The organism is Pseudomonas simiae (assembly GCF_900111895.1).
Classification (GTDB): domain Bacteria; phylum Pseudomonadota; class Gammaproteobacteria; order Pseudomonadales; family Pseudomonadaceae; genus Aquipseudomonas; species Aquipseudomonas simiae.
Genome location: NZ_FOKB01000003.1, coordinates 338,147 through 392,781, shown reverse-complemented (window position 1 = coordinate 392,781; position 54,635 = coordinate 338,147). Strand labels below are relative to the sequence as shown.

The 54,635-nt window shown below is 60.6% G+C and carries 57 protein-coding genes and 1 other RNA gene (2 of these 58 running past the window's edge); 31 read left to right on the top strand and 27 right to left on the bottom strand.

The features are described 5' to 3' along the window. The 3 genes in view from BMZ57_RS11855 to BMZ57_RS11845 are tightly spaced (at most 7 nt apart) and all read left to right on the top strand, a layout consistent with a single transcriptional unit that may run on beyond the window. A protein-coding gene (locus tag BMZ57_RS11855; protein WP_370737445.1) for a fimbria/pilus chaperone family protein crosses the window boundary here: on the top strand, window positions 1-385 show its 3' portion. Its footprint begins 317 nt before the window's first position; only the last 385 of its 702 coding nucleotides appear in the window; its start codon lies beyond the left edge, outside the window; the stop codon is at window positions 383-385. Between the two features lie 7 nt (window positions 386-392). Further along, window positions 393-2,909, top strand: a complete 2,517-nt coding sequence (locus BMZ57_RS11850) for a fimbria/pilus outer membrane usher protein (protein ID WP_074900500.1) — start codon at window positions 393-395, stop codon at window positions 2,907-2,909. Continuing rightward, the gene (locus BMZ57_RS11845) at window positions 2,899-3,438 is read left to right on the top strand and encodes a DUF1120 domain-containing protein (protein ID WP_044288049.1); all 540 of its coding nucleotides are present in this window, start codon (window positions 2,899-2,901) and stop codon (window positions 3,436-3,438) included. The genes BMZ57_RS11850 and BMZ57_RS11845 overlap by 11 nt, the downstream gene beginning before the upstream one ends. On the opposite strand, the gene BMZ57_RS11840 is transcribed toward BMZ57_RS11845, so the two are convergent. Genes BMZ57_RS11840 through BMZ57_RS11825 form a run of 4 tightly spaced genes read right to left on the bottom strand, consistent with a single transcriptional unit; the run spans window position 3,410 to window position 6,252 of the window. After that, window positions 3,410-4,147 carry an amino acid ABC transporter ATP-binding protein gene (locus tag BMZ57_RS11840; protein WP_010207409.1) on the bottom strand — a complete coding sequence of 246 codons (738 nt, stop codon included), beginning with the start codon at window positions 4,145-4,147 and terminating at the stop codon, window positions 3,410-3,412. The two genes, BMZ57_RS11845 and BMZ57_RS11840, sit on opposite strands and share 29 nt — an antisense overlap. Further along, complete coding sequence (locus tag BMZ57_RS11835; RefSeq protein WP_010207408.1) at window positions 4,134-4,784, bottom strand: amino acid ABC transporter permease; 651 nt, start codon at window positions 4,782-4,784, stop codon at window positions 4,134-4,136. Before BMZ57_RS11835 ends, BMZ57_RS11840 begins: the two co-directional genes overlap by 14 nt. Then, window positions 4,781-5,449 carry an amino acid ABC transporter permease gene (locus BMZ57_RS11830; protein WP_010207407.1) on the bottom strand — a complete coding sequence of 223 codons (669 nt, stop codon included), beginning with the start codon at window positions 5,447-5,449 and terminating at the stop codon, window positions 4,781-4,783. The genes BMZ57_RS11835 and BMZ57_RS11830 overlap by 4 nt, the downstream gene beginning before the upstream one ends. Before the next feature lie 17 nt (window positions 5,450-5,466). After that, window positions 5,467-6,252, bottom strand: a complete 786-nt coding sequence (locus BMZ57_RS11825; protein WP_010207406.1) for a transporter substrate-binding domain-containing protein — start codon at window positions 6,250-6,252, stop codon at window positions 5,467-5,469. A gap of 255 nt (window positions 6,253-6,507) precedes the next feature. On the opposite strand from BMZ57_RS11825, the gene BMZ57_RS11820 reads away from it, so the two are divergent. The 5 genes from BMZ57_RS11820 (at window position 6,508) to BMZ57_RS11800 (ending at window position 11,740) form a co-directional block, all read left to right on the top strand. Then, entirely contained in the window at window positions 6,508-7,203 is a 696-nt protein-coding gene (locus BMZ57_RS11820; protein ID WP_010207405.1) for a FadR/GntR family transcriptional regulator, read from the top strand. Between the two features lie 121 nt (window positions 7,204-7,324). Beyond that, on the top strand, window positions 7,325-7,654 hold the full coding sequence (trxA, locus tag BMZ57_RS11815; protein WP_010207403.1) for a thioredoxin TrxA: 330 nt from the start codon (window positions 7,325-7,327) through the stop codon (window positions 7,652-7,654). A gap of 235 nt (window positions 7,655-7,889) precedes the next feature. Further along, window positions 7,890-9,149 carry a transcription termination factor Rho gene (gene rho, locus BMZ57_RS11810; protein WP_003176825.1) on the top strand — a complete coding sequence of 420 codons (1,260 nt, stop codon included), beginning with the start codon at window positions 7,890-7,892 and terminating at the stop codon, window positions 9,147-9,149. 156 nt (window positions 9,150-9,305) lie between these two features. Then, window positions 9,306-10,772 (top strand): 4-hydroxy-3-polyprenylbenzoate decarboxylase, encoded by a 1,467-nt coding sequence (gene ubiD, locus BMZ57_RS11805; RefSeq protein ID WP_003176824.1) that lies wholly within the window; start codon window positions 9,306-9,308, stop codon window positions 10,770-10,772. After that, window positions 10,772-11,740, top strand: a complete 969-nt coding sequence (locus BMZ57_RS11800; RefSeq protein ID WP_010207400.1) for a CDP-6-deoxy-delta-3,4-glucoseen reductase — start codon at window positions 10,772-10,774, stop codon at window positions 11,738-11,740. The genes ubiD and BMZ57_RS11800 overlap by 1 nt, the downstream gene beginning before the upstream one ends. A 147-nt stretch (window positions 11,741-11,887) precedes the next feature. Here BMZ57_RS11800 and BMZ57_RS11795 read toward each other — a convergent pair whose 3' ends face one another. Then, entirely contained in the window at window positions 11,888-12,370 is a 483-nt protein-coding gene (locus tag BMZ57_RS11795; protein ID WP_010207399.1) for a hypothetical protein, read from the bottom strand. 297 nt (window positions 12,371-12,667) lie between these two features. On the opposite strand from BMZ57_RS11795, the gene BMZ57_RS11790 reads away from it, so the two are divergent. Continuing rightward, window positions 12,668-13,321: a gamma-glutamylcyclotransferase gene (locus BMZ57_RS11790; protein ID WP_021492624.1), complete on the top strand. Its 654-nt coding sequence runs from the start codon at window positions 12,668-12,670 to the stop codon at window positions 13,319-13,321. On the opposite strand, the gene glpT is transcribed toward BMZ57_RS11790, so the two are convergent. Then, entirely contained in the window at window positions 13,318-14,655 is a 1,338-nt protein-coding gene (glpT, locus tag BMZ57_RS11785) for a glycerol-3-phosphate transporter (protein WP_010207397.1), read from the bottom strand. The genes BMZ57_RS11790 and glpT overlap by 4 nt on opposite strands. Before the next feature lie 283 nt (window positions 14,656-14,938). After that, a complete protein-coding gene (locus BMZ57_RS11780) occupies window positions 14,939-15,925 on the bottom strand; it encodes an NADPH:quinone oxidoreductase family protein (RefSeq protein WP_042570922.1) in 987 nt (328 codons plus the stop codon). Between the two features lie 150 nt (window positions 15,926-16,075). On the opposite strand from BMZ57_RS11780, the gene BMZ57_RS11775 reads away from it, so the two are divergent. Beyond that, the gene (locus tag BMZ57_RS11775; protein WP_010207395.1) at window positions 16,076-16,483 is read left to right on the top strand and encodes a flagellar basal body-associated protein FliL; all 408 of its coding nucleotides are present in this window, start codon (window positions 16,076-16,078) and stop codon (window positions 16,481-16,483) included. Between the two features lie 52 nt (window positions 16,484-16,535). Here the strand turns inward: BMZ57_RS11775 and BMZ57_RS11770 are convergent, their stop codons facing one another. The 4 genes from BMZ57_RS11770 to BMZ57_RS11755 form a co-directional block, all read right to left on the bottom strand. Beyond that, window positions 16,536-17,651, bottom strand: coding sequence for an ABC transporter permease (locus BMZ57_RS11770; RefSeq protein WP_069672950.1), 1,116 nt, complete (start codon window positions 17,649-17,651; stop codon window positions 16,536-16,538). Then, window positions 17,651-20,368: a ribosome-associated ATPase/putative transporter RbbA gene (rbbA, locus tag BMZ57_RS11765; protein WP_044288046.1), complete on the bottom strand. Its 2,718-nt coding sequence runs from the start codon at window positions 20,366-20,368 to the stop codon at window positions 17,651-17,653. Before rbbA ends, BMZ57_RS11770 begins: the two co-directional genes overlap by 1 nt. Beyond that, entirely contained in the window at window positions 20,365-21,330 is a 966-nt protein-coding gene (locus BMZ57_RS11760) for an HlyD family secretion protein (protein WP_029529022.1), read from the bottom strand. The genes rbbA and BMZ57_RS11760 overlap by 4 nt, the downstream gene beginning before the upstream one ends. Window positions 21,331-21,399: 69 nt before the next feature. Then, a complete protein-coding gene (locus BMZ57_RS11755) occupies window positions 21,400-21,849 on the bottom strand; it encodes an EVE domain-containing protein (protein ID WP_010207388.1) in 450 nt (149 codons plus the stop codon). A 195-nt stretch (window positions 21,850-22,044) separates the two neighbouring features. Between BMZ57_RS11755 and BMZ57_RS29500 the strand changes: the two genes are divergently transcribed. After that, window positions 22,045-22,194 carry a hypothetical protein gene (locus BMZ57_RS29500; protein WP_010207387.1) on the top strand — a complete coding sequence of 50 codons (150 nt, stop codon included), beginning with the start codon at window positions 22,045-22,047 and terminating at the stop codon, window positions 22,192-22,194. 8 nt (window positions 22,195-22,202) lie between these two features. Here BMZ57_RS29500 and BMZ57_RS11750 read toward each other — a convergent pair whose 3' ends face one another. The 4 genes from BMZ57_RS11750 to BMZ57_RS11735 form a co-directional block, all read right to left on the bottom strand. Continuing rightward, window positions 22,203-22,832, bottom strand: a complete 630-nt coding sequence (locus tag BMZ57_RS11750; RefSeq protein WP_010207386.1) for a 5-formyltetrahydrofolate cyclo-ligase — start codon at window positions 22,830-22,832, stop codon at window positions 22,203-22,205. Window positions 22,833-22,888: 56 nt separating this feature from the next. Then, window positions 22,889-23,067, bottom strand: a non-coding RNA gene (gene ssrS, locus BMZ57_RS11745) — 6S RNA. Between the two features lie 30 nt (window positions 23,068-23,097). Beyond that, the gene (locus BMZ57_RS11740; protein WP_010207385.1) at window positions 23,098-23,415 is read right to left on the bottom strand and encodes a cell division protein ZapA; all 318 of its coding nucleotides are present in this window, start codon (window positions 23,413-23,415) and stop codon (window positions 23,098-23,100) included. Next, window positions 23,412-23,621: a TIGR02449 family protein gene (locus BMZ57_RS11735; protein WP_007982902.1), complete on the bottom strand. Its 210-nt coding sequence runs from the start codon at window positions 23,619-23,621 to the stop codon at window positions 23,412-23,414. The genes BMZ57_RS11740 and BMZ57_RS11735 overlap by 4 nt, the downstream gene beginning before the upstream one ends. Window positions 23,622-23,759: 138 nt before the next feature. On the opposite strand from BMZ57_RS11735, the gene BMZ57_RS11730 reads away from it, so the two are divergent. The 9 genes from BMZ57_RS11730 to gcvH all read left to right on the top strand — a co-directional run bounded on the left by BMZ57_RS11730 (window position 23,760) and on the right by gcvH (window position 33,169). Next, a complete protein-coding gene (locus BMZ57_RS11730) occupies window positions 23,760-24,317 on the top strand; it encodes a YecA/YgfB family protein (RefSeq protein ID WP_021492630.1) in 558 nt (185 codons plus the stop codon). Window positions 24,318-24,336: 19 nt separating this feature from the next. Next, window positions 24,337-25,659 carry a Xaa-Pro aminopeptidase gene (pepP, locus tag BMZ57_RS11725; RefSeq protein WP_021492631.1) on the top strand — a complete coding sequence of 441 codons (1,323 nt, stop codon included), beginning with the start codon at window positions 24,337-24,339 and terminating at the stop codon, window positions 25,657-25,659. Next, window positions 25,656-26,843: a 2-octaprenyl-6-methoxyphenyl hydroxylase gene (gene ubiH / locus BMZ57_RS11720; protein ID WP_010207380.1), complete on the top strand. Its 1,188-nt coding sequence runs from the start codon at window positions 25,656-25,658 to the stop codon at window positions 26,841-26,843. Before pepP ends, ubiH begins: the two co-directional genes overlap by 4 nt. Further along, on the top strand, window positions 26,836-27,321 hold the full coding sequence (locus BMZ57_RS11715; RefSeq protein ID WP_010207379.1) for a DUF4442 domain-containing protein: 486 nt from the start codon (window positions 26,836-26,838) through the stop codon (window positions 27,319-27,321). The genes ubiH and BMZ57_RS11715 overlap by 8 nt, the downstream gene beginning before the upstream one ends. Before the next feature lie 9 nt (window positions 27,322-27,330). Beyond that, entirely contained in the window at window positions 27,331-28,548 is a 1,218-nt protein-coding gene (locus BMZ57_RS11710; RefSeq protein ID WP_175439656.1) for a 2-octaprenyl-3-methyl-6-methoxy-1,4-benzoquinol hydroxylase, read from the top strand. Window positions 28,549-28,709: 161 nt separating this feature from the next. Further along, a complete protein-coding gene (locus BMZ57_RS11705) occupies window positions 28,710-29,714 on the top strand; it encodes an extracellular solute-binding protein (RefSeq protein WP_010207376.1) in 1,005 nt (334 codons plus the stop codon). Between the two features lie 163 nt (window positions 29,715-29,877). Beyond that, window positions 29,878-31,494, top strand: a complete 1,617-nt coding sequence (locus tag BMZ57_RS11700) for an ABC transporter permease (protein WP_044288041.1) — start codon at window positions 29,878-29,880, stop codon at window positions 31,492-31,494. Window positions 31,495-31,649: 155 nt separating this feature from the next. Beyond that, window positions 31,650-32,732, top strand: a complete 1,083-nt coding sequence (gene gcvT / locus BMZ57_RS11695; RefSeq protein WP_010207372.1) for a glycine cleavage system aminomethyltransferase GcvT — start codon at window positions 31,650-31,652, stop codon at window positions 32,730-32,732. Window positions 32,733-32,785: 53 nt separating this feature from the next. Then, a complete protein-coding gene (gcvH, locus tag BMZ57_RS11690; RefSeq protein WP_010207370.1) occupies window positions 32,786-33,169 on the top strand; it encodes a glycine cleavage system protein GcvH in 384 nt (127 codons plus the stop codon). Between the two features lie 127 nt (window positions 33,170-33,296). Here gcvH and BMZ57_RS11685 read toward each other — a convergent pair whose 3' ends face one another. From BMZ57_RS11685 to BMZ57_RS11655, 7 genes are all read right to left on the bottom strand, one after another. Continuing rightward, on the bottom strand, window positions 33,297-34,439 hold the full coding sequence (locus BMZ57_RS11685) for a DegT/DnrJ/EryC1/StrS family aminotransferase (RefSeq protein ID WP_010207369.1): 1,143 nt from the start codon (window positions 34,437-34,439) through the stop codon (window positions 33,297-33,299). 159 nt (window positions 34,440-34,598) lie between these two features. Then, complete coding sequence (locus BMZ57_RS11680) at window positions 34,599-35,264, bottom strand: outer membrane protein (protein WP_010207367.1); 666 nt, start codon at window positions 35,262-35,264, stop codon at window positions 34,599-34,601. Window positions 35,265-35,452: 188 nt separating this feature from the next. Continuing rightward, window positions 35,453-35,767: a DUF2388 domain-containing protein gene (locus BMZ57_RS11675; RefSeq protein ID WP_003176799.1), complete on the bottom strand. Its 315-nt coding sequence runs from the start codon at window positions 35,765-35,767 to the stop codon at window positions 35,453-35,455. A gap of 69 nt (window positions 35,768-35,836) precedes the next feature. Beyond that, entirely contained in the window at window positions 35,837-36,283 is a 447-nt protein-coding gene (locus tag BMZ57_RS11670; protein ID WP_010207365.1) for an NfeD family protein, read from the bottom strand. Between the two features lie 10 nt (window positions 36,284-36,293). Then, window positions 36,294-37,214, bottom strand: a complete 921-nt coding sequence (locus BMZ57_RS11665; RefSeq protein WP_010207363.1) for an SPFH domain-containing protein — start codon at window positions 37,212-37,214, stop codon at window positions 36,294-36,296. Window positions 37,215-37,291: 77 nt separating this feature from the next. Then, window positions 37,292-38,971 carry a GspE/PulE family protein gene (locus tag BMZ57_RS11660; RefSeq protein ID WP_010207361.1) on the bottom strand — a complete coding sequence of 560 codons (1,680 nt, stop codon included), beginning with the start codon at window positions 38,969-38,971 and terminating at the stop codon, window positions 37,292-37,294. A gap of 84 nt (window positions 38,972-39,055) precedes the next feature. Further along, on the bottom strand, window positions 39,056-39,394 hold the full coding sequence (locus tag BMZ57_RS11655; RefSeq protein ID WP_010207359.1) for an ACT-like domain-containing protein: 339 nt from the start codon (window positions 39,392-39,394) through the stop codon (window positions 39,056-39,058). 127 nt (window positions 39,395-39,521) lie between these two features. On the opposite strand from BMZ57_RS11655, the gene BMZ57_RS11650 reads away from it, so the two are divergent. Further along, the gene (locus BMZ57_RS11650) at window positions 39,522-39,992 is read left to right on the top strand and encodes an Lrp/AsnC family transcriptional regulator (protein WP_010207358.1); all 471 of its coding nucleotides are present in this window, start codon (window positions 39,522-39,524) and stop codon (window positions 39,990-39,992) included. Window positions 39,993-40,096: 104 nt separating this feature from the next. Here the strand turns inward: BMZ57_RS11650 and BMZ57_RS11645 are convergent, their stop codons facing one another. Further along, window positions 40,097-41,464, bottom strand: a complete 1,368-nt coding sequence (locus BMZ57_RS11645; protein ID WP_010207357.1) for a CYTH domain-containing protein — start codon at window positions 41,462-41,464, stop codon at window positions 40,097-40,099. A gap of 158 nt (window positions 41,465-41,622) precedes the next feature. Between BMZ57_RS11645 and argE the strand changes: the two genes are divergently transcribed. Continuing rightward, entirely contained in the window at window positions 41,623-42,771 is a 1,149-nt protein-coding gene (argE, locus tag BMZ57_RS11640; RefSeq protein ID WP_010207356.1) for an acetylornithine deacetylase, read from the top strand. 135 nt (window positions 42,772-42,906) lie between these two features. After that, window positions 42,907-44,208 (top strand): amino-acid N-acetyltransferase, encoded by a 1,302-nt coding sequence (argA, locus tag BMZ57_RS11635; RefSeq protein ID WP_010207355.1) that lies wholly within the window; start codon window positions 42,907-42,909, stop codon window positions 44,206-44,208. A gap of 117 nt (window positions 44,209-44,325) precedes the next feature. Here the strand turns inward: argA and tauA are convergent, their stop codons facing one another. Beyond that, window positions 44,326-45,312: a taurine ABC transporter substrate-binding protein gene (tauA, locus tag BMZ57_RS11630; RefSeq protein WP_010207354.1), complete on the bottom strand. Its 987-nt coding sequence runs from the start codon at window positions 45,310-45,312 to the stop codon at window positions 44,326-44,328. Window positions 45,313-45,682: 370 nt separating this feature from the next. On the opposite strand from tauA, the gene BMZ57_RS11625 reads away from it, so the two are divergent. Further along, a complete protein-coding gene (locus BMZ57_RS11625; RefSeq protein ID WP_010207352.1) occupies window positions 45,683-47,047 on the top strand; it encodes an OprD family porin in 1,365 nt (454 codons plus the stop codon). 273 nt (window positions 47,048-47,320) lie between these two features. After that, window positions 47,321-47,959 carry a peroxiredoxin gene (locus BMZ57_RS11620; RefSeq protein WP_010207351.1) on the top strand — a complete coding sequence of 213 codons (639 nt, stop codon included), beginning with the start codon at window positions 47,321-47,323 and terminating at the stop codon, window positions 47,957-47,959. A gap of 120 nt (window positions 47,960-48,079) precedes the next feature. On the opposite strand, the gene BMZ57_RS29145 is transcribed toward BMZ57_RS11620, so the two are convergent. Continuing rightward, entirely contained in the window at window positions 48,080-48,277 is a 198-nt protein-coding gene (locus BMZ57_RS29145; protein WP_137205802.1) for a hypothetical protein, read from the bottom strand. On the opposite strand from BMZ57_RS29145, the gene ssuE reads away from it, so the two are divergent. From ssuE to BMZ57_RS11590, 6 genes are all read left to right on the top strand, one after another. Next, window positions 48,276-48,869, top strand: coding sequence for an NADPH-dependent FMN reductase (gene ssuE / locus BMZ57_RS11615; RefSeq protein ID WP_010207349.1), 594 nt, complete (start codon window positions 48,276-48,278; stop codon window positions 48,867-48,869). The two genes, BMZ57_RS29145 and ssuE, sit on opposite strands and share 2 nt — an antisense overlap. A gap of 94 nt (window positions 48,870-48,963) precedes the next feature. Next, window positions 48,964-49,932 (top strand): sulfonate ABC transporter substrate-binding protein, encoded by a 969-nt coding sequence (locus BMZ57_RS11610; protein WP_045791517.1) that lies wholly within the window; start codon window positions 48,964-48,966, stop codon window positions 49,930-49,932. 25 nt (window positions 49,933-49,957) lie between these two features. Then, on the top strand, window positions 49,958-51,106 hold the full coding sequence (ssuD, locus tag BMZ57_RS11605) for an FMNH2-dependent alkanesulfonate monooxygenase (protein ID WP_010207346.1): 1,149 nt from the start codon (window positions 49,958-49,960) through the stop codon (window positions 51,104-51,106). Between the two features lie 9 nt (window positions 51,107-51,115). After that, on the top strand, window positions 51,116-51,904 hold the full coding sequence (ssuC, locus tag BMZ57_RS11600) for an aliphatic sulfonate ABC transporter permease SsuC (RefSeq protein ID WP_010207345.1): 789 nt from the start codon (window positions 51,116-51,118) through the stop codon (window positions 51,902-51,904). Then, window positions 51,901-52,707, top strand: a complete 807-nt coding sequence (ssuB, locus tag BMZ57_RS11595; protein ID WP_010207344.1) for an aliphatic sulfonates ABC transporter ATP-binding protein — start codon at window positions 51,901-51,903, stop codon at window positions 52,705-52,707. Before ssuC ends, ssuB begins: the two co-directional genes overlap by 4 nt. A gap of 28 nt (window positions 52,708-52,735) precedes the next feature. Then, on the top strand, window positions 52,736-52,951 hold the full coding sequence (locus BMZ57_RS11590) for a TOBE domain-containing protein (RefSeq protein WP_003213899.1): 216 nt from the start codon (window positions 52,736-52,738) through the stop codon (window positions 52,949-52,951). 109 nt (window positions 52,952-53,060) lie between these two features. Here BMZ57_RS11590 and BMZ57_RS11585 read toward each other — a convergent pair whose 3' ends face one another. After that, a complete protein-coding gene (locus BMZ57_RS11585) occupies window positions 53,061-53,702 on the bottom strand; it encodes a TetR/AcrR family transcriptional regulator (protein ID WP_010207342.1) in 642 nt (213 codons plus the stop codon). Between the two features lie 220 nt (window positions 53,703-53,922). Next, window positions 53,923-54,635: the 3' portion of a glutamine synthetase family protein gene (locus tag BMZ57_RS11580; protein ID WP_010207341.1), read on the bottom strand. It continues 664 nt past the right edge of the window; the window shows 713 of its 1,377 coding nt (coding positions 665-1,377); the start codon falls outside the window, past its right edge — the gene reads right to left on this strand; the stop codon is at window positions 53,923-53,925.

Here is a 54,635-nt window from a genome sequence, read left to right as displayed (position 1 = left end):
CTTTGAAGGCATCCCCGAGGCACGTGCGCCTGGCGGTGCGACCATTGGTATCACCCTGCGCCAGAGCCTGCCATTGATCCTGCACCCCAAAGGCTTGGCCAGGCATGACGCGCCCTGGCAGTTGCTGACATGGAAGCGTGAAGGGGATCAGTTGCGGGTCCACAACAACAGCCCTTACGTCGTGCGCTTGGGGATGGAAGTACAACTGCATCCGCAGGCAAGCGTTGCAACGTTGCCGCGAACGTACATCCTGCCGGGCGAAGTGCTGACGCTCGCGTCGGAAGGCTCGGTGGCGGGCGTGGTGGCCGTGGGGATTCAACCGGCCACGGTCTACGGGTTTACGGTGGACAGTTACCGCGCGCCCGTTACGGCTGAGGCGGATTGACGGGCCTATGAAAAAAATCAGGCATACCCGTCGCTCTGCCAATAGCGTGCCGAGCACTATTTCCCAGGCTCGCTCCAGAATTCTGCTGGGGCTTGCGACGCTGTGGAGTCTGCCAGGTAGCAGCGCAGCGGTTGGGTTGGGGGAAGGCTTTGATCTGGCCGCGCTGACCTCCCTTGGGATTGATCCGCAGGTGTCTGAATACTTCCGTAGCGCAGCGCGCTTTCGCGAAGGTGTCCATGTGGTCGGACTGCGAGTCAATGGCACGCCGCTGGGGTTGGTTGACGCCCGTTTCGATTACCAGGGGCAGTTGTGCTTCACCCCTGCGTTGCTGGCAAAAGCCGGTCTGGTTACCCCGTCCAAGGTTCTGCGCGAGGGCATCACCCCTGACCAGGCCTGCCATGATTTCGTTGGGGAATATCCGGCGACCATGGTGCGACTGCGCCCCAGCAGCGACGAGGTCACACTGGTGGTGCCGACCCAGTCCCTGCGTGCGCCGGAGTGGGAGGGCGGGAGTTTTTCCGAGGGTGGCGCGGCCGCGCTCTTCAACTACGACGTATTGGGTTTCGATACCCACGCGCGCAGTGGGTCAAGTCGTTTCGTGTCGGCCTATACTGAGGCGGGATTCAACCTGGGTAATTGGATTGTACGAAGCCGCCAGTTTTATGTGTCCGACAATGGCAAGACGCGCACCGAACAGGTGAATGCCTATGCCCAGCGTGATATCGCGGCGTTGCAGTCGACCTTCCAGGTGGGGCAGATTTCCACCAACAACCCTATATTCGGCGGGGTACAACTGACGGGCTTGCAGTTCTTCCCGGATGGCCAGCAGCGCTCCGGTGCGGGCGACAGCAATGTCGTCGTTGAAGGGCTGGCTCAAAGCCAGTCACGCGTCGAAGTCCGTCAGTCGGGCGCATTGATCCACTCCACCCTGGTGCCGGAAGGTCCGTTCAGGCTGACCGGTTTACCGTTGCTGAACAGCACCAGCGACCTCGACGTGAGCGTGATTGACGTGCGTGGGGCAAAGCGCAGCTTCGTGGTGCCCGCTGCGTCCTTTCTTGGTGGGGCTCCGGTGGAGCCGGGGTACTATTTTTCCCTCGGTAAGGTGCGTGAGACGACCCTCGACAACCAGCAATCCCCTGTGGTTGCCATGGGCAGCGGCACCTGGGGGTTGGGCCAGCGCTCGTCGTTGGGTTTCGGTTTGCTGAGTACCGACGAATATCAGTCGGCAGGCGGATCCCTGAGCAGTGTGTTTTTCCATCAGGTGACCGTGGGCGTGCGCCATAACCTGTCCCGTGATGCTCAAGATGAGGTGGGAGGTGCGCGGAGCACGCTGTCTTTGGGGATTCCGTTATTTGCCAACCTTGATATCAACCTGAGTGCCTCGGCACAGAGCCGTGGTTACCGGGAGGTACTGGACGCCGGCCAGGCGTCGAGGGGGTACGACCTCGATGCGCGTTTCAAGCGCCAGTACACGGCCGGTTTGAGCTGGGCGGACCCGTCCCTGGGTGGTTTCTCCCTCGGTTTCACCCGTAGCTCGCAATTTGACGGGCAATCCAACGATCACCTCTTTGCCTCGTGGAACAACACGTTCAACGGCGTGGGTGTCGCACTGATCGCCGACGCTCAGGTAGACGCGACCGCGCCTCGGAGCCTGGAGCCGATTCGGGGCGGCCGCCGCAACGATCGGCTGGACGAGGGCACGTCTGTCAGGCTGCAGGTCACGGTGCCCCTCGGGACTGATCGGAGTATGAGCACTTACGTCAGTCGTCGAGGTGACCGGCTGGATGCCGGCACCGCCCTCAGCGAGCGGGTCAACGACTATGTGAACTACGAGGTCGGTGTCGATCGGGACATGAAAGAGCGAGAGCAAAGCGTGCGCGGCCGTGTGGACGTCTTGCCGCTGTATACCCGCGTGAGCTTGGGCGTCGACCGTGATCCGTCGAACACCCATTACTCCGGCCAACTGCAAGGCGGCATCGTGGCCCATGAGCACGGCGTGACCTTCTCGCCGTATGCGGTGCAGGACACGTTTGGCATTGTCTCGGTGGGCGATATCGGAGCGGCCAAGGTTTCGACACCCCAAGGGCCGGTATGGACCGATTTCAGCGGCCAGGCAGTGATCCCCGGGCTGCAGGCCTACAGCAACAACCATCTGCAGGTGCAGACCCAGTCGCTGCCCAAGCGCGTCGACTTGAAGAACGGGACCAAGGTGCTCGCTGCCGGTCGGGGCTCAGTCAATATTCTCAACTTTGACGTGGTGAAAGTCCGTCGCCTATTGCTTGAAGCCCAGGACGAAGAGGGCCGACCACTGCCTCAAGGTGCCGCAGTGTTCGGTGAAGACAACAACTTTGTGACCAGCGTAGTGGGTGAAGGCATGGTGTTCCTGAGCAATATCGATGGGCCGCAAACCCTGACAGTTTCACTGCCGGACGCCAAATCCTGCCGGCTGCAAGTCAATCCTGAGCAAGAGCCTGACGATGACACACTCTACGAAACCGCACCGGTGGTCTGCCATGTTCGCTAAGCGCAGGAGCCTGTGGCTGTTGTGGGTGGCCGTTGTGGCGAGCCAGGCGCAAGCCGACAACTGCCGGATGACCTTGAGCGAGCCCCGGGTCGACTATGGGGTGATTCGTCCTTCGCAAGCGACCTCCGGCCGGGCGACAGTGACGCTGGACACGCCACGTACGCTGCACCTGAGCGTGCTTTGCACGAATGCTTCGACGATGGCGCTGCGTTTCAGCGGTGTCGCCGCCGATGCCCAAGGCTTTCAGTTCGGGCGGCAAGGGCGTTTTACCTTGAACCTGAGGCAGGCTCAGGTCGACGGCAGGCCGGTATCGTGGCAGCCCGATGAAGCCGCCAACGGGCAGCTGTTACCGGGTCGTGCGTTGTATGCGAGCGCAGGCGGTGCGCCGGTGACGGGCCGTCGGCTGACGGCCCAGGTAGAAATAGCGGTTCAATTGCCGGCCAATGCCCTCTCGGTCCGTCGAGAGGTGCTGCTGGAGGGGCATGGCCAGTTCGAACGGGTCAGTGCGACTGTTCCGTCGAACCAATGAAGTTGGCCAGCTCGGCGGTTTGCGGGCTGGCGAACAACACTTTGGGGTCGCCTACTTCATGCACCTTGCCCTGGTGCATGAACACCAGCTTGTCGCCGACTTCACGGGCGAAGCGCATTTCGTGGGTCACCATGATCAGGGTCATGCCGTCCTTGGCCAGTTGGCGCACCACGCTGAGCACTTCGTTGACCAGTTCCGGGTCGAGGGCCGAGGTGATTTCGTCGCACAGCAGCACCTTGGGCGACATGGCCAGGGCGCGCGCAATCGCCACGCGTTGTTGCTGGCCGCCGGACAGGCGATCGGGGAAGGCGTCGAACTTTTCGCCCAGTCCGACGCGCTCCAGCATTTGCTTGGCTAATTGGGCCGCCTTGGCCTTCGGCACTTTCTGCACCACTTGCGGCGCAAGCATCACGTTTTCGCCGACGGTCAGGTGCGGGAACAGGTTGAATTGCTGGAACACCATGCCGACTTTCTGCCGCAGGCTGCGCAGGTCGGCGCGGGCGGCGTCGAGGTATTCGCCATCGACTTCGATCACCCCGTCGTTGATCGACTCCAAGCCATTGAGGGTGCGCAGCAAGGTGGATTTGCCCGAACCGCTGCGGCCGATGATCGCCACCACCTGGCCTTCTTCGACGGTCAGGTCGATGCCCTTGAGTACATGGTGATCGCCGTAATACTTATGCAGGGCGGAAATTCTAAGCAGAGGCATGCAGTCTCCTTTCCAGGTAGCGCGCACTGAGGGACAAGGGGTAACAGAGCAAAAAGTAACCAAGGGCCACCAGGCCGTAGACCATGAAGGGTTCGAAGGTAGCGTTGGCGAGCATGCCGCCGGTCTTGGTCAGTTCCGTGAAGCCGATGATCGAGGTGACGGCGGTGCCTTTGACCACCTGCACCGAAAACCCCACGGTAGGCGCGACGGCAATCCGCAGCGCCTGGGGCAGGATTACGTAGCGCAGTTGCTCCAGCGGGTTAAGCGCCAGGCTGGCCGAGGCTTCCCATTGCCCGTGGGCGATGGAGTCGACGCAACCACGCCAGATTTCGGCGAGATAGGCGCTGGTGAACAATGTCAGGGCAATCGCCGCCGCCAGCCAGGGCGAGATATCCACACCGAGCAGGGCGATACCGAAAAACACCAGGAACAGTTGCATCAACAGCGGCGTGCCCTGGAACAGTTCGATATAGGTGCGCGCAAGGTTGCGCGGGAAGGCTTTGCGGCTGATGCGCATCGTCATCACCAGCAAACCGATCACACCGCCGCCGACAAAGGCCACCAATGACAGCAGCAAGGTCCATTGCAGGCCCGTGGCCAGGTTGCGCACGATGTCCCAGAAGGAAAAATCACTCATCGGCTGTTCCTCATCACGAAGCGGCGGCCGATCCAGTTGAGCAACTGGCGAATCATCAACGCCATACACAGATACACCAGCGTGGTCAGGGCATAGGTTTCAAAGGCGCGGAAGTTGCGCGACTGGATAAAGTTGGCGGCAAAACTCAGTTCTTCAGTGGCGATCTGGGAGCACACCGCCGAGCCGAGCATCACGATGATGATTTGGCTGCTCAGGGCCGGCCACACTTTGCCCAGCGCCGGCAGCAGCACGACGTGGCGGAAAGCTTCGAAGCGTGTCATGGCCAGTGCGGCGGCGGCTTCAAGTTGTCCGCGCGGAATAGCCTGAATACCGGCGCGGATGATTTCAGTGGAATAGGCGCCCAGGTTGATCACCATTGCCAGCACGGCGGCTTGCCACTCGGTGATCTTCAGCCCCAGGGACGGCAGGCCGAAGAAGATGAAGAACAACTGCACCAGGAACGGCGTGTTGCGGATCAACTCGACATACACGCCGAAGCACCACGCAAACGGCTGGATCTTCCACGCCCGCACCACGGCGCCGACGGTGCCCAGGGCTACACCGAGGATGGCGCCGATGGCCGTCAGCTCAAGGGTAAACAGCGCGCCACGCAACAGCAGATCGGTATTGGCCAGCACTGGCACGAAGTCAAATTGATACGCCATGAGTCAGCTCCGTCGCTTTAGAGATCGGCGGGCAGTGGCTCTTTCAGCCATTGCATAGCGTTCTTTTCCAGGCTGCCGTCGGCTTTGGCCGCGACCAGGATCTGGTTGACCTTCTCCAGCAGCGCCGGCTCGTTCTTGTTCACGCCCACGTACACCGGCGAGTCCTTGAGTTTCACTTTCAGCGCGGGCACGCGTTTCGGGCTGCGCTCGCTGATAGCCACCATCACTACGTTGCCGCTGGCGATCAGGTCGACTTGGCCGGCGAGGTAGGCGGCGATGGTGGAGTTGTTGTCTTCGAAGCGCTTGATGGTGGCCTCCTTGGGTGCCACGGCGGTCAGCTCGATGTCTTCAATGGCGCCACGGGTCACGCTGATGGTCTTGCCCTTGAGGTCGTCGGTGCTGCTGATGGCCGCTTCAGGCGGGCCGAACACGGCCAGGTAGAACGGTGCGTAAGCCTTGGAGAAGTCGATGACCTTTTCCCGCTCGGCGTTCTTGCCCAGGCTGGAGATCACCAGGTCGACCTTGCCCGTGGTGAGGAAGGGAATACGGTTGGTGCTGTTGACCGGGGTGAGTTCCAGCTTGACCTTGAGTTGGTCAGCCAGCAGCTTGGCGGTGTCGATGTCCAGGCCGCGGGGCTTCATGTCAGGGCCGACCGAGCCGAAGGGCGGGAAGTCCTGGGGCACGGCGACCTTGAGGGTGCCACGGGCGACGATGTCGTCCAGACCGTTGGCCTGGGCGGGTGCCTGGCTCAGCATCAGGCTGGCAAACAGGGCAGTAAGCAGGGCGCTGTAGCGCTTGGTCATGGCAACTCTCCGAGAAGGGCGAAGGAATTTTCTGGATTTGCTCAGTGCACAGCCCATGCCATCACTCTCAATAAAGCCTGCAAGCCAGGGATTTATTGCGTTGCGATGGTCGGACTGGTCTGAACAGTTCGCGGATTTTTCGCACCCTTTTCGAGCGTCGGCAAAACCTCGCGAGCCCCTTTGGGGCGTGGCTTGCCGCCGACGGCGAATAGCTTTACAACTAGCCGCTCAGTTGACTGGAACCTCGAGTTTTCTATGAATTCCATCGCCCAAGCCGTACCGGAAGCGGCCCTGCAGGCCATTCGCAAACTGATCAAGGACCAGGGCTTCGGGCCGGGCGATGCCTTGCCGTCGCAACGGGATCTGGCGGTGCAACTGGGGGTGAGCCGAGCGTCGTTGCGCGAGGCGTTGTCGTCCTTGAGTGCCCTGGGTGTGGTCAGTGTTCAGCCTGGCAAGGGTGTGTTCGTGCAGGCGGCCGAGGAGTCGCCGGGGTTTACCTGGCCCTTTGCGGCTCAGGCCACGCCGCTGGATATCTTCCAGTTGCGCTATGCGCTGGAAGGGTTTGCGGCGGGGTTGGCGGCGGTGACGCTGACTGTCGATGAGCTGGACAGCCTGGAAGATAACGTCGAGGCCATGCGCAAGGTGCTCAAGGCCGGCGACTTTGAAGCCGCTGCCCGGCTGGACTTCGAATTCCACCAGCGCGTCCTGCTGGCCAGCGGTAATCAGGCGATGGTGAGCATCCTGAGTGCCAGCGCCGAGGTGTTCCTGGAGAGCCAGAAGCTACCGTTCATCCGGCCGGAGCGGGCCATGGAAACCTGGCAGGAACATCGCAGGATCCTGCGCGCCCTGGCCCGGCGCGCCAGTGCGGCGGCGCAGAAAAGCATGCAGGAACACGTGCGCAATGCGGCGTTGCGCACGGGCATTGCCTTCGTGACTCCCGTCACGCCGTGAGTTGGGCTATACCCAAACTCATGCACCGCCATAGCAAGACTCAATCAGAGGCGGCTTCCTGAACGGTGGAAGGGCGGCTATGATGGGCCACGTTTTTTTTGCTTACAATCCGGAGACATCCATGAGCAACGATCTTATCAAGCACGTCACCGACGCGACCTTTGAGGCCGAAGTACTCAAGGCTCAAGGCCCGGTGCTGGTTGACTACTGGGCTGAATGGTGCGGCCCTTGCAAAATGATCGCTCCAGTCCTGGACGACATTGCGACCACCTACGAAGGCAAGCTGACCATTGCCAAGCTGAACATCGACGACAACCAGGAAACCCCGGCCAAGCACGGCGTGCGTGGTATCCCGACCCTGATGCTGTTCAAGGACGGTAACGTCGAAGCGACCAAAGTAGGCGCGCTGTCGAAGTCTCAGTTGCAAGCGTTCCTTGACGCGAACATCTAAGCGTCGTCAAAAAGGCCCCGCAAAATAGCGGGGCTTTTTCGTGAAACAGGGCTAGACGCTCCGAAACTCAGGTGGTACATTCGGCCCCGCACTGGTTTCTCCACTGCCCCCTGCATGCCGTCGCCGACGCACTCCTTTTCGATTAGTACGCGATCCTGTCGCCTTCTCTGCGGCGCGGCCTCATTAAGCCAAAAGCTTAATTTCCCCCCTCCATAAATGATTACGTCATTCCTATATGAATCTGACTGAACTCAAGCAAAAGCCGATTACCGACCTGCTCCAGCTGGCCGAAGAAATGGGCATAGAAAATATGGCCCGTTCGCGCAAGCAGGACGTGATTTTCTCCCTGCTGAAAAAGCACGCGAAAAGCGGCGAGGAAATCTCCGGTGATGGCGTGCTGGAGATTCTCCAGGACGGCTTCGGCTTCCTCCGCTCTGCTGACGCCTCCTATCTTGCCGGCCCAGACGATATCTACGTCTCGCCGAGCCAGATCCGTCGCTTCAACTTGCGCACCGGTGACACCATCGTTGGCAAGATCCGCCCTCCGAAGGAAGGCGAGCGTTACTTCGCCCTGCTCAAGGTCGACACGATCAACTTCGATCGTCCCGAGAACGCGAAGAACAAGATTCTCTTCGAGAACCTGACCCCGCTGTTCCCGACCGTGCGCATGAAGATGGAAGCCGGTAACGGTTCCACCGAAGACTTGACCGGTCGTGTGATCGACCTGTGCGCCCCGATCGGCAAAGGCCAGCGTGGTCTGATCGTTGCACCGCCGAAAGCCGGTAAGACCATCATGCTGCAGAACATTGCAGCGAACATCGCGCGTAACAATCCTGAAGTTCACCTGATCGTGCTGTTGATCGATGAGCGTCCGGAAGAAGTGACCGAAATGCAGCGCACCGTGCGCGGCGAAGTGGTTGCCTCCACGTTCGATGAACCGCCAACCCGTCACGTACAGGTTGCCGAAATGGTGATCGAGAAGGCCAAGCGCCTGGTCGAACACAAGAAGGACGTGGTGATCCTGCTCGACTCCATCACCCGTCTGGCCCGTGCCTACAACACCGTGATCCCGAGCTCCGGCAAGGTATTGACCGGTGGTGTCGATGCCCACGCCCTGGAGAAACCGAAGCGTTTCTTCGGCGCCGCGCGGAACATCGAAGAAGGCGGCTCGCTGACCATTATCGCCACCGCATTGGTTGAAACCGGTTCGAAGATGGACGAAGTGATCTACGAAGAGTTCAAGGGTACCGGTAACATGGAACTGCCCCTGGACCGTCGCATCGCGGAAAAACGCGTGTTCCCGGCGATCAACATCAACCGCTCCGGCACCCGCCGTGAAGAGTTGCTGACCGCCGACGACGAACTGCAGCGCATGTGGATTCTGCGCAAGCTGCTGCACCCGATGGATGAAGTGGCTGCCATCGAGTTCCTGATCGACAAGCTGAAAACCACCAAGACCAACGACGAGTTCTTCCTGTCGATGAAGCGTAAGTAATACGACGTTTCAGGTCCGAAAGAATGGCGCCCTCAGGGGCGCCATTTTTTTTGTGCCGTTTTTTAAGCATTCTCCGTAACCAAATACATCGCGATAAGCTGCCAGCCGCCGCCATAGCAGGTAGGATGTACGCCTATTTTACGGGTGGCATGGTTAATGAAATTCAAGGATCTTCGGGATTTCGTGCAGCAACTTGAGCAGCGCGGAGAGTTGAAACGTATCCAGATGCCGATTTCCCCGGTGCTGGAAATGACTGAGATTTGCGACCGTACCTTGCGTAACAAGGGCCCGGCGCTGCTGTTCGAGAACCCGACCGGCTTTGATATCCCGGTGCTCGGCAACCTGTTCGGTACGCCCGAACGCGTGGCCTTTGGCATGGGCGCCGAGTCAGTCAGCGAATTGCGCGAGATTGGCAAGTTGCTGGCCTTCCTCAAGGAGCCCGAGCCGCCCAAGGGGCTCAAGGATGCCTGGTCGAAGCTGCCGATCTTCCGCAAGATCATTGCCATGGCCCCCAAAGTGGTCAAGGACGCGGTGTGCCAGGAAGTAGTCATTGAAGGCGATGATGTCGACCTGGCCATGCTCCCGGTGCAAACCTGCTGGCCTGGCGACGTCGGCCCGCTGATCACCTGGGGCCTGACCGTCACCAAAGGTCCGAACAAGGATCGCCAGAACCTCGGTATCTACCGCCAGCAAGTGATCGGCCGCAATAAGGTGATCATGCGTTGGTTGAGCCACCGTGGCGGCGCGTTGGACTTCCGCGAATGGTGCGAAAAACACCCCGGCAAGCCGTTCCCGGTCTCCGTGGCACTGGGTGCCGACCCGGCCACCATCCTCGGCGCCGTGACCCCGGTGCCCGACAGTCTGTCCGAATATGCCTTCGCCGGCCTGTTGCGCGGTAACCGCACCGAACTGGTGAAGTGCCGCGGCAACGACCTGCAAGTACCGGCCACTGCCGAAATCATCCTGGAAGGCGTGATTCATCCGGGTGAAATGGCCGATGAAGGCCCGTACGGCGACCACACCGGCTACTACAACGAAGTCGACAGCTTCCCGGTGTTCACCGTCGAGCGCATCACCCACCGGATCAAGCCGATCTACCACAGCACCTACACCGGCCGTCCGCCGGATGAGCCGGCTATCCTGGGCGTGGCGCTCAACGAAGTGTTCGTGCCGATCCTGCAGAAGCAATTCCCGGAGATCACCGACTTCTACCTGCCGCCGGAAGGCTGCTCGTACCGCATGGCCATCGTGACCATGAAGAAGTCGTACCCAGGTCACGCCAAGCGGGTAATGCTCGGTGTGTGGTCGTTTTTGCGACAGTTCATGTACACCAAGTTCGTTATTGTCACCGATGACGACATCAATGCCCGCGACTGGAACGACGTGATCTGGGCCATCACCACGCGTATGGACCCCAAGCGCGACACGGTGATGATCGACAACACGCCGATCGACTACCTCGACTTCGCCTCGCCGGTGTCGGGCCTGGGTTCGAAGATGGGCCTGGACGCCACCCACAAGTGGCCGGGTGAAACCACCCGCGAGTGGGGCCGGGTGATCGTCAAGGATGAAGCCGTCACCGCCCGTGTCGATGCGATCTGGAAAGAATTGGGAATAGATTGATGCGAGTAACCCTGCAACCTTCCGGCGCCGTGCTGGAGCTGGTCCCTGGCGAGCGAATCCTCGAAGGCGCGCGCCGCCTGGGCTACGAATGCCCCCAGGCCTGCCGCAACGGCGTGTGCCATGTGTGCGCCGCGCTCTTGGTGGAAGGCCGGGTGCAGCAGGCCGGTGAAGTGCGTGATCACGGCGAGTTCTACACCTGTATCGCCGAGCCGCTGGAAGATTGCATTGTGTTGTGGGATGGCGTGCTGGCGCCGGGAGAGTTGCCGTTGCGCAAGTTGTCGTGCCAATTGAGTGAATGCGTTGAGGTGGGTGGCGATGTGTGGCGCGTGCGCCTGCGTGCGCCGGCCGGCAAGGCGGTGCGTTACCACGCCGGGCAATACCTGATGATCGAGCGCGAGAACGGTGAGCAGTCCGCGTTCTCCCTGGCCTCGGCACCCCATGCCGGCCGCGAGCTGGAGCTGCATGTGCTGGCCCGCGAGGACAGCGCGCGCACCTTGCTTGCGCAACTGCAACGCAACCAAATGGCTCGCGTAGAGCTGCCTTTTGGGGATACTCACCTGGCCGAGCTGCCGGACGGGCCGCTGGTGTTGATCGCCGCTGGCACCGGCATGGCGCAGATGCACAGCCTGATCGAGCATTGCCGCGCCTCCGGCTTCAAGCACCCTGTCCACCTGTACTGGGGCGTGCGCCGTCCGGAAGATTTCTATCAGATCGAACACTGGGACCAGTGGCTGCAACTGCCCAACCTGTTCCTGCACAAAGTCGTCAGCGACCTGTGCGGTTGGGAAGGGCGCTGCGGGCTGTTGCATGAAGCGGTGTGCGAAGACATTGCCGACCTCAAGTCGGTGCACGTCTACGCCAGCGGTTCACCGGCGATGATATACGGCACCCTGGATGCGCTGGTGGATGCCGGTATGGACGCGCACCAGATGCGTGCGGACGTGTTTGCTTACGCCCCTCGGCCCTAAAACGATCACCTGCATCACGGATGTACGCTGATCAAACTGTGGGAGCGGGCTTGCTCGCGAAAGCGGTGGGTCAGTCAGTGCATGTGTCACTGAACCACCGCATTCGCGAGCAAGCCCGCTCCCACAGTGGACTGCGTCGTGTCTGTGTCAGAAGCGCACGCCTGTGGTCACCATCGCGGCATTGAACCCCAGCAACACTAATTCCGCCGCCACTGGCCCGTAATGGGTGCCCACCGACGGAATGATCACCGGCGCTACGCCAAAACGGTTCAACGGGATCTTGTCGCGGTACTTGCCGCGATAGCCCTGGATCGCCCCGCCCGTCAGCTTCACATACACCGGGTAGTCGGCCATATCGTAGCGCTTGCCTGCGTACGCATAGTACGAGCGCTGCCGGAACGAGTTGCGAAACGTCGCCCCGCCATACACAAAGCCTGACGCTTCATTGCGTTCCAGGCCGATCAGGTCCTGGTTGTTGTTGTGCTCGGGGTCGGGCGCAAAATGCCGGGTGTAGACGCTCGTCTGTGCGTACCAGAAGCCTTTGTCGTCATCGGTTGCGGGTATTTCGCCCGCCAGTGCGGTGGTGGCCTGGGCCAGGAACAGCAGGCCAGGCAGTCGGAATCTTTTCATGGGTACGACCTCGATAGTCGGTGTGATGGACGGCTAGGTGGGTCGTGATGGGTGTGCACTATTTTGACGGTTTGGTGCGCTCCCAGGCTGAACCGGGGCTGAAAGTGACGGAATTGGCACGCGTAATGCTGACGAATGGCTGTCGGGCATATATCCGTACTTATTCACTTACGGTATTTAGTGTCTTATACAAATGTCCTTAAGCTATATCTGAGACAGGCGGCTTATTGCTGCAGGTTTTATTACGGTAAAGTTGCTTACAACTGGTAATACATAGGAGGCGTAACGCTCTTCGTCATGACCGCCATTGAAACTGATCTTTTGCAATTGGCTTACCCTCCGCGGCTCGATCTTGGGCCGCAACTCACTCACGAACAGTTAATGAGCTCGATGCAGGCCACCATGGCCCTGCATAAGGGTGGGCCGGTCTGGCTTTTCGCTTATGGTTCGCTGATCTGGCGCCCTGAATGCTCGTCGACCGAGCGGATGCGGGCACGGGTTCATGGTTATCACCGGGGCCTGTACCTGTGGTCCCATGAGCATCGGGGAACACCGGAAATTCCGGGGTTGGTCTTTGGGCTGGATCGCGGCGGCTCCTGCAGCGGGTTTGCCTACCGCTTGCCGGAAGATCAGCTGGAGGCCTCGCTCTACGCTTTGTGGCAGCGCGAGATGCCTTATCCCTCCTACCGGCCGCATTGGCTCAGTTGCCGTCTCGAAGATGGCAGTACGGTGCAGGCGTTGGGATTTGTCTTGGAGCGGCACTTGCCCAGCTATGCCGGCAACTTGCCCGACGTTGTGCTGAACCATGTGTTGCAGAGCGCTTGCGGGCGTTACGGCACGACTCGCGATTATGTCGAGCAGACCGTCAACGCCCTGCGTAGCCACGCCATGCCAGATAAGAACCTGGAGGCGCGGCTCAAGCGTTGTGCAAAGAGTTGCTCAGGCGGTTAGCGCGCCGAGCTGACGCTGTTGGTGTGCCACAGCGTTGGGATCAAGAAGGCGATGGCCAATAGACACGCGCCGATCAGCAACACGAAACCACCGTCCCAGCCGAAATGGTCCACGGTGTAGCCCATGGCCGCACTGGCCGCCACCGAACCCCCCAGATAACCGAACAGACCGGTGAAACCCGCGGCGGTGCCGGCGGCTTTCTTCGGTGCCAGTTCCAGCGCCTGCAGGCCGATCAGCATCACCGGGCCATAGATCAGGAAGCCAATGGAGAACAGCGCGATCATGTCGACCATCGGGTTGCCCGGCGGGTTGAGCCAGTACACCAGGGTCGCCACGGTCACCAGTGCCATGAACACAATGCCGGTGAGGCCACGGTTGCCACGGAAGATCTTGTCCGACATCCAGCCGCACAGCAGGGTGCCCGGAATACCGGCCCACTCGTAGAAGAAGTACGCCCACGACGACTTGTCGACCGTGAAGTGCTTGGCTTCTTTCAAGTAGGTCGGCGCCCAGTCCAGCACGCCGTAGCGCAGCAGGTAGACGAATACGTTGGCGAAGGCGATGTACCACAGCATTTTGTTACGCAGCACGTATTTGACGAAGATTTCCTTGGCGCTGAATTCGTCTTCGTGGCTGGCGTCGTAACCTTCCGGGTAGTCGTTCTTGTATTTCTCGATAGGCGGCAGGCCTACCGATTGCGGGGTGTCGCGCATGGTAATGAAGGCAAACGCCGCCACCAGCAATGCCACGGTGGCCGGCACGTAGAACGCCGCATGCCAGTCGTTGAACCAAGCCATGCCCAGCAGGAACAGCGGACCGATCAGGCCGCCGCCGACGTTATGCGCCACGTTCCATACGGAAACCACGCCGCCGCGTTCTTTCTGCGACCACCAGTGCACCATGGTGCGTCCACTTGGCGGCCAGCCCATGCCTTGGGCCCAACCGTTGATGAACAGCAAAATGAACATCATGGTCACGCTGGACGTCGCCCAAGGTGCGAAACCGAAAATGAACATCACCCCGGCGGAAACCAGCAGGCCGAAGGGCAGGAAGTAGCGTGGGTTGGAGCGGTCGGACACCAGGCCCATGAGGAACTTGGACAGGCCGTAGGCAATCGCAATAGCCGACATCGCCAGGCCGAGTTCGCCTCGGGTATAACCCTCGTCGATCAGGTAGGGCATAGCCAGGGAGAAGTTCTTGCGCAGCAGGTAGTACCCGGCGTACCCGAAGAAAATGCCGGCGAAGATCTGCCAGCGCAGGCGTCGGTAGGTACTGTCTATTTTTTCTTCAGGCAGGGGCGCCTGATGTGCGGCAGGACGAAAGAAAGCAAACATTCAAGAGCTCCAAATTTCTTGTTTTGACTGCGGATGCGAATGTTACAGTTTCGTTACCGAAAATAGCATCGCCTCTTATCTGCAAACACAGGAAATGAGAGCAATTGCATGTTCTCTTATGAACATGTCGCGATTAGATAAGTGCTGGTCGTGATTGAGTTTGTGAGACGCTGGAGATCCAAAGGTAGGAGCGGGCTTGCTCGCGAAAGCGGTGGGTCAGCCAGTGCATGTGTCACTGAACCACCGCATTCGCGAGCAAGCCCGCTCCCACATTGACCGCATTTCACATCGTTGAGCGAGTTTGCACGACTACCTTGCCCACCGCCTTGCGCTGTCCCAAATCATTAATTGCCTGGGCGGCCTGTTCCAGCGGATACACCTGGGACACCAACGGCTTCAACTTGCCCTCGGCATACCACGTGAACAGCTGTTGGAAATTCGCCGCATTGTCCTGCGGCTGGCGCTGGGCAAACGAGCCCCAGAACACCCCAACCACCGCCGCGCCCTTGAGCAGCGCCAGGTTCACTGGCAGCTCCGGAATGCGCCCGCTGGCAAACCCCACCACCAGCAAACGGCCGTTCCAGGCAATGGCGCGGATCGCCTGATCAAACAGGTCGCCACCCACCGGGTCGTAGATCACATCGGCGCCGTTGCCGTCGGTGAGGCGCTTGATTTCGTCTTTCAGGCTGGCTTCGCTGTAGTTGATCAGCTCATCGGCGCCAGCGGCCTTGGCCACTTCGAGTTTATCGGCGCTACTGGCAGCAGCGATCACCCGTGCGCCCATGGCTTTGCCGATTTCCACGGCGGCCAGGCCCACGCCACCGGAGGCGCCGAGTACCAACAGGGTTTCGCCGGGTTGCAGGTTGGCCCGTTGTTTCAGCGCGTGCATGGACGTGCCGTAGGTCATGCTGAAAGCCGCTGCAGTGTTGAAGTCCATGCTCGGTGGGATCGGCAGCACGTTGTAGCTGGGCACTGCGACTTGCTCGGCAAAGCTGCCCCAGCCCGTCAGCGCCATGACGCGGTCACCGACGTTCAAGTGGCTGACCTTTTCTCCAACTTCACTGACCACGCCCGCCGCTTCGCCACCCGGCGAAAACGGGAAGGGCGGTTTGAACTGGTACTTGCCCTCGATGATCAGCGTGTCCGGGAAATTGACCCCGGCGGCATGCACGTCCAACAGGATCTCGTTCTTCTTGATCGTTGGGCTTGCGACATCTTCCAGCACCAGGGTTTCGGCAGGGCCGAAGGCTTTGCACAGCACAGCTTTCATCGGACTATTCCTTTTGGCGTCGTGGCCGATAAGTGTAGGAGGGCAGGCGCGTGGGTCAACAAGCATGCCCCGGCCTGATAAGCCGCCATAAGCTTGTGCTCAGCCTTGCTAGCGTTATGCTACCCGGCAACCGAATTTGAGGAATGAACTGTGAAAGCGTGGATCCTGTTGATGCTGGCCCTGACTTTGCCGATGGCAGCCCAGGCCGAAGAAGCCAAAGAAGGCGAGGCGCCGAAGGTCAGCTATATCAGCCTGAGCCCGCCGTTCGTGGGTAACTATGGCCTGGATGGCACGGCGAAACTCAAGGTATTCAAGGCCGACATCGCTTTGCGCGTGACGGGCGCCGAAGCGGCGGCACTGGTGAAAGCCAATGATCCATTGATCCGCAACCAGCTGGTAGCGCTGTTCACCCAGCAGACCAACGAGGCCATGAGCACCGTCGAAGGCAAGGAAAAGCTGCGCCAGGAAGCGCTCAAGCAAACCCAACAAGTGATGAGCGACGAGACGGGCAAGCCGGTGGTGGAAGACCTGTTGTTCAACAACCTGATCATCCAGTAATCCACCTAAGCCCCATGGGGCCTGGCTTCTATTGTGAGCAGGCTCCGGCAGGCTACGACGCGAGGCTCTTGCGGAACCTCGCCAACGCCACTGCAAAAAACAGCAACCCAATCCCCGCCAGCGCCAGCACGTCCGGCCACACCACGCTCACGCCTGCATCGCGAAACAGAATCGCCGCGCTTAAACTCACAAAGTGCGTCGATGGCGAGCCCTGCATCACCCACTGCAACCACTCGGGCATGCTGTCCAGCGGCGTGCTGCCGCCTGAGAGCAGTAGCATCGGGATAATGACTGGAATCGCCAGCAGGCCGAACTGCGGTGTCGAGCGGGCAAGCGTCGCGAGGAAAATCCCCAACGCCGTACTGGCAAACAGGTACAGCGCCGTCACGAACAGGAACAGCCCCAGCGACCCGGCCAGCGGCACGCCAAGCAGTCCTTTGACCACCACTTCCAGCGACAGCCAGGTGCACAGCACCACCACCAGCATATTGCTCCAGATTTTTGCCAACATGATCTCCAGCGCCGTCAGCGGCAGCACCAGCAAATGGTCGAGGGTACCGTGCTCGCGTTCGCGCAGCAGCGCGGTGCCGGTCAGGATAATGGCGAGAATAGTGATGTTGTTGACGATCTGGATCACCGCCAGGAACCAGCCGCCTTCCAGGTTGGTGTTGAACAGCGCGCGGGTAGTGAGCAGGGCGGGCGCCTGGTTGGCGGCGGCTTGCCCGCTATAGGTCAGCAGTTCCCGCTGGAAAATCCGCCCGATATAGCCCGCGCCCATGAACGCTTGGCTCATCGCCGTGGCGTCTACATTCACCTGCACGCCCGGTTGGCGCCCTGCCAGCAGGTCTGCCTGGAAGTTCGCCGGCACATTGATCACGAAGTTGTATTCGCCGCTGTCCATGACCTTGTCCAACTGGTCATAGGCCAAAGGAATGGGCGCTTGAAACTCGGGCGGCTGCAGCGCCTCGGCCATCTGGCGGGAGAGCGAGCTGTGGTCTTCATCGACAAATGCCACGCTGGCATTGTGCACGCCGATCACTGAACCGGCGGCGGGCATATAGATGGCGACGGTGAAGGCGTAGAACAGAAACAGCAGCAACACGCCGTCGTGGCGCAGGCTGGTCAGTTCCTTTATGCCCAGACGCAGGATGTGCGCGAACTTATGCATCAGGCCTCCTGCTTCTTGAGCATGATCAGGCTCAGTCCGGTGAACCCGACGAAAAACCCGAACAGCGCCAAGCACTGTGGCCACAACTGGCGCAGGTCCAGGGCCTTGGTGAACGTGCCCACGGCGATATCCAGGAAGTGCCCTGCCGGGAACAGCATGCCCATCAATGCCGCCGCACCTTCCAGGGACGAGCGCGGCACGATCAGCCCGGAGAACTGGATGGTCGGCAGACTGGTGATGATCATGGTGCCGAGGATCGCCGCGATCTGCGTACGGGTGAACGCAGAAATCAGCAGGCCCATGCTGGTGGTCGCCAGCACGTAGAGCAGGCCGCCAAACGCCAGCGTCAGGCCGCTGCCCTTGAACGGCACGCCGAACAGCCAGCGGTTCATTGCCACCAATACCGCCAGGTTGACCAGGCTCACGGCCAGGTACGGCGCTTGTTTGCCGAGCAGGAATTCCAGACGGGTCAGCGGCGTGGCGTAGAAGTTGGTGATAGAGCCCAACTCCTTCTCGCGCACGATGCCGAGGGCGGTGAGCATCGCCGGGATGAACGCCAGGATCAGCGCCATCACACCGGGGCCGATGGCGTTGACGCTGACCACGTCCTGGTTATAGCGAAAGCGCGTTTCCAGCTTGGCGGCCGCTGGGTGGTTGCGGGGCAGGCTGCTCAGTTCGGCCAGTTGCTGCAGGTTCTCCTGGTGCACGGCCTCTACATAGTTACGGCTGGTTTCCGCGCGAAACGGCATGCCGCCATCGAGCCATGCGGCTACGCTGGGCTGGCGACCGGCGTAGAGGTCGCGACCAAAACCGGGAGGGATCTCCAGGGCCAGTTTGATTTCCGAGCGTTGCAGGCGCCGGTGCAGTTCATTCGAGTCCCGGATGGGCGGCTGCTCGGCGAAATAGCGTGAACTGCGAAACCCCTCCAGGTAGGCACGGCTTTGCGGCGTCTGGTCCTGGTCGTAGATGGCGAAGGCGAGGTTTTCCACATCCAGGGAAATGCCGTAGCCGAAGATCACCATCATGAACATCGCGCCCAGCAGCGCGAAGGCCATGCGTACTTTGTCGCGCAGCAGTTCCTTGCCTTCGCGGCTGGCCACGGCTAACAGGCGAGCCAGGCTGAAACCGCGTTTGCTCACGGGCGGCGCGCCGGTTTCGCTGACGGTTGCGGTGGGGGCATCGGATTTGGCTTCGCCTTGAGCCTGTTCCAGGCAGGTGACGAACGCTGCTTCCAGCGTATCGCCGTGGAATTGCCGTTGCAGCGCATCCGGCGTATCGCAGGCCAGCACCTCGCCCGCGTGCATCAGGGAGATGCGGTCGCAGCGCTGGGCTTCGTTCATAAAGTGGGTGGACAGGAAGATGGTCACACCTTGTTCGCGGGACAGCTCGATCAGCAACCGCCAGAAGTCATCCCGTGCGGCCGGGTCGACGCCCGACGTGGGTTCGTCGAGGATCAGCACTTCCGGGCGATGCAGCACCGCCACCGCCAATGACAAGCGCTGGCGCAGGCCGAGGGGCAGTTCACCGGACGGTTGTTCGGCGACGTCACCGAGATCGAAGCGCTGGATCAGCTCATCAATGCGCGGGCCACTCTCGGCCTTGGGTAAGTCGAACAGTTGCGCATGCAGCACCAGGTTCTGGCGCACGCTGAGCTCGCCATACAGTGAGAAGCTTTGCGACATGAAACCCACGCGCTTGCGGGTCGCCAGGTCCTTGGCGTTGACCGGGTTGCCCAGCAGGGTCGCGCTGCCTTCGGTGGCGGGCATCAGCCCGGTGAGCACCTTCATGGTGGTGGTCTTGCCGCAGCCGTTGGAGCCGAGGAAGCCGAAGATCTCGCCTCGGCCGATGGCGAAGCTGACCTTGTTTACCGCCGTGAAATCGCCGAAACGCAGGGTCAGGTCGTGGGCTTCGATGGCGATGTCGGTGGTGTCGCTTTCTCGCGGTGGGATCAGCAGCGGCTGGTTGCTGTGGGCGCTGTTGCCCTGGAAGTGGGTGAAGGCCTCGTCCAGTTTGCCGCTGGGTGTTGCGTCAGCCAATTCACTGCTCAGCCCGTCCGCAATCAGCTTGCCGCGATCGAGCATCAGGCAATGTTCGAATTGCTCGGCTTCCTCCATGTAGGCCGTGGCCACCAGCAGTGTCAGTTGCGGGCGTTCGCCGCGTACGCTTTCGACTAGCTCCCAGAAGCGTCTGCGTGAAAGCGGGTCGACGCCGGTGGTGGGCTCGTCGAGGATCAACAAGTCCGGGTCGTGGATCAGCGCGCAACACAGGCCGAGCTTTTGTTTCATTCCTCCGGAGAGTTTGCCGGCCGGGCGGTCGGCGAAGCGCGCAAGGTCGGTGGACAGCAGCAGGTTGTGCATGCGCTGTTCGCAGTCGGCTTTCGACAGGCCAAACAGTGTGGCAAAGAAACGGATGTTTTCGCTGATGGACAACTCGGGATACAAGTTGCCGCCCAGCCCTTGAGGCATGAAGGCGATGCGCGGGTACAGGCTATTGCGGTGGCGGCGATCTTCAATCGCACCGCCAAGCACGTTCAACTGACCGTCCTGAAGCTTTTTAACCCCGGCGATCAAGCCCAGCAGGCTCGACTTGCCCGCGCCATCCGGGCCGATCAACCCGCAGCGCGTACCGGCCGGCAGGTTGAAAGTGATGTCGACCAGGGCCTGTTGCTGGCCGTAGCGGTGGTTGATCCCCGTCGCCTGCAGCGCCAGGGCGCTCATCGCAGGTTGGCCGGCCAGTCGATGTCAGCCGTGCGCACGTAGCCTGCGCCGGGCATGCCGGGTTTGGCTTGCGGCACGGCGCTGGGTTGGGTCAGGCGCAGTTTGACGCGAAACACCAGTTTCTGGCGTTCGTCGCGGGTTTCCACTTCTTTGGGCGTGAACTGCGATTTGGCGGCTACAAAGCTGATCTTGGCCGGCAGTGGTTGGTCGGGCAGGGCATCGAGCAGGATGCGTGCGTCGCTGCCAACGGTGAGGCGGCCGGTGACGGAGGCGGGCAGGTAGAGGTTCATGTATTGATCGTTGGGATCGATCAGCAACAGTACGCGTCCTCCCGCGCCCAGCACTTCGCCAGGCTCGGCCAGACGCAATTGGATAATCCCGTCGATGGGCGCGCGCAGGCTGCTGTCATCGATCTCGCTGGTGAGTTGGGCCACCTGGGCTTGGGCTGCGCCGATGGCGGCTTTCACCGAGGCTACCTGGGCTTGTGCGGCAACCACCGCCGCATTGCCGGTGTTCTGACGCGCTTGCTGCTGGTCGATCAGTTGGCTGCTGGCGAAGCCGCGCTTGTACAACTCTTGGGTGCGCCTGAGTTCCTGGTTCGCCAGCAGTTGTTCGCTTTGTCGCAGTTGCACATTGGCTTCGGCAGCGGCGAAGTTTTCCTTGGCGCGCAGTACTTCGGCTTCGGCCTGTGCGCGTTGGGCTTCCAGCGTGCGGGTGTCCATGCGTGCAAGTAGCTGGCCCTTGAGCACCTTGTCGCCTTCGTCCACCCGCACTTCGGCGAGGCGCCCGGGGATCTTGGCGGCAATCTGCACTTCGGTGGATTCCAGGCGGCCATTGCCCATGCTCAGGCCCTCGGGCAGGCGGTCCTGGGTGGAGCGCCAGTAGCCGAAGCCACCGGCACCCAACAACAGGCCGATGAGGGCGATGGCGAAAAGACGGGAGGTGTGGTGATTCGTCGACATGGCTGCTTCCTGCGGCATTAGCGTCCTAGTTTGAACGGTTTGCCCCGGCGGGGCCTTGATACCGATCAGTTAAAGCAAATTGATCACGGCAGCCCATTGCTCGGGCGTGACGGCCATCACCGATAACCGGCTGCCTTTTTGTACCAGGGGCAGTTCGGCCAGGGCGGTTTGCTGCTTCAGGTAACCAAGGCCCAACACGTTGGGAAAAGTCTGGACATGGGCGACGGTGATCGCGCTCCACGGATTTTTTTCCGGGGTGGCTTTGGCGTCGAAGTAGTGGCTTTCGGGCTCCAGCGCGGTCGGGTCCGGGTAGGCCGCTTCAACGATTTTACCGATGCCGGCAATGCCTGGCTCCGGGCAGCTGGAGTGGTAGAAGAAAAACAGGTCACCCACCGCCATGGCACGCAGGAAGTTGCGCGCCTGGTAATTGCGCACCCCGTCCCAGCGGGCTTCGCCGAGCTTTTCCAGGCCTTTGATAGAGAGTTCGTCGGGCTCGGATTTCATCAGCCAATAGGCCATTTTTGGGCTCCTGAAAAAAGCAGTGGGCAAGTTGTCAGGCAATTTGATGACAAACCGACAGTCGGTTGGCGTCAAGGTTTGCGTGTTGGTTCACGTTACCGCAGAATGCCGGCTTTTAAAGCTTGACGCAGCTGCAACGGACTACTTTGGAACGTTGTTGTCATCGTGTACGAGGTGCCTGCAGGGGGGCAATCGATGCAACGTAAACCGGATTTACTATGGATTTTGGTGATTTTGTTTGGTCTGGGCGTCGTGACCACCGGGTATGCCCAAAGCTTATGGTCGAACAAGACCGATGCACCCGTTGAACTGGCTCAGCAGCAGCCGCAACCGTTCAAACGCTGACCCCTCTTCTAAGGCGCCGCTGACTCCAGTGGCGTCTTCGCAATATACCAACGCTTATCGGTGACGGTGCCCGCCAGCGGCACATCCCAGCTTGCCTGTGCCAATCGATCGACCTTCTGACATTCGTGGGCCAGGCCCAGCAGCGTCGGCTTGCGCCAGCTCTGACGGCGCGCCAGGTAGGCCAGGCTGCGATCGTAGAACCCGCCGCCCATGCCCAGGCGTCCTCCTGCATCATCGAAACCCACCAACGGCAGCAGCACCAGGTCCAGCGCCCAGACCTTGCGTTGGCGGCTGATATTCACCCGTGGTTCCAGGATACGAAAGCGATTGGGCAGCAGCTTTTCCCCGGGCCTTACGCGCTGGAACACCATCTTGGTCCGTGGCCAGGCGCTGAGCACCGGCAGGTAGGTGGCCTTGCCCCGGCGCTGGGCCGCGCGCAACAGCAGGCGCGGATCGATTTCACCGTCCGTCGGTAGATACAAGGAAATATGTTTGGCCCGACGAAACAGCGGGTGCTGTGCCAGTTGCCGATACAGGCCGTGGGCGGCCTTGCGCTGCTCGCTCGGCGTGAGGGCGCGGCGGGCTTTGCGCAACATGCGTCGAAGTTGCGGACGGGAAAGCGGCGCAGGTTCGGTCATGGTTTCGGCTCATAAAACAATGCCAGTCCGAGGACTGGCATTGAGTTTGGGAATTCAGGCTCCCCGACAGAGCCGCTGTCGACTTAGCCCTTGAACCCGAAAGTTCAAGGTGGAAGATGCAGTAGGCTTTAAGGCTTTCCGTCTAGCGGACATGCACACCAGCCCAACGTGCAACTTCCAGGGTAGTGCGAATCGGCTCAGGGACATCGCCGACTGGCAAACACGCCAGGGAGTGGGGCGAGTATACCTTAAACAGTCGCCGCAATCAGCCCTTGGGTGCGTCTGAATCGCTGGAAAGCACCAGATCGACACGCTCCAGCAGGTCACGCACCTGCTCACGCGTCGAGCCGCTGGCCTGCACGTCAGGGCGTTCCTGCTTATGCAGTAAATCGTGGGTGATATTCAGGGCGGCCATCACGGCGATGCGGTCGGCGCCGATGACTTTGCCGCTGCTGCGGATCTCACGCATCTTGCCATCCAGGTAGCGGGCGGCGCTCACCAGGTTGCTGCGCTCCTCCTGGGGGCAAATGATCGAATACTCTTTGTCGAGGATCTGCACGGTGACGCTATTGCTTGAACTCATGAGTCTTGCTCCAGGGCCTTCAGGCGCGAAATCATCGATTCGACCTTACGCCGGGCGATTTCGTTTTTTTCAATGAGGTGAGCGCGTTCCTCGCGCCAGGTCTTTTCCTGAGCTAATAGGAGTCCGTTTTGACTCTTAAGTTGCTCGACCCGAGTAATTAGCAATTCGAGTCTGGCCATCAGCGCTTGCAGGTCGGTGTCTTCCATTGGGTTCCACTGGATTTGTCTGATGAATGGCAACTGCAGGATAAACGATCTGACGCCCTTGATAGTCTTGGTACGTCTGCCGGTGCTAGGATACAGCGCTCCATTCTAGACATTGCGCCGTCTGGCGCCTAGCTCACCATGCCTATTCAGAACTCCCCGTACGACGCTTTTTCCAAACTGCTGAGCACCAGCGGCCACCCATGCTCGCCTGCCGAACTGCACGGCGTGTTGCTGGGCCGCAGTTGCACCGGCGTTGGCTTTGATGCCGACAACTGGCTGGCAGACGTGGCCGAGCTGCTGGAAACCGAACCGACCGACAACGTGCGCAACGCGCTGATCGGCCTGCAAGAGATGGTCAAGGGCGAGCTGACCGGTGATGACGTCACCGTGGTCCTGCTGCTGCCGACCGACGACGCGCCGCTCGCCGAGCGCGCCGCCGCCCTGGGCCAATGGTGCCAAGGCTTCCTCCACGGTTTCGGCGTCAACGCCGGCGGCCTGGAACTGAGCACCGACGCCAAGGAAGTGTTGCAGGACCTGGCCGCCATCTCCCAGGTGCAAGATGCCCTGGAAGAATCCGAAGACGGTGAAGGCGACTACATGGAAGTCATGGAATACCTGCGCGTCGCGCCGTTGCTGCTGTTCACCGAGACCAAGAAGTCCGCTGAGCCTGCTGCACCCAAGCCGTCGCTGCACTAAAAAGGAAGCCCATCTGCCCATGATCCATATCCCCCGAGCGGAATACACCCGACGCCGCAAGGCGCTCATGGCGCAGATGGAACCCAACAGCATCGCGATCCTGCCGGCCGCTGCCGTGGCGATCCGCAACCGTGATGTCGAGCACGTGTACCGCCAGGACAGTGACTTCCAGTACCTGAGTGGCTTCCCCGAGCCGGAAGCGGTGATCGTGCTGATGCCGGGTCGCCAGCACGGCGAGTACGTGCTGTTCTGCCGTGAGCGCAATGCCGAACGCGAACTGTGGGACGGCCTGCGCGCCGGCACCGAAGGCGCGATCCGTGACTTTGGCGCGGACGACGCGTTCCCCATCACCGATATCGACGACATCCTGCCCGGCCTTATCGAAGGCCGCGACCGGGTGTATTCGGCCATGGGCAGCAACGCCGAGTTCGATCGGCACCTGATGGACTGGATCAATGTGATCCGCTCCAAAGCCCATCTGGGCGCCCAACCGCCGAACGAATTCGTTGCCCTGGATCATCTGCTCCACGACATGCGCCTGTATAAATCGGCGGCAGAAGTGAAGGTGATGCGCGAGGCCGCGCGAATCTCCTGCGCGGCCCACGTGAAGGCGATGCAGGCCAGCCGGGCCGGCTTGCATGAGTTCAGCCTGGAAGCCGAGCTGGATTATGAATTTCGCAAAGGCGGCGCGAAGATGCCAGCCTATGGCTCCATCGTCGCCGCCGGGCGCAACAGCTGCATCCTGCATTACCAGCAGAATGACGCGGTGCTCAAGGACGGCGACCTGGTGCTGATCGACGCCGGTTGTGAGATCGACTGCTACGCCAGTGACATCACCCGCACCTGGCCGGTCAATGGCAAGTTTTCGCCGGAACAGAAGGCGATCTACGAAATAGTACTGGCTTCCCAGGAAGCCGCGTTTGCCGAGATCGCTCCGGACAAGCATTGGAACCAGGCCCACGAGGCGACGGTGCAGGTCATCACCGCCGGGCTGGTGAAGCTGGGATTGTTGCAAGGTGACGTTGACGAGCTGATCGCCAACGAAGCGTATAAAGCCTTCTACATGCACCGCGCCGGCCACTGGCTGGGCATGGATGTGCATGACGTGGGCGAGTACAAAGTGGGCGGTGAATGGCGGGTGCTGGAAGTCGGCATGGCGTTGACCGTGGAGCCGGGCATCTATATTTCGCCGGACAACCAGACTGTGGCAAAGAAATGGCGTGGCATTGGCGTACGCATCGAGGACGACGTGGTAGTGACCAAGCAAGGCTGTGAAATCCTGACCGGCGGTGTGCCCAAAACCGTGGCCGACATCGAAGCGCTGATGGCGGCTGCCCGATGAGCCGGGTCAATCTGGCAATCATCGGCGGCGGCCTGGTAGGCGCCAGCCTGGCGTTGGCGTTGCAGGCCGGGGCCAAGGCGCGGGGCTGGAAGATCGTGCTGATCGAACCCTTCGCGCCGGGCGACCACTACCAGCCAAGCTACGATGCGCGCTCTTCCGCCTTGTCCTACGGCGCGCGGCAGATCTATCAGCGCCTGGGCCTGTGGCAGGACATTGCCCGTCGCGCCGAGCCGATCAAACAGATCCACGTGTCCGACCGTGGACGCTTCTCTACCGCGCGGCTGTCTGCCATGGAAGAGGGCGTGCCGGCGCTCGGTTATGTGGTGGAAAACGCTTGGCTGGGCCAATGCCTGTGGCAAGGCCTGGATAAAGACGTGGTCAGCTGGCGTTGTCCGGCGGAAGTCACGCGCATGGAGCCGCTGCCCGATGGCTACCGCCTGACGCTCAACGATGAAACCGTCCTGGAATGCGACCTCGCCGTACTGGCTGACGGTGGCCGCTCCGGCCTGCGCGAGCAATTGGGTATTGGCGTGAAAACCCGCCCGTACAACCAGAGCGCGCTGATCGCCAACATCACCCCCAGCGAATCCCATAACGGCGAAGCGTTCGAGCGTTTCACCGATGAAGGCCCGATGGCCTTGCTACCACTGCCGGACAACCGCTGCGCGCTGGTGTGGACCCGCATCGGCATGGACGCGCAACGCCTGGCCAATCTCGACGAACGCAGCTTCCTGAGTGAATTGCAGGGCGTGTTCGGCTACCGCCTGGGCACGCTGAAGCAAGTGGGCGCTCGTCATCTGTACCCGCTGACGTTGGTTGAAGCCGAGGAACAAGTGCGCTCGCACCTGGCGGTCCTTGGCAATGCCGCCCACAGCCTGCACCCGATTGCCGGACAGGGCTTCAACCTGTCCCTGCGTGATGCGAATGCGTTGGCCGATGCTTTGCTGGCCGGGCCGCAAGTGCCGGGTGACCTGGCCACCTTGCAGGGCTATCGGGACCGACAGCGCCTCGACCAGAAACTCACCGTGGGCTTCTCCGACCAGGTCACGCGCCTGTTCGGCAGCGCCCAGCCGTTGGTCGCGCTGGGTCGCAACATGGGCCTGCTGGGCCTGGATCTGTTGCCGCCGGCCAAGCGCTGGTTCGCCCGTCAGGCCATGGGCCTGGGCACGCGCCCCGATGCGTAAGTGGTTGATCGAACGCCTCGGCAAGGCGCGGTTGTTGCGTTGGATCATGACCCTGTATCCACCGTACCTGGGCGCGGGGGTCAGCGTGCGGCATATGAGCGCCGATTTTCGTCAGGTTAAAGTGCGCATGGGCCTGGGCTGGTACAACCGCAACTATGTCGGCACGCAATTCGGCGGCAGCCTGTATTCGATGGTTGATCCGTTCTACATGCTGATGCTGATGGAGAACCTGGGCCGCGACTACATCGTGTGGGACAAGGCCGCGAGCATCGACTTTGTCTCGCCGGGCAAAGGCCCGGTGTATGCCGAATTTTCCATCGACGAAGCCTTGCTGGACGAGATTCGTCGACACACCGAAGGTGGCGAGAAGTACCTGCCCCACCTCAAGGTGCAGATTCATGACGGCTCCGGCACCCTGGTGGCGCGGGTCGACAAAACCCTTTACGTGCGGCGCAAGCCGCCAGTGAGACAGGCTTAAAGCATGGACATGCGCGCAGATGTGCTGATTGTCGGGGCCGGAATGGTCGGAAGCGCCCTGGCGCTGGCGTTGCAGGGCAGTGGCCTGCAGGTGCTGCTGCTTGACGGCAGCCCGCTGAGCGTCAAGCCGTTCGACCGTGACGCGGCCTTCGAGCCACGGGTGAGCGCCTTGTCGGCCGCCAGCCAGCGCATCCTCGAGCGCCTGGGCGTGTGGGATGGCATCGTGTCTCGGCGCGCCAGTCCTTACGGCGAGATGCAGGTGTGGGACGGCAGCGGCACCGGGCAGATCCACTTCTCGGCGGCCAGCGTGCATGCCGAGGTGCTCGGGCACATCGTCGAGAACCGCGTTGTGCAGGATGCCTTGCTCGACCGCCTGCATGACTGCGACCTGGGCCTGCTGGCCAATGCACGCCTGGAACAGATGCGCCGCTCCGGCGATGACTGGTTGCTGACCCTGGCCGACGGCCGCACGTTGCGCGCGCCGCTGGTGGTGGCTGCCGATGGTGCCAACTCCGCCGTGCGCCGCCTGACCGGCACCGCGACCCGCGAATGGGACTACCTGCATAACGCCATCGTCACCAGCGTGCGCAGCAGCGAGCCGCACCAGCGCACGGCGTGGCAACGCTTTACCGACACCGGCCCGCTGGCGTTCCTGCCGCTTGTGCGGGACGGGCAGGAGGATTGGTGTTCGATCGTCTGGTCGACGACGCCGGCCGAGTCCGAGCGCTTGATGGCGCTGGATGATGAAAGCTTCTGCCGCGAACTGGAGCGGGCTTTTGAAGGCCGTCTCGGTACGGTGCTGAGCGCCGACCCGCGCGTCTGCGTGCCGTTGCGCCAGCGTCACGCCAAACGCTACGTGGCCGAAGGCCTGGCATTGATCGGCGACGCGGCCCACGTCATCCACCCATTGGCAGGGCAGGGCGTGAACCTGGGCTTTCTTGACGCCGCGACACTGGCCGAAGTGCTGCTGTCGGCGACCGAGCGCGGCGAGCGCCTGGCAGATGTGAAGGTGCTGAGCCGCTACGAACGCCGACGCATGCCGCACAATCTGGCGCTGATGGCGGCGATGGAAGGTTTCGAGCGGTTGTTCCAGGCTGACCAACTACCGCTGCGCTGGTTGCGTAATGCCGGGTTGAAGCTGGTCGACCAGATGCCCGAAGCCAAGGCCGTGTTTGTACGCCAGGCGCTGGGCCTGACCGGCGATCTCCCAGACCTGGCCAAACCCTGACATTGAAGCCCGGTCCCTGTGGGAGCGGGCTTGCCCGCGAAGAGGCCATCAGCTCCACCGCAAAATGCTGGCTATGCAACATCTGGTAACGCCTCCACCAAGCGCTACCAAATGTGAGTCCTTATCATTTGCCCTCTTTTTGCAAATGAGAGACTGCCCCCATGTTGGCACCCAAGCGCCTCCTGACTGCTCTGGCACTCACCTTGATCGGCAGCACCACCGTGCAGGCCGCCGACGAAGTGGTGGTCTACTCCTCGCGCATCGATGAACTGATCAAGCCGGTGTTCGATGCCTACACCCAGAAAACCGGCGTGCAGGTGAAGTTCATCACCGACAAGGAAGCCCCGCTGATGCAGCGCATCAAGGCCGAGGGCGAAAACGCCACCGCCGACCTGCTGCTTACCGTCGACGCCGGCAACCTCTGGCAGGCCGAGCAGATGGGCATTCTGCAACCGTTCACCTCCCCGGTGATCGACAAGAACATCCCCCTGCAATATCGCTCTTCAAAACATACCTGGACCGGCTTGAGCCTGCGCGCGCGGACCATCGCCTATTCCACCGACCGGGTAAAACCGGGCGACCTCACCACCTACGAAGCCTTGGCCGACAAGCAGTGGGAGGGCCGTCTGTGCCTGCGCACGGCGAAAAAGGTCTACAACCAGTCGCTGACCGCCACCTTGATCGAAACCCACGGTGCGGCCAAGACCGAAGAAATCGTCAAGGGCTGGGTGAACAACCTGTCCACCGACGTGTTCTCCGATGACATCGCCGTGCTGGAAGCGATCAACGCCGGGCAGTGCGACGTAGGCATCGTCAACACCTACTACTACGGCCGCCTGCACAAGCAGAAGCCGGACCTGGCGGTAAAACTGTTCTGGCCGAACCAGGGCGACCGTGGCGTGCATGTGAACCTGTCGGGCATCGGTCTGACCCAGCACGCGCCGCACCCGGAAGCCGCCAAGGCGCTGGTGGAGTGGATGACCACGCCTGAGGCGCAGAAGATCTTTGCCGACGTGAACCAGGAGTTCCCGGCCAACCCGGCCGTGGCGCCGTCGGCGGAAGTGGCGAGCTGGGGCAAGTTCGTGGCGGACACCTTGCCGGTGGAAGTGGCGGGCAAGCGCCAGGCCGAGGCGATCCGGTTGATGGATCGAGCTGGCTGGAACTAAGCTCGGCCTCAACTGCACCGCCGATCAAATGTGGGAGCTGGCTTGCCTGCGATAGCATCACCTGGGTATCACTGATACACCGAGGTGCCTGCATCGCAGGCAAGCCAGCTCCCACATGGGTTAGCGGTGACTTCAAAATCTTCATTTGCCTGAGAGCTTTTCCTTGGCCCACCCCGCCCAACGCCGCTGGTACCTGCCGGTCTTCACCGTTGCCGCCCTGGTGCTGCTGCCGCTGAGCGTACTGCTGCTGTCCTGGCAAAGTATCGACGCACAAATCTGGTCGCACCTCTGGGAAACCCAGATGCCGCGCCTGCTGGGCAACACACTGACCCTGGTGTTGGGAGTCGGTGTCGGCGTAACCGTGCTGGGTGTCAGCCTGGCGTGGCTGACCAGCCTCTGCGAATTCCCCGGCCGGCGCTGGCTTGACTGGGCGTTGATGCTGCCCTTCGCCATCCCTGCGTATGTTCTGGCGTTCGTGTTTGTGGGGCTGCTGGACTTCTCCGGGCCTGTGCAAACCCTGCTGCGCGAATGGTTCGGCACCGGGCTGCGTCTGCCACGGGTGCGCTCCACCGGCGGTGTGATCATCGTCCTGGTGCTGGTGTTCTACCCCTACGTCTACCTGCTGGCGCGCACTGCATTCCTGGCCCAGGGCAAAGGCTTGATGGAGGCTGCACGGGTGCTGGGGCAATCGCCATGGCGAGCGTTCTGGCACGTGGCCTTGCCTATGGCGCGGCCGGCGATTGGCGCCGGGGTTGCGCTGGCGTTGATGGAGACCCTGGCGGATTTCGGTGCGGTTTCGGTGTTCAACTTCGACACGTTCACCACCGCCATCTACAAGACGTGGTACGGCTTTTTCAGCCTTTCCAGCGCTGCCCAGTTGGCCAGCCTGTTGCTGTTGGTGGTGATGCTGGTGCTGTATGGCGAGCGTCGCGCTCGGGGTGCCAGCCGACCGAGCAACGAGCGACCACGGGGCAAGGCGCTGTACCGCCTGCGGGGGTTCAAGGCGGCGGCGGCCAGTGGCTGGTGCGGGCTGGTGTTCGCCTGTGCGTTTGTCATCCCGATGCTGCAACTGGTCGTCTGGTTCTGGCAGCGTGGCCGCTTCGATCTGGATGAGCGTTATTCGGGCCTGATCATCCACACCCTTTACCTGGGCGGGATCGCCGCCTTGATCACGGTCAGCGTGGCGCTGGTGCTGGCCTTTGCCAACCGGCTGGCGCCAACGCGGGCGATCCGCTCCGGCATCAGCCTGGCCAATGTCGGTTATGCCTTGCCGGGTTCGGTGCTGGCGGTATCGATCATGTTGGCGTTCAGCTATCTGGACCGTGAACTGGTGGTGCCGTTGTCCGGCTGGTTCGGCGGCGCGGGCAAGCCATTGCTGTTGGGCAGCCTGTCGGCACTGGTGCTGGCTTATCTGGTGCGATTCCTGGCGGTGGCCTATGGACCCTTGGAAAACAGCCTGGCGCGCATCCGGCCCTCCTTGCCGGAAGCCGCGCGCAGTCTTGGCGTATGCGGTCCACGACTGTTTTGCAAAGTGTATCTGCCGTTGCTGCTGCCGGGGACCTTGAGCGCAGCGCTGCTGGTCTTTGTCGATGTGCTCAAGGAAATGCCCGCGACCCTGCTGATGCGCCCGTTCGGCTGGGACACCCTGGCCGTGCGGATCTTTGAAATGACCAGTGAAGGCGAATGGGCGCGGGCTTCTTTGCCCGCGTTGACACTGGTGCTGGTAGGCCTGTTGCCGGTGATCGGGCTGATTCGGCGCTCTGCCCGCCAAATCGGTTAGGTGCCAGTCCTACAGCTTGCGGCTACAATGCGCGGCATTCGGTGCGCTTCGTCTTTCGGAGCGGGTCGCTGAACGTGCTGCAGACCTTGTAATTCAAGGTGTTCGGCACGAACAGTAGCTCCGCGCACCTTCGCCACGCCCGGAAGGAGAAACCCATGGGACAGCGTACGCCTCTGTATGACCTGCATCTCGCCCTTGGCGCGAAAATGGTCGATTTTGGCGGTTGGGATATGCCTCTGCACTATGGCTCGCAAGTTGAAGAACACCATCAGGTGCGACGCGACTGCGGGGTGTTCGATGTATCTCATATGACCGTGATCGATGTCACCGGCCCCCAGGCCAAGGAATGGCTCCAGTACCTGCTGGCCAATGATGTCGAACGTCTGCACGACTGCGGTCGTGCGTTGTACAGCGCCATGCTTAACGAAAAGGGCGGCGTGGTGGATGACATGATTGTCTACCGCACCGAGTCCGCTTATCGCCTGGTGGTCAATGCCTCCACGCGCGACCAGGACATGACGTGGATGCACGCGCAGCTGGGCAATTACCAGGTGCAGCTGCATGAACGCCCTGAGCTGGCCATGCTCGCTATCCAAGGCCCTCACGCCCGGCAGAAGATTGCCGAGCTGGTTACCCAGTCTCGCAGCACGCTGATTCACCAGCTCAAGCCCTTCGAAGGCCAGGCCGATGGCGATTGGTTTATAGCGCGCACGGGTTACACCGGTGAAGACGGCCTGGAGATTGTCCTGCCGGCCGATCAGGCACCGGGCTTTTTCAACGACCTGGTAGGTGCCGGTATTTCACCCATCGGCCTTGGCGCCCGCGATACCCTGCGCCTGGAAGCAGGCATGAACCTCTACGGTCAGGACATTCACCAGGATATTTCGCCCCTGGCGTCGAACATGGCCTGGAGCATTGCCTGGGAGCCCGCCGAGCGTAACTTCATTGGTCGTGCTGCGCTGGAAGCGGAAAAAGCGACGGGTGTCCAGTTCAAACTGGTCGGCCTGGTACTGGAAGAGCGCGGGGTTTTACGTGCTCATCAGGTGGTTCGTATCGCCAATATTGGCGAAGGGGAGATCACCAGTGGTAGTTTCTCTCCTACGCTGAGCAAATCCATTGCCCTGGCGCGTGTACCGACGGCCACTGCCGATCGGGCCGAAGTGGAAATCCGCGGCAAGTGGTACCCGGTTCGAGTGGTCAAACCGACCTTCGTGCGCCATGGCAAAACCTTGATCTAACCTATTTTCGGCAGGCCAATGGCCGCTGACATTACCTCTTGAGGACACAGATTATGAGCGATATCCCTGCCGACCTGCGTTTCGCCGAAAGCCACGAATGGGCACGCCTGGAAGCCGACGGCACCGTGACCGTCGGTATTTCCGACCATGCACAGGAAGCGTTGGGTGATGTGGTGTTCGTTGAGCTGACCGAAGTCGGCAGCGTGTTTGACGCGGCGGCCCAGGCGGGTGTGGTGGAGTCGGTGAAGGCCGCTTCGGATATCTACTCGCCGGTAGCTGGCGAAGTGATCGCGGTGAACGAGGCCTTGAGCGACGAGCCAGAGCTGTTGAACTCCGACCCGTACGGCGCGTGGATCTTCAAGCTCAAGCCAAACGACCCGGCTGATCTGGAAAAACTGCTGGATGCTGCTGGCTACAAAGCCGCCATCGGCGAGTAAACGCCAATAGCTGGACCGGCTCAAAACAATGTGGGAGCTGGCTAACCTGCGATGCGGGCACCTCGGTGTATCAGTGATACCCAGGTGATGCACTCGCAGGCTAGCCAGCTCCCACAGCTGATTATGGCTAGCCGGCTTTCAGGACCGCCTTCACTGCTGCCACCGACCGCTCCACATCCGCTTCTGTCATTGCTGTGAACATCGGCAACGACACGATCAAACGACCTACCTTTTCTGCCACCGGGAACATACCTTCCTTGAACCCCTGCGCGCGATAAAGGCTCAGCAGGTGGATCGGTGGGTAGTGATAGCCAATGCCGACGCCGTGGGCCTGCATCTGCTCCATGAAGGTGGCGCGGGCCGGCAGACCGTCCTGGCGTTCCGGCAGCACCAGTTGGAACAGGTGCCAGTTGCTGTTTTCGAAGTCGGCCGGTGGCAGTTGTGCGCCGTATTGCTCTTCAAAATCACTGCCAAAGCATTTGAAATAATGCCGCGCCAGGTTCTGACGATGCGTGGTGATCTGCTCGATATGGGCAAACTGCCCCAGGCCAATGGCGGCGGCGATGTCGGTCATATTGAATTTGCCGCCCAGCACATCCACATCCAAACCGTCGAAGCCGGTGCGGGTAACGCCCTGCAGACGATATTTTTCCGCCAGCCGCGCTTCCTCGGCGTTGTTCAAGACCAGGCAACCGCCCTCGGAAGACGTGATGTTCTTGTTGGCCTGGAAGCTGAAAGACACGAAATCACCGGTGGCGCCGATACGCTCGCCATCCCAGCTGGAACCCAGCGCCTGAGCAGCATCCTCGACGATGCGCAGGTTGTACTTGTTTGCCAGCGCATACAGCATCGGCATGTCCAGGGGCAGGCCGGCCAGGTAAACCGGGATGATCGCCTTGGTGCGCGGGGTAATCGCGGCCTCCACTTGGGCCAGGTCGATGTTGCGGGTGACCGGGTCGATATCGGCAAACACCGGCGTGGCGCCCACTTCCAGGATCACGTTGGCCGTGGCAACCCAGGAGATCGGCGTGGTAATCACTTCATCGCCCGGCCCAATCCCGGCAATGCGCAAGGCAATCTCCATGGTGCACGTCCCGGAGTTGAAGGTGCGCACCGGCCGGCCGCCAAAGTATTCCGACAACTGAGCCTCGAACGCCTGCACTTTCGGCCCACTGGTGATCCAGCCTGAGCGCAGTACATCGCCGACCGCCGAGATGGTGGCTTCATCGATGGTGGGTTTGGAGAACGGCAGGAAGGGCTGTTGGCTCATGACGACGAAGGCATCCGTTTCAGAGTGGCGTTGAGTGGGCGAGGTAGCAGTACCGGCATGGTTGCACGGCTTGACTGAATATAGCCTGTCGCCTGTGAATGAATCGTCGTCGGTTGGGCAAAAAAATGCCGCTTCAAAAGCGGCATTCTCTAATGGGACTCAGAAGGTGTACCGCGCTTCCAGGAACACGTTCTGCTCTTTGAGCTTGCCTTTGAGTTGTTCATCACGAGCGTTCACACGGTTTGCGAAGGTGTTGTAGCCGGTTTCCACGTCACCCATGGCGATGTAACGATAGCCCGCTCCCAGACTCAGTTGCTGGCTAACCTTCGCTTCCAGACCCATGCCTACGCTATAGGCGAGGTTGTGTTGGCGGTTGTTGGCGAAACGGCGGCTTTCATTGGTTTGATAGCCTTCGGCTTCAATGCGTGCGACGCCGACACCTGCCATACCGTAAAACGACAACCACTGGTTGATAGGGATATCTTTATAGCCGTTGAGCATCAAGCGTTGGCTCTGGACCTGCAAACTGTTGACGTTGGCATTAAAGGGGGCCCAGTAGGATTTGAATGTCGAGTTGTTCGGCAGCGTGTATTCCCCTTCCAGTCGCCAGCCATTGTCAAAGCTATAGCCAGCGGCGAAAGAGGCCACGAATGACTTGCTGCTATCCGGGGCGTCCACCCGTTCAGTCACGCGAGGGCTGGTGAGCAACGAACTGGAGAGGTTCTGGCGGGCATTGTTGAATTTGGCTGATCCGTACCAGCTTTCTGCCTGGGCGTAGGCGGTAGCAAATGCAGAGAGCAGCAGAGCGTAGGCAATCTTGTGCATGGGCAGTGATTCGCTTTATTCAAAAAGGAACCCTTAGCTTGTTGCCCGGCAGGAAGAGGCTCCACAGGACTTGTCCGTATTCAGCTGTGAAAGCAGGAACATTTATGTAGTGCTCAGGTGCGATGACCGTAGGAGCTGAAGACAAAAAAATGCCGCTGTTTAAAGCGGCATTTTTTATCGAACCCGAGTTATTCGGTAACTGCGTTTTTCGCGAGAATGGCGTTGGCCAGTTCCATATCCGTGGCTTGCAGGCCAGGGTTGTCGGCGCGGACTTTCTGCATGGCCGCTTCCAGGTACGGGCCGCGGATGCCGCCGTCGCTGGCAACAAAGCTGCCTGCGTCATCCTGGGCGGCGACCACCAGCTTGTGGTCCTTGAAGGTCAGGTACGTCGAGCCAGTGGTGGCGCCCGACGAGATGACATTGCGCCAGAAACTGTCGGCCATGGCTGAACCGACAGGGAGGGAAAGCACAGCGAGGGTTGCGACAGCATATTTGAGACGCATGATGGGTGACTCCGGGTGGGTTATCTGTACATTATGATTGTAGTTATCCCGACCGAGTTCCCTCACTGACTAAACAGTTTCAACCCTTAACACCACGCCTTCTTGGCCAATCACCCGGACTTGAGCACCTGCAGCGCTGTCCGGGCCGGTGACCATCCATACGCCGTCACCGACCTTTATCTTGCCTCGCCCATCCACAATTGCCTGATGCACCACGAAGGTGCGGCCGATCAGCTCCGAGCCACGCTCGTTCAGTCCCGGCTGGTCGCTGGCCTTGGCACTGCTGCGCTGGCGCCTCCACCAATACACCGCGGTCAGGATCGACAACACGGCAAACAGTAGGAGTTGCCACTCCAGCCCCAAGGGTGGCACCAGGAACTTGATCACACCCACGGCCGCCGCCGCGATGCCCATCCACAGCAGGTAACCACCGGCACCGAATACCTCAAGGATCAACAGCACCGTACCCAGTGCCAGCCAATCCCAAAACGACAGATGCTGCAGGAAATCCCACATGGCGCTGGCCTCAGCCTTTCTTGTTGTCGAACGTTGCCTTGACGATCTCGCCGATACCACCGACTGCACCGATCACCTGGCTGGCTTCCAGCGGCATCAGGATGACCTTGCTGTTGTTGGCCGATGCCAGCTTGCCCAGCGCATCAATGTATTTTTGCGCGACGAAGTAGTTCACCGCTTGCACATTGCCCGACGCGATCGCTTCCGACACGACTTGCGTCGCGCGGGCTTCTGCTTCGGCCTGACGTTCGCGGGCTTCAGACTCCAGGAACGCCGCCTGCCGGCTACCTTCGGCCTCAAGGATCTGCGCCTGTTTCTTGCCTTCGGCGGTCAGGATTGCCGATGCTCGCAGCCCTTCCGCTTCAAGGATCTGTGCACGCTTGATTCGCTCGGCTTTCATCTGGCCCGACATGGCGGCCATCAGGTCGGCGGGCGGGCTGATGTCCTTGATCTCGATACGGGTGATCTTGATGCCCCACGGCGCGGTGGCTTCGTCTACGGTCTTCAGCAGTTTTTCGTTGATGCCATCACGCTGGCTGAGCATGGCATCCAGCTCCATGGACCCGAGTACGGTACGGATGTTGGTTTGCAGCAGGTTGCGGATGGCGTGTTCGAGGTTGTTGACCTCGTACGCGGCCTGGGCGGTGTTGACCACCTGGAAGAAACACACGGCGTCGATCTGCACAGTGGCGTTGTCGGCGGTGATGACTTCCTGGGGTGGGATATCCAGCACGCTTTCCATCACGTTGATCTTGCGACCAATGCGGTCCATGACCGGGATGATGATGTTCAGGCCAGGTTTGAGGGTGTTGGTGTAGCGGCCGAAACGCTCGACCGTCCACTGGTACCCCTGTGGGACCACCTTGAAACCCATGAATAGGATGGCAATGGCCAATCCCACGAAAAGAAGCAGTACGGTTCCGATCTGCATAGCGATTCCCTATCTGAATGTTTCAGTGAAACGACGTTGAGCCGATTGTAACGGTGTTGTCACCGATAAGAACGGTTTCACTGCTTATCAAACAAAGGATTTGTTACCGAATCCCCAGGCGTTACTCGTAATACTTCTGCCATCGTGGTCAGCCCCGCCTCGACCTTTTTCACGCCGGCCATGCGCAGGCTGCACATACCTTGGGCAATCGCTTTCTGGCGCAGGGCGTGTAGATCGGCGCCGGGTGTGATCAGGGTTTTGAGTGCTTCATTCAGCACCATGATTTCGTAAACACCGGCTCGCCCCCGATAACCGCTCTGTCGACACTCCCCGCATCCGACCGCCTCATGGGCGTCACCCAGCGTCCGCTTGCAATGAGGGCACAACACCCGCACCAGCCGCTGCGCCATCACCCCCAGCAAGGTGGCCTTGATCAAATAATGAGCAATGCCCAGTTCCTGCAAACGGCTGATGGCGCTGGGGGCGTCGTTGGTATGCAGGGTCGACAGCACCAGATGCCCAGTCAACGCGGCCTGGATCGCCATTTCGGCGGTCTCTTGGTCGCGGATCTCGCCAATCATGATGATGTCCGGGTCCTGGCGCAGCAGGGCGCGGATACCGCTGGCGAAGGTCAGGTCGATGTTGTGCTGCACCTGCATTTGGTTGAACGTGGGCTCGACCATCTCGATCGGGTCTTCCACGGTGCACAGGTTGACCTCCCGGGTCGCCAGTTGCCTGAGTGTGGTGTAGAGCGTGCTGGTCTTGCCCGAACCGGTCGGGCCGGTCACCAGGATGATGCCGTGAGTCTGGCGCGTCATGGATTGCCAGCGTCGCTGGTCATCCGCCGACAGGCCAAGCTGGTCAAAGCCCTTGAGCAACACCTGCGGGTCGAAAATCCGCAGCACCAACTTCTCGCCAAATGCCGTGGGCAAGGTGGAAAGGCGTAGCTCAACCTCAGCGCCCGTCGGGCTTTTGGTTTTGACCCGGCCGTCCTGGGGCCTGCGTTTTTCTGCCACGTTCATGCGGCCTAGGCTTTTCAGGCGGCTGACTACCGCCATCGTTACCTGGGGCGGAAACTGGTAGACATCATGCAGCAGCCCGTCGATACGAAAGCGCACACGTCCCTGTTCACGGCACGGTTCAATGTGGATATCACTGGCGCGCTGGGCGAAAGCGTACTGCAGCAGCCAGTCGACGATATTGACGATGTGTGCGTCATTGGCATCCGGTTCCTGTTCGCGGGCGCCGAGGTTGAGCAGGTCGACGTTGCCAGCTGCCACCACCTTTTGATCGGCTCCGCTGACGGACTTCGCCAGCCGGTAGAACTCACCGATACAGCGCGTAATGTCCTGGGGATTGGCGACCACGCGTTTGATCGAACGCTTGAGCACCTGCGAAAGCCCGGCTTCCCAACTGGTGACATGGGGCTGGGCGCTGGCGACGGTGACGGTTTGGGCATCCACCGCCACCGCGAGGATGGCGTGGCGTTGGGCGAACGCGTGGGACATCAGTGGCACTACCGTCGCCACGTCGATTTTCAATGGGTCGATGCGCAGATAAGGTTGCCCGGCCCGTTGGGCGAGCCATTCGGTCAGGGTTTCCAGGCACAGGCCTTGGGCTGCGATGCTCTCCAATGGGTGCAGGGTGTTGCTGGCCGGCAGCGCCGACAAGCGTTGGGCGATTTCTGGCGTGATCAGCCGCCCTTCGACCAAAGCCGGCAACAGTTGATGCAGTTCCAATCGTTGATCAACCGGCATGAAGGTTTTCCTGGGTGGCTGAGGGCGTAAGTCCCAGGCTAGCCAGCCGCTGAATATCTTCCTCCCAGTGTGTATTGCAGGCTTTTACTGGGCGACCGCCACCACCGCTTGAGGCCCTACGGAATCAGCCGACCACATATCCAGAGTGCACACGCTGATCAGGTTTCGAATCTTTTCACCGATCACCTGGGCCCGGTGCCAGCTCAGGCCGTCCATCACGATGTCGATGTTCAGCAGGTCCTCTTCGCGGTTCACCATGACCTGTCGCGGCGTGAGGAATTGCAGGGCGAAATAGTTGAGGACCCGGCACAACAGGTCGGGCTCCGCCTCGGCGACGATTCGGTAATGCGCCTGGCAATGAACGCTGTTGACGGCCCACGCGTCGACGCGGGTAACGGGGTAGTTGGTTTCGACGGCGTGCATGGGAAAGCTCCAGATTCGACTGGAGAAATTTTTACATTCGCCAGCGGAGATTTCTTATCTAAGATGAGCCTGTTTTAGGAATAATCGAATTGATCAATTCAAGATAGGCACCATTGAAGGTATTTATATGCACAGCGAGTTGGACGCTTACGACCGCCGTATCCTGGCCTTGCTGCAAGAGGACGCCTCGCTGTCCAGCGCACAGATCGCCGAACAGGTGGGCCTTTCTCAGTCACCTTGCTGGCGGCGTATTCAACGTCTCAAGGAAGAGGGCGTGATTCGCGGCCAGGTGACTTTGCTGGATCGCAAGAAGATCGGCCTCAATACGCAGATCTTCGCCGAGGTCAAACTCAACGCCCACGGGCGCTCCAACTTCACCGAGTTCACCGACGCGATTCGCGGGTTTCCGGAAGTGCTGGAGTGTTATGTGCTGATGGGGGCGGTGGATTTTCTGCTGCGCATCGTTACTTCGGACATTGAGGCCTATGAGCGGTTTTTCTTCGAGAAGTTGTCGATGGTGCCGGGGATTCAGGAGGTCAATTCGATTGTGGCGTTGTCGGAGATCAAGTCCACCACCAGCCTGCCAGTGTTGCGCTGACAGGGCCGGCCTCATCGCGGGCAAGTCCACAGTGGATTGAGTTCACAGCTACCTGTCTGTGAACACAATCAGCGTGGGAGCCGGGCTTGCCCGCGATGACATCGTTACAGACGCAACAAAGTCTTCCAGGCCCGGTTCTGATACACCGCAATCGCCTGATGCATCCGCGCATCCAGCGACTCATCGGTGATCGGCTGGTTGGCCAGTTGGGCCAACTTGTTCAGCTCACCGTACAAACGGTCCAGCTCCGGAATGTCCACCACCTGACGCGCATGGTGCAGCCAGGCCTGGATGCGTTCGATACGCGGCAGTTGCTCGGCCAGGTCTTCCGGCTGTTGCTGGTAGCGCGGCAGTTGCAGGGCGACGGCGTCCTCGGCGAGCAGGCGCGGCAGCCAGTTGGTGAGTTGCGCAGCGCCCTGGCGGTTGCCACGCACGTTGCGGTCGGCAGTCCAGGTACGGGCGAGCAGCCAGCGCGAGGCGTTCAGGGAAAACAGGCCCCAGCGCACGTCTTCCAGTTCTTCGGTGAACTGTTCCGGCGCGGCTTTGCGGATGTCTTCGTCGTCGTCACCGGCTTGAACCAGTGGGCGCCAGTCTTCCAGCAGGGCATCCAGTGCGCTGCGCAGTTCGCTGGTGGATTGACGCGGTGCGGCCTGGCCGAGGCTGCCGACCAGGGCGCGCAGTTCGCCGAGGTTGTCGACCCAGTCTTGCAGCAGGCGCCAGTGGCCATTGAAGCGGTACTGCTCGGCCAGGCGCTGGCTGCTGCCCAGCAGGTGCCACATGATCGCGGCGAAGGCGTCGTCCAATGGCATTTCGGCGTGCAGCTGTGGCGCCGGCAGGCTCAGGGAATAGCTGCTGGCGTCGTACAGGCGGTAGCCGCGCTCGGCCTTGCTGATATCGCATGGCATCAGTGCCAGGGTGGCGGCCAGTTCGGCGGCCAGCTCCAGCAATGCAGCCGGTTCGCCTTCGCGCAGTTCCAGTTCCAGCTCACAGATCTCTTCTTTCTGCTTGCCGACGACCACGTGGCCCAGGTCCAGGGCGGCTTCGATGACTACCTTGGCCTTGCCGCGGCCCCAGGCGATTTCGGCGCGTTCGCGCACGAAGTCGGTGGTGAAGATCGGCTTGAGGGTCTTTTTGTCCAACTCGGCCAATTGCTCGGGCCAGCATTCGCCGTCGAGTTTTTTCACGTCGAGCTTGGCTTTGGGCAGGTCCCAGTTGTATTCGTTGCGTTCCGACAAGCCGGCGACGCTTTGGCCGCGGGTCTTGAGGGTCTGGATGATGTCGTCACCGTCCTTGCGCAGGCGCAGGGCGACTTTGGCCTGGGCCAGATCGCGCTCGGGGGTGTCGAAATACTGGTTCATCAACTCACGGCGTTCCCAGCCACTTTTGTTGCGTTTTTTCAGGAGCGGGTGCTCACGCAGCGCCGCGAGGGTCTCGCGGCTGACGCGGAGTTTGATTTCAGTTTCTTTTTGCATGGCCGGTACATCCAGGATCGGGAGCGCAGCCGGGGAAAAGAGTGGCTGCCAAGGTCGTGCAGTGTACAGGAGTGAGCCCGGCAACGTGCCGCAACGGTTTATTGTGTCGTGCAGATGGCTCTATAGTGAGGTTCATCCGGGAAGCTGAGAGACCGCGCATGCCGTTACCGTCCATGAAAGAGCAGTTCGCCGCATTGATTGCAGCGCCTTCTGTGAGTTGCACCCAGGCATCTCTCGACCAGACCAACCGCCCGGTGATCGATTTGCTTGCCAGTTGGCTGGGGGACCTGGGGTTCGCCATCGACATCCAGCAAGTCAGCCCTGGCAAGTTCAACCTGCTGGCCAGCTTCGGCAGTGGTCCCGGTGGCCTGGTGCTGGCGGGGCATAGCGACACGGTCCCCTATGACGCCGCACTGTGGAAGACCGATCCGCTCAAGCTGACGGAAGTCGACGGCCGCTGGGTGGGACTGGGCAGTTGCGACATGAAAGGCTTTTTCGCCCTGGCCATCGAAGCAGTGCTGCCCCTGCTGGACCAGACGTTCAAGCAGCCGCTGCTGATCCTCGCCACCTGCGATGAAGAAAGCTCCATGTCCGGTGCCCGTGCATTGGCCGAGGCAGGGCGTCCGCTGGGCCGTGCAGCGGTGATTGGCGAGCCGACCGGGCTCAAGCCGATCCGCTTGCACAAAGGCGTGATGATGGAACGCATCGACATTCTCGGTCAAAGCGGCCATTCGTCGGATCCCAGCCTGGGCCACAGCGCCCTCGAAGCCATGCACGACGCCATCGGCGAACTGCGTGGCCTACGCCTGGGCTGGCAGCGCGAGTATCGCAACCCCCAATTCAGCGTGCCGCAGCCGACCATGAACTTCGGCTGCATCCACGGCGGCGATAACCCCAACCGCATCTGCGGCCAGTGTTCCCTGGAGTTTGATCTGCGGCCTTTGCCGGGCATGGATCCCGAGGTGCTACGCGCCGCGATCCGGCAGAAGCTTGAACCGCTCGCCGAGCGCCATCAGGTCAAGATCGACTACGCGCCACTGTTCCCCGCGGTCCCTCCCTTCGAGCAACCGGAAGACACCGAACTGGTGCGGGTGGCGGAACGATTGACCGGCCATCGTGCCGAAGCAGTAGCGTTCGGCACCGAAGCGCCTTATCTTCAGCGCCTTGGTTGTGAAACCCTGGTGCTCGGCCCCGGCGACATCGCGTGCGCCCACCAGCCGGGCGAGTACCTCGAAATGTCACGCTTGACGCCTACAGTGCGTCTATTGCGGGAACTGATCGAACATTACTGCCTGAAGCCTGCATAAATTAACCCCTGATTGTTCGTACATAGAAGGAGAGTGAGCGTGTCGCCAAGCCTGTTCCGACGATAACCATCAGCCCGCTGTGCGTTTTCACGACTCATCCTTTTTCGGCTGCTTTTTATTACAGGCCCAGGTTCCATGCCCGACTACGTAAATTGGCTTCGTCACGCTTCCCCTTACATCAACGCGCACCGCGACTGCACCTTTGTGGTCATGCTGCCCGGCGACGGTGTGGAACATCCCAACTTCGGCAACATCGTCCACGACCTGGTGTTGCTCCACAGCCTCGGCGTGCGCCTGGTATTGGTCCACGGCTCGCGCCCACAGATCGAAGCGCGCCTTGAAGCCCGTGGCCTGACCCCGGCTTACCACGAAGGCTTGCGCATCACTGATGCGGCAACGCTGGAGTGTGTGATCGACGCGGTTGGCCAACTGCGTATCGCCATTGAAGCGCGCCTGTCCATGGACATGGCGTCGTCGCCAATGCAGGGTTCGCGCCTGCGGGTAGCCAGCGGCAACCTGGTCACCGCGCGTCCTATCGGAGTATTGGAAGGTGTGGACTACCACCACACCGGCGAAGTGCGCCGCGTCGATCGCAAGGGTATCAATCGCCTGTTGGACGAGCGTTCCATCGTGCTGCTGTCGCCATTGGGGTACTCGCCTACCGGTGAGATCTTCAACCTGGCCTGCGAGGACGTCGCCACTCGCGCCGCCATCGACCTGGGTGCCGACAAGCTGCTGCTGTTTGGCGCAGACATGGGCCTGATCGATGAAAACGGTCGTCTGGTGCGCGAACTGCGTCCGCAACAAGTGCCCGCACACCTGCAGCGCCTGGGCAGCAGCAACTACCAGGCCGAGCTGTTGGATGCGGCCGCGGAGGCCTGCCGTGGCGGAGTAGGGCGCAGTCATATTGTCAGCTACGCCGAAGACGGCGCGTTGCTCACCGAACTGTTCACCCGCGACGGGGGCGGTACGCTGGTGGCCCAGGAGCAATTCGAACTGGTGCGCGAAGCGGCGATTGAAGATGTCGGTGGCTTGCTCGACCTGATCAGCCCGTTGGAAGAGCAGGGCATCCTGGTGCGCCGTTCGCGGGAAGTGCTGGAGCGCGAGATCGAGCAATTCAGCGTGGTGGAGCGCGAAGGCATGATCATCGCCTGCGCGGCGCTGTATCAGATCGCGGATTCGAATGCGGGGGAGCTGGCGTGCCTGGCGGTGAACCCGGAATATCGCCACGGCGCGCGCGGAGATGTGTTGCTGGAGCGTATCGAATCCCGTGCCCGAGCCCAGGGATTGAAGACCTTGTTTGTCCTCACCACCCGCACCGCCCACTGGTTCCGTGAGCGAGGTTTTGAGCCGAGCAGCGTGGACCGTCTGCCGTCGGCGCGGGCTTCGCTGTACAACTATCAGCGCAATTCGAAGATTTTCGAAAAGGCGCTGTAACTAAAAGCTGGGGCTGGCTTGTGTGGGAGCTGGCTTGCCAGCGATAGCATCACCTCGGTTCAACTGAGCACCGAGGCGCTTGCATCGCAGGCAAGCCAGCTCCCACAGGGAGCGCATTTATTTCGAGATAAATGTGTCGGTCACGAAGGCCGAGTAATCCGGCAATACCGTTTCAACCTTCCCTTGTTCCTTCAAGAACTTCGCCGTCTCCCCAATCGCCGTTGCTGTCCCGCCTTTAAGCAGCGCATCGGTTTGCTGTGCTTGCGCGTCTGGGAACGTCGTCCCGGCGAGCAGTTCAGGAATGTCCACAGCATTTGAGCCTGTCAGTTTCGCGATTTTCTGGACCGGCTCGGAATCCACGGTCCAGCCGTCCTTATGGGCCGCATACTCGGCAAATGAATCCAGCGTAACCTTGGCGAACTTGGCCACTATGTCAGGATGTTTTTCCGCAAAATCCTTGCGCGCCACCCACACTTCAAACGTCGGCGCGCCCCACTGACCCACCTGGGCCGCGTCTGTCAGGGTCTTGCCGGTCTTGCGGATTTCGCCCAGGGCCGGCGACCACACGAATGCACCGTCGATATCGCCGCGTTTCCACGCGGCGGCAATTTCGGCCGGTTGCAGGTTCACCACCTTGACTTGCCTGGTGTCCAGGCCCCAGTGCTTCAGTGCGCCGAGCAGGCTGTAATGCGAGGTTGAGACAAATGGCGTAGCGATGGTTTTGCCGATCAGATCCTTGGGTGCGTCAATGTGGCTGCCGTTACGCACCACCAATGCTTCAGAAGTATTGATCTGGGCCGATACGATGAACGCGACGATGGGTAGATTGCGAGAAGCCGCTGCCGCGAGGGGGCTGGAACCGAGATTGCCAATCTGCACATCGCCTGAGGCAATAGCGGTTACGACTTCCGGCCCACTGTTGAAACGGCGCCAGGCGATTTTCTCGCCGATGGCCTTCTCATAGAGGCCGTCGGCCTGTGGGACTTTGCTGGGATCGATGCCGGTTTGGTAGCCGATGGTTAAATCGGCCGCTTTGACACCAAAAGAAAGTATTAGTGACACAAAAACTGTAACAAATTGACGGGAGGATGTGCGTTTGGCCATGATGGCGTCGCCTTTTTGATCGTGGGTGACGTATGCAACTGTACGGCCACACTAATCGATCTAAAAAAGCGCTAACAAATACCCTTTAGGAATTAGCTTATGGAGCGGTTCGTCTAACCTGACAGGCCAGCATCATGGAAAGGCTTATTCCAAAATCGTATGAAAAAGAATGAAATAATTCTTTTTGGGTGTATGAAAAACTCATTACCCTGCAGGGACCAAATCAACTGCGATTAGACGAAGGTAGTAGACATACAAGGTTACGATTGACTTGGTAGTCACTATCTGGCGCTAATCGCGCATCTGTGGATCGAGGGCGTCAGACCCGAGACCAAAGAAATACAAAAATTAGAAATGAGAGGAGCGGTACATGAAGAAGTCCACCTTGGCACTGGCTGTAGCCCTGGGCGCAATCGCTCAGCAAGCAGGCGCTGCCGGTTTCGTTGAAGACAGTAAAGCAACACTGGGTCTGCGTAACTTTTACATCAATACCGACAACCGTAACGGTACCGGCGCGAACAAGAACGAAGAATGGGGTCAAGGCTTCGATCTGCGTTTCATCTCCGGTTATACCCAAGGCACTGTTGGCTTCGGTGTTGACGCTATTGGCCTGCTGGGTGTTCGTCTGGATTCGGGCGGCGGCACCAACGGCGCCACCAAGCCAAGCGGCGCCAACCCAGGCTCCTACGGCGGCACCATCTTCCCTAGCGAGCATAACGGCAAGGCCGTTAATGACTACTCCAGCCTGGGTTTGACGGCCAAAGCCAAGATCTCTCAGACCGAACTGAAGCTGGGTACCTTGCAGCCTAAGTTGCCTGTGATCATCACCAACGATGGTCGTCTGTTGCCACAGACGTTCCAGGGTGGCCAGATCACTACCAACGATATCAAGGACCTGACGCTGGTCGGCGGTCAGATCGAAAAAGCCAAGGGCCGTAACTCCAGCAGCAACGAAAACCTGTCGTTGTCGGGTGCTAACAGCCGTGGCGCTACCTGGCGTGACAGCAACAAATTCATCTACGCCGGGGGTGACTACAAGATCACCAAAGACCTGACTGCCCAGTATTACTACGGCAATCTGGAAGACTTCTACAAGCAGCACTTCCTGGGTCTGACCCACAACTGGGCTATCGGCCCGGGTGTTTTGAAGTCTGATCTGCGTTACTTCAACAGCTCCGATGATGGCGCCAACGGTAACGAATCCGCTTACTTCACCACTGGCAACTACCAAGGCTTCCGCGCCGGTAAGGGCAAGGTCGACAACAATCTGTACAGCGGCCTGTTCCTGTACACCGTTGCCGGTCACACCTTCGGTGGTGGTTATCAAGTCAGCAACGGCAGCAGCGACTTCCCTTGGTTGAACCAGGGCGACGGTTCGTCGGCTTACCTGACCACTGACATGCAGATCCAGAAGTTTGCCCGTGCCGGCGAACGTACCTGGCAAGCTCGCTACGCTTATGACTTCGCCAAGGTTGGCGTTCCTGGTCTGACCGCCGGTGTTGTCTACCTCAAAGGCAGCGACATCGACACCGTAGCTAACACCGCTTCTCGTACACAGTTCAACGGTCAGTCCGAGTGGGAACGTGACATCACCGTTGCCTACGTGATTCCAGAAGGTCCGCTGAAAAACCTCGGCGTGGCGTGGAAGAACGCTATGTGGCGCACCGACATCGCTGGCGCGCGTGATCAAGACGAAAACCGTCTGATCGTCAGCTACTCGATCCCGCTGTTGTAAGCCTGTAAAACCTTGCCCGGCGCAACGCCGGGCAGGGTGTCTTGCCGTTCAAGTCGGGCTAAACCCCCGCAAGCCCTTCCTGAACCCCTCTTTGTACAGCGTCTCAAGGCCTTCTCGAACCTTGGAAACGATGTTGCTCTTCGCCTTTGCCTACGTCCAATGAACAGATTTTTAATATTCCTTTATCGTCTAGATAAATCGATATTTATTCTTTTTAAATAATCCGCAAACCATGCACAGTGGGTTCCATAAGCACTCATCAGGAGCCACACCATGAGCCTAAGACTGGGCGATATCGCCCCCGACTTCGAACAGGATTCCAGCGCCGGCAAAATTCGTTTCCACGAGTGGCTGGGCGATAGCTGGGGTGTGTTGTTTTCCCACCCGGCGGACTTTACCCCGGTGTGCACCACCGAGCTGGGTTTCACCGCCAAGCTCAAGGACGAATTCGCCAAGCGCGGCGTCAAGGCTATCGCCCTGTCGGTTGACCCGGTGGACTCGCACCACAAGTGGATCGAAGACATCAACGAAACCCAGAACACGGTCGTCAACTTTCCGATCCTGGCCGACGCCGACCGTAAAGTGTCCGACCTGTACGACCTGATCCACCCCAACGCCAGTGACACCCTCACCGTGCGTTCCTTGTTCGTGATCGACCCGAACAAGAAGATCCGCCTGACCATCACCTACCCGGCCAGCACCGGCCGCAACTTCCACGAAATCCTGCGCGTCATCGACTCGCTGCAACTGACCGACAACCACAAGGTCGCCACGCCCGCCAACTGGCAGGACGGTGATGAGGTGGTGATCGTGCCGTCGCTCAAGGATGAGGACGAGATCAAGCAGCGCTTTCCGAAGGGTTACCGGGCGGTGAAGCCGTATCTGCGGCTTACCCCTCAGCCGAATCGTTAACGCAGGCCCAATGTGGGCGCGAGCTTGCTCGCGAAGGCAGGCTGTCAGTCGATGCATCCTTTAATGACACACCACTTTCGCGAGCAAGCCCGCTCCCACATGTAAATCGCATTTCAAGGCTCACACAGCAGGGGTTTTCAGGCCGTTTTTACGGCCTTTTTTTTCGTCCGGTGATTCATCATCTGCATATTTCTTTAAGGAATAAACAAATGAAAAAATAAGATTTATAGATATATAAATCAGCTGATAAGGTCTGTTCCATCTTGGCGCTATCGCCACACAGCGAACCGCTGACACCTGCGCAAGGAATTCCTGCATGTTGGTCGTAACACTTGGAGGCAGTCCCAGCCAGCGCTCCCGCTCAGGGGTGCTGCTGGATAAAACCCGTCAGTGGTTGCAAGAAAAAGGCGTCGAAGTGGTGAGTTACCAGATACGGGATTTCCCGGCTGAAGACCTGCTGCATGCGCGCTTCGACAGTCCCAAGGTCATCGACCTGCTGCAACAAGTGGCTAATGCAGATGGCCTGGTGATCGCCACGCCGGTGTACAAGGCTTCGTTCTCCGGCGCGCTGAAAACCGTGTTGGACCTGCTGCCCGAGCGCGCCCTGGCCCACAAGGTCGTGTTGCCGATGGCCACGGGTGGCAGCATCGCCCACATGCTGGCCGTGGACTATGCCTTGAAGCCGGTGCTGTCGGCGCTGAAGGCACAGGAGTTGCTCCACGGTATCTTTGCCGAGGACAGTCAGATCGCTTACGGCGAAGGCAGTGCCCAGGCACAACTGGTGCCGGTACTCGAACACCGTTTGCACGAGGCACTGGAGACGCTGTACGACGCCATGGCCCGTCGCCCGAAACCGCTGGACCCTCACGTGTTGAATGAACGTTTGTTGAGTGCTCGCTGGAGCATTTAAGCCACACCGAAATGTAAAAAACTCACCTTACTCAGCCGCCAACGGCCAAGCAGGTGCAGCCAACCCCCTAAACGCATTATTTGGAGAGAGCGCCATGCGCACTGTCATCTTGCGTCGTGGTCTGGTCGCACTGTTTGCTGCGGCTGTGTCCTTCGGCGCCATTGTTCAAGCTCAAGCCGCCGAGACCTTGCGGATCGGTTATCAGAAGTACGGCACGCTGGTGCTGCTCAAGGCCAAGGGCACGTTGGAAAAACGTTTGGCTGCCCAAGGCGTGAACGTGCAGTGGACTGAGTTCCCTGGCGGCCCGCAATTGCTGGAAGGCTTGAACGTCGGCTCCATCGACTTCGGCGTGACCGGCGAAACCCCACCGGTCTTCGCCCAGGCAGCCGGTGCCGACTTGCTCTACGTGGCCTACGAGCCGCCTGCACCGACCAGCGAAGCGATCCTGGTGCCGAAAGATTCACCGATCAAATCCGTGGCTGAGCTCAAGGGCAAGAAAGTCGTGCTCAACAAAGGCTCCAACGTGCATTACCTGTTGGTACGTGCCTTGGAAGATACCGGCTTGAAATACACCGACGTGCAGGCCGTGTTCCTGCCGCCCGCCGATGCCCGTGCCGCCTTCGAGCGTGGCAGCGTGGACGCCTGGGTCATCTGGGACCCGTACCAGGCCGCCGCCGAAAAACAACTGCAAGCCCGCACCCTGCGTGATGGCACCGGCATCGCCGACAATCACCAGTTCTACCTGGCGACAAAGCCATACGCCCAACAGCACCCCGAAGTGATCAAGGCGCTGGTGGAGGAGGTACGCGCCGTGGGCGAATGGTCCAAGGCCAACCCACAGGAAGTGACTGAACAAGTGGCGCCGCTGCTTGGCCTGCCGGCTGACATCACCCTGACCTCGGTGAAACGCCAAGGCTACGGTGCACTGTTCCTGACCCCTGAAGTGGTGGCTGCCCAGCAGAAGATCGCCGACAGCTTCTACCAACTCAAACTGATCCCCAAGCCCTTGAACATCAAGGACGTGATCTGGACGCCACCCGCCGCCGTGGCCACAGCGCCGTAATCCGACTTCTTCAGGAGACAACTCCATGAGCCTCACTATTTTCTGGTTCCTGCCTACCCACGGCGACGGCCATTACCTTGGCACTGCCGAAGGCGCTCGCGCCGTTGACCACGGTTACCTGCAGCAAGTGGCCCAGGCCGCTGATCGCCTGGGTTTCGGCGGGGTGCTGATCCCTACCGGGCGCTCCTGCGAAGACTCGTGGCTGGTGGCCGCCTCGCTGATCCCGGTGACCCAGCGTCTGAAATTCCTTGTCGCACTGCGCCCCGGGATCATTTCCCCGACGGTAGCGGCGCGTCAGGCAGCAACCCTGGATCGTCTGTCCGGTGGCCGTGCGTTGTTTAATCTGGTCACCGGTGGTGATCCAGAAGAACTGGCCGGTGACGGCTTGTTCCTCAGCCACGAAGAGCGCTACCAGGCCTCGGTGGAATTCACCCGTATCTGGCGCCGTGTGCTGGAAGGCGAAACCGTGGATTACGACGGCGAGCACATCCGCGTCAAAGGCGCCAAGCTGCTTTACCCGCCGATCCAGCAACCGCGCCCGCCGCTGTACTTCGGTGGTTCTTCCGAAGCGGCCCAGGACCTGGCAGCCGAGCAGGTGGAAATGGTGCTGACCTGGGGCGAGCCGCCGGCGGCCGTCGCGGAAAAAATCGAACAGGTGCGGGCCAAGGCCGCAAAACTCGGACGCACCGTGCGCTTCGGTATTCGCCTGCATGTGATCGTGCGTGAAACCAACGATGAAGCGTGGAAAGCCGCCGACAAACTGATCTCCCATCTGGACGACGACACCATCGCCCGTGCCCAGGCCTCCCTGGCGCGTTTCGATTCCGTCGGCCAGCAGCGCATGGCCGCCTTGCATGGTGGTAACCGCGACAACCTCGAAGTCAGCCCCAACCTGTGGGCCGGCGTCGGCCTGGTCCGTGGCGGTGCGGGCACCGCGCTGGTGGGCGATGGCCCAACGGTGGCGGCACGCGTGAAGGAGTACGCAGCGCTGGGCATCGACACCTTTATCTTCTCCGGTTATCCACACCTGGAAGAGTCGTATCGCGTCGCGGAGCTGCTGTTTCCCCACCTGGATATCGAGCGTCCCGAGCTGCCGAAAAGCGCCGGCTACGTGAGCCCGTTTGGCGAGATGGTCGCCAACGACATCCTTCCCAAAGCTGCGTCACAGAGCTAAGGCAGCGCCATGAACTATGAAAAATTGAGCCACCGTGTGGCGCCCTGGGTACTGCCGGTTCTATTGCTGGTGGTGTGGCAGTTGTCGGTATCGGCGGGCTGGTTGTCGACCCGTATCCTGCCGGCCCCCAGCGCAGTGATTGAAGCCGGTATCAACCTGGTCGCCAGCGGCGAAATCTGGACCCACCTGGCCATCAGTGGCTGGCGTGCCGGCCTGGGTTTCCTGATCGGTGGCAGCATCGGCCTGGCCCTGGGCTTCATCACCGGCCTGTCGAAGTGGGGTGAACGCCTGCTGGACAGCTCGGTGCAGATGATCCGTAACGTGCCGCACCTGGCACTGATCCCGCTGGTGATCCTGTGGTTCGGCATTGACGAGACGGCGAAGATTTTCCTGGTCGCCCTCGGTACGCTGTTCCCGATCTACCTCAACACCTATCACGGCATCCGCAACGTTGATCCGGCACTGGTGGAAATGTCGCGCAGCTATGGCTTGTCCGGGTTCAGCCTGTTCCGCCAGGTGATCCTGCCGGGCGCGCTGCCGTCGATCCTGGTGGGCGTGCGCTTTGCCCTGGGCTTCATGTGGCTGACGCTGATCGTGGCGGAAACCATCTCGGCCAGTGCCGGTATCGGTTATCTGGCGATGAACGCCCGTGAATTCCTGCAAACCGATGTGGTGGTACTGGCCATCGTCATGTACGCCATCCTCGGCAAACTCGCGGACCTGGCGGCTCGTGGCCTGGAGCGTGTATGGCTGCGTTGGCACCCGGCGTATCAAGTGAACAAAGGCGGTGTGGCATGACAGCTCAACAACCCCCGCGCCTGCTGAAGGGCATTCCCCTGGCGGTACGCAAGTTGCGCAAGGCCTTTGGCGCGCGCGAAGTGCTCAAGGACATCGACCTGCATATTCCGGCCGGCCAATTCGTGGCGGTGGTCGGGCGCAGCGGTTGCGGCAAAAGTACCTTGCTGCGCCTGCTGGCCGGTCTGGATAAGGCCAGCGGCGGCGAGCTGCTGGCCGGTTCCGCGCCATTGAGCGAAGCGATTGAAGACACGCGGCTAATGTTCCAGGAAGCACGGCTGCTGCCGTGGAAGAAGATCATCGACAACGTGGGGCTGGGGCTTAAAGGCGACTGGCGCCCCAAAGCGCTGGAAGCCTTGGAAGCGGTCGGCCTGGCTGAACGTGCCAATGAATGGCCGGCGGCGCTGTCCGGCGGGCAGAAGCAACGCGTGGCCCTGGCCCGTGCGCTCATCCATCAACCGCGTTTGTTGCTGTTGGATGAGCCGTTGGGCGCGCTGGATGCCTTGACCCGTATCGAGATGCAGCAACTGATCGAAAACCTGTGGCAGAAGCACGGTTTCACCGTGTTGCTGGTCACCCACGATGTCAGTGAAGCCGTGGCGATTGCCGACCGGGTGATCCTGATCGAAGACGGTGAAATCGGTTTGGACCTTATCGTCGACCTGCCACGCCCACGTGCCCGGGGCTCACATCGCCTGGCCGCGCTGGAAGCCGAAGTGCTCAACCGTGTGTTGTCCCTGCCGGGCTCACCGCCGGAACCCGAACCTGTTTCACCGCTGCCTACGCAATTGCGCTGGGCTCAATAACTCACTTGTCCCATGAAGAGAGAACGACATGACTATTAAAGCTATCAACGTGCGTAACCAGTTCAAAGGCACCATCAAAGAAATCGTCGAAGGCGACGTGCTGTCGGAGATCGACGTGCAGACCGCTTCCGGCATCGTCACTTCCGTGATCACCACCCGTTCGGTCAAAGAGCTGGAGCTGGTGATTGGCAGCGAAGTGATTGCCTTTGTGAAGTCCACCGAGGTGTCGATCGCCAAGTTGTGATCGAGGATCGTTGTCGCTTCCGAGATCGCCTTCGCGAGCAAGCCCGCTCCCACATTTTGATGTGTGAACGGGCTTGCTCGCGAAGAGGCCGCCCCCATCGGTACAAGACTTAGTGCGCAGCCGGCCGCTTAGGCAAATACGCCGGTAAATAAAGCCCCACATACGCATCAAACACCCGCATCCCTTCATCCGCCATGCGTGGCGTAATCAGCCCATGCTGATGCACCGAGCGCGCATACACGCGGTCGCTCAACTCCAGCGCCAAGGCAAACACGTCCACATCGCTGGGCAATGTCGGCACTTCAAAGTGACGGTTGAACACGGTGAGCATCAAGTCACCCAGTTCCAGGTCATGCTGACGGTCGGCCTGGGTCACTTCGGTAAGCCCGTGCTGCGCCAGGATCAACTGGCGCGCGGCGGCGTCATGATCATAGATAGTGAGCATGCGCTGCTCGACGATGTAGGACAGGTCGCGCCAGTGTTTGAGTGAGTCATGCTCGATGGGCGCCTGAATGGCTGCCCGGAAAGCGGCGTGCACGTCAGCGGTCAACGCCTCCAGCAATGCGGGCACGCTGGCGAAGAAGTGATACACCGACGACGGTGGGATCTGCGCCCGCTCGGCCACGCTGTAGATCGACAAACCCGCCACGCCTTCGGCAGCCAGCAAAGTGCGGGCAGCGTCGAGGATCGCGTCGATCCGGGCCTGGCTGCGAGCGCGGGGTTTGCGAGGGGCGGCGGGGCGGGTGGTCATGGAAGTCTCCTACAAGGCAGCGGGCATTGTATGAGCAGGAAGGTGTGTTGTCTGCCAGGCCGCCATCGCAGGCAAGCCAGCTCCCACATTTTGATCTGTGAATACATTCGAATGTGGGAGCTGGCTTGCCTGCGATGAAGCCAACTCGATCTAACTGAAAAAAACACAAAAAAAAGCCGCAAACCCCTAAGGTCTGCGGCGTTTTTTTTGCAGCAACCGTTTAAACGGTATGCAGGTACCAGTTGTACTCAAGGTCGGAGATGGAGTGTTCGAACTCCTCCAGCTCACTTTCCTTACAGGCGACGAAGATATCGATGTACTTAGGATCGATGTACTTGGCCATCACCTCGCTGTCGTCCAACTCACGCAGGGCATCGCGCAGGTTGTTCGGCAGGCTCTGTTCGTTCTGCTCGTAGCTGTTGCCTTCCACCGGTGCGTTCGGCTCGATCTTGTTGGTCAGGCCGTGGTGCACGCCTGCCAGGACCGAAGCCATCAGCAGGTAAGGGTTGGCGTCGGCGCCGGCCACGCGGTGTTCGATACGGACCGCGTCGGACGAGCCGGTCGGTACGCGGATCGCCACGGTACGGTTGTCCAGGCCCCAGCACGGCGAGTTCGGCACGTAGAATTGTGCTCCGAAACGACGGTAGGAGTTGACGTTGGGGCACAGGAACGCCATTTGGGCGGGTAGGGTCTCCAGCACACCGCCGATCGCGTGACGCAATGCGGCGTTCTGCTCGGGATCCTCGCTGGCAAAGATGTTCTTGCCGTCTTTGTCCAGGATCGAAATGTGCACGTGCAAACCGTTGCCTGCCTGGCCTGGGTAAGGCTTGGCCATGAAGGTGGTGTCCATCTCATGGTCGTAGGCGATGTTCTTGATCAGGCGCTTGAGCAGCACCGCGTAGTCGCAAGCCTTGATCGGGTCGGCCACGTGGT

What these genes read in the sequence shown, in the direction of transcription:
- BMZ57_RS11680 (WP_010207367.1), bottom strand. Translation starts at nt 35,264, where the DNA reads ATGCACAAGATTGCCTACGCTCTGCTGCTCTCTGCATTTGCTACCGCC.
- BMZ57_RS11610 (WP_045791517.1), top strand. Translation starts at nt 48,964, where the DNA reads ATGCGCACTGTCATCTTGCGTCGTGGTCTGGTCGCACTGTTTGCTGCG.
- BMZ57_RS11850 (WP_074900500.1), top strand. Translation starts at nt 393, where the DNA reads ATGAAAAAAATCAGGCATACCCGTCGCTCTGCCAATAGCGTGCCGAGC.
- ubiH (WP_010207380.1), top strand. Translation starts at nt 25,656, where the DNA reads ATGAGCCGGGTCAATCTGGCAATCATCGGCGGCGGCCTGGTAGGCGCC.
- BMZ57_RS11750 (WP_010207386.1), bottom strand. Translation starts at nt 22,832, where the DNA reads ATGACCGAACCTGCGCCGCTTTCCCGTCCGCAACTTCGACGCATGTTG.
- BMZ57_RS11715 (WP_010207379.1), top strand. Translation starts at nt 26,836, where the DNA reads ATGCGTAAGTGGTTGATCGAACGCCTCGGCAAGGCGCGGTTGTTGCGT.
- BMZ57_RS11585 (WP_010207342.1), bottom strand. Translation starts at nt 53,702, where the DNA reads ATGACCACCCGCCCCGCCGCCCCTCGCAAACCCCGCGCTCGCAGCCAG.
- ssuE (WP_010207349.1), top strand. Translation starts at nt 48,276, where the DNA reads ATGTTGGTCGTAACACTTGGAGGCAGTCCCAGCCAGCGCTCCCGCTCA.
- BMZ57_RS11780 (WP_042570922.1), bottom strand. Translation starts at nt 15,925, where the DNA reads ATGAAAGCTGTGCTGTGCAAAGCCTTCGGCCCTGCCGAAACCCTGGTG.
- BMZ57_RS11625 (WP_010207352.1), top strand. Translation starts at nt 45,683, where the DNA reads ATGAAGAAGTCCACCTTGGCACTGGCTGTAGCCCTGGGCGCAATCGCT.
- BMZ57_RS11755 (WP_010207388.1), bottom strand. Translation starts at nt 21,849, where the DNA reads ATGGCCTATTGGCTGATGAAATCCGAGCCCGACGAACTCTCTATCAAA.
- ubiD (WP_003176824.1), top strand. Translation starts at nt 9,306, where the DNA reads ATGAAATTCAAGGATCTTCGGGATTTCGTGCAGCAACTTGAGCAGCGC.
- BMZ57_RS29145 (WP_137205802.1), bottom strand. Translation starts at nt 48,277, where the DNA reads ATGCAGGAATTCCTTGCGCAGGTGTCAGCGGTTCGCTGTGTGGCGATA.
- BMZ57_RS11830 (WP_010207407.1), bottom strand. Translation starts at nt 5,449, where the DNA reads ATGGCGTATCAATTTGACTTCGTGCCAGTGCTGGCCAATACCGATCTG.
- BMZ57_RS11795 (WP_010207399.1), bottom strand. Translation starts at nt 12,370, where the DNA reads ATGAAAAGATTCCGACTGCCTGGCCTGCTGTTCCTGGCCCAGGCCACC.
- ssuD (WP_010207346.1), top strand. Translation starts at nt 49,958, where the DNA reads ATGAGCCTCACTATTTTCTGGTTCCTGCCTACCCACGGCGACGGCCAT.
- BMZ57_RS11675 (WP_003176799.1), bottom strand. Translation starts at nt 35,767, where the DNA reads ATGCGTCTCAAATATGCTGTCGCAACCCTCGCTGTGCTTTCCCTCCCT.
- BMZ57_RS11740 (WP_010207385.1), bottom strand. Translation starts at nt 23,415, where the DNA reads ATGAGTTCAAGCAATAGCGTCACCGTGCAGATCCTCGACAAAGAGTAT.
- rho (WP_003176825.1), top strand. Translation starts at nt 7,890, where the DNA reads ATGAATCTGACTGAACTCAAGCAAAAGCCGATTACCGACCTGCTCCAG.
- BMZ57_RS11620 (WP_010207351.1), top strand. Translation starts at nt 47,321, where the DNA reads ATGAGCCTAAGACTGGGCGATATCGCCCCCGACTTCGAACAGGATTCC.
- BMZ57_RS11820 (WP_010207405.1), top strand. Translation starts at nt 6,508, where the DNA reads ATGAATTCCATCGCCCAAGCCGTACCGGAAGCGGCCCTGCAGGCCATT.
- BMZ57_RS11650 (WP_010207358.1), top strand. Translation starts at nt 39,522, where the DNA reads ATGCACAGCGAGTTGGACGCTTACGACCGCCGTATCCTGGCCTTGCTG.
- BMZ57_RS11670 (WP_010207365.1), bottom strand. Translation starts at nt 36,283, where the DNA reads ATGTGGGATTTCCTGCAGCATCTGTCGTTTTGGGATTGGCTGGCACTG.
- BMZ57_RS11840 (WP_010207409.1), bottom strand. Translation starts at nt 4,147, where the DNA reads ATGCCTCTGCTTAGAATTTCCGCCCTGCATAAGTATTACGGCGATCAC.
- BMZ57_RS11845 (WP_044288049.1), top strand. Translation starts at nt 2,899, where the DNA reads ATGTTCGCTAAGCGCAGGAGCCTGTGGCTGTTGTGGGTGGCCGTTGTG.
- BMZ57_RS11790 (WP_021492624.1), top strand. Translation starts at nt 12,668, where the DNA reads ATGACCGCCATTGAAACTGATCTTTTGCAATTGGCTTACCCTCCGCGG.
- BMZ57_RS11660 (WP_010207361.1), bottom strand. Translation starts at nt 38,971, where the DNA reads ATGCCGGTTGATCAACGATTGGAACTGCATCAACTGTTGCCGGCTTTG.
- BMZ57_RS11770 (WP_069672950.1), bottom strand. Translation starts at nt 17,651, where the DNA reads ATGCATAAGTTCGCGCACATCCTGCGTCTGGGCATAAAGGAACTGACC.
- BMZ57_RS11800 (WP_010207400.1), top strand. Translation starts at nt 10,772, where the DNA reads ATGCGAGTAACCCTGCAACCTTCCGGCGCCGTGCTGGAGCTGGTCCCT.
- trxA (WP_010207403.1), top strand. Translation starts at nt 7,325, where the DNA reads ATGAGCAACGATCTTATCAAGCACGTCACCGACGCGACCTTTGAGGCC.
- argE (WP_010207356.1), top strand. Translation starts at nt 41,623, where the DNA reads ATGCCGTTACCGTCCATGAAAGAGCAGTTCGCCGCATTGATTGCAGCG.
- BMZ57_RS11655 (WP_010207359.1), bottom strand. Translation starts at nt 39,394, where the DNA reads ATGCACGCCGTCGAAACCAACTACCCCGTTACCCGCGTCGACGCGTGG.
- gcvH (WP_010207370.1), top strand. Translation starts at nt 32,786, where the DNA reads ATGAGCGATATCCCTGCCGACCTGCGTTTCGCCGAAAGCCACGAATGG.
- BMZ57_RS11590 (WP_003213899.1), top strand. Translation starts at nt 52,736, where the DNA reads ATGACTATTAAAGCTATCAACGTGCGTAACCAGTTCAAAGGCACCATC.
- rbbA (WP_044288046.1), bottom strand. Translation starts at nt 20,368, where the DNA reads ATGAGCGCCCTGGCGCTGCAGGCGACGGGGATCAACCACCGCTACGGC.
- pepP (WP_021492631.1), top strand. Translation starts at nt 24,337, where the DNA reads ATGATCCATATCCCCCGAGCGGAATACACCCGACGCCGCAAGGCGCTC.
- ssuB (WP_010207344.1), top strand. Translation starts at nt 51,901, where the DNA reads ATGACAGCTCAACAACCCCCGCGCCTGCTGAAGGGCATTCCCCTGGCG.
- gcvT (WP_010207372.1), top strand. Translation starts at nt 31,650, where the DNA reads ATGGGACAGCGTACGCCTCTGTATGACCTGCATCTCGCCCTTGGCGCG.
- argA (WP_010207355.1), top strand. Translation starts at nt 42,907, where the DNA reads ATGCCCGACTACGTAAATTGGCTTCGTCACGCTTCCCCTTACATCAAC.
- BMZ57_RS11730 (WP_021492630.1), top strand. Translation starts at nt 23,760, where the DNA reads ATGCCTATTCAGAACTCCCCGTACGACGCTTTTTCCAAACTGCTGAGC.
- glpT (WP_010207397.1), bottom strand. Translation starts at nt 14,655, where the DNA reads ATGTTTGCTTTCTTTCGTCCTGCCGCACATCAGGCGCCCCTGCCTGAA.
- BMZ57_RS11705 (WP_010207376.1), top strand. Translation starts at nt 28,710, where the DNA reads ATGTTGGCACCCAAGCGCCTCCTGACTGCTCTGGCACTCACCTTGATC.
- BMZ57_RS11760 (WP_029529022.1), bottom strand. Translation starts at nt 21,330, where the DNA reads ATGTCGACGAATCACCACACCTCCCGTCTTTTCGCCATCGCCCTCATC.
- BMZ57_RS11710 (WP_175439656.1), top strand. Translation starts at nt 27,331, where the DNA reads ATGCGCGCAGATGTGCTGATTGTCGGGGCCGGAATGGTCGGAAGCGCC.
- BMZ57_RS11735 (WP_007982902.1), bottom strand. Translation starts at nt 23,621, where the DNA reads ATGGAAGACACCGACCTGCAAGCGCTGATGGCCAGACTCGAATTGCTA.
- BMZ57_RS11665 (WP_010207363.1), bottom strand. Translation starts at nt 37,214, where the DNA reads ATGCAGATCGGAACCGTACTGCTTCTTTTCGTGGGATTGGCCATTGCC.
- BMZ57_RS11825 (WP_010207406.1), bottom strand. Translation starts at nt 6,252, where the DNA reads ATGACCAAGCGCTACAGCGCCCTGCTTACTGCCCTGTTTGCCAGCCTG.
- BMZ57_RS11685 (WP_010207369.1), bottom strand. Translation starts at nt 34,439, where the DNA reads ATGAGCCAACAGCCCTTCCTGCCGTTCTCCAAACCCACCATCGATGAA.
- tauA (WP_010207354.1), bottom strand. Translation starts at nt 45,312, where the DNA reads ATGGCCAAACGCACATCCTCCCGTCAATTTGTTACAGTTTTTGTGTCA.
- BMZ57_RS11835 (WP_010207408.1), bottom strand. Translation starts at nt 4,784, where the DNA reads ATGAGTGATTTTTCCTTCTGGGACATCGTGCGCAACCTGGCCACGGGC.
- BMZ57_RS29500 (WP_010207387.1), top strand. Translation starts at nt 22,045, where the DNA reads ATGCAACGTAAACCGGATTTACTATGGATTTTGGTGATTTTGTTTGGT.
- ssuC (WP_010207345.1), top strand. Translation starts at nt 51,116, where the DNA reads ATGAACTATGAAAAATTGAGCCACCGTGTGGCGCCCTGGGTACTGCCG.
- BMZ57_RS11645 (WP_010207357.1), bottom strand. Translation starts at nt 41,464, where the DNA reads ATGCAAAAAGAAACTGAAATCAAACTCCGCGTCAGCCGCGAGACCCTC.